This window comes from Nonomuraea sp. B19D2 (assembly GCF_040137845.1).
GTDB lineage: Bacteria > Actinomycetota > Actinomycetes > Streptosporangiales > Streptosporangiaceae > Nonomuraea.
This window is the reverse complement of the sequence record NZ_JBEFAK010000056.1, coordinates 1-56753: the sequence shown is the minus strand read 5'-3', so window position 1 is coordinate 56753 and position 56753 is coordinate 1. Positions and strand designations below refer to the sequence as shown.

General features: G+C 69.1%; 54 protein-coding genes and 2 pseudogenes (1 of these 56 running past the window's edge). 37 read left to right on the top strand and 19 right to left on the bottom strand.

Annotated elements, in window-relative coordinates; translation table 11 throughout:
* The 3 genes in view from ABN273_RS51415 to ABN273_RS51405 are tightly spaced (at most 3 nt apart) and all read left to right on the top strand, a layout consistent with a single transcriptional unit that may run on beyond the window.
* Nucleotides 1-981, top strand: the 3' portion of a protein-coding gene (locus ABN273_RS51415) for a macrolide family glycosyltransferase (protein ID WP_349457022.1). It extends 243 nt beyond the left edge of the window; the window shows 981 of its 1224 coding nt (coding positions 244-1224); its start codon lies beyond the left edge, outside the window; it ends in the stop codon at nucleotides 979-981.
* A 3-nt stretch (nucleotides 982-984) separates the two neighbouring features.
* Complete coding sequence (locus tag ABN273_RS51410) at nucleotides 985-1476, top strand: hypothetical protein (RefSeq protein WP_349457021.1); 492 nt, start codon at nucleotides 985-987, stop codon at nucleotides 1474-1476.
* Nucleotides 1473-2429, top strand: coding sequence for a hypothetical protein (locus tag ABN273_RS51405; protein WP_349457020.1), 957 nt, complete (start codon nucleotides 1473-1475; stop codon nucleotides 2427-2429). The genes ABN273_RS51410 and ABN273_RS51405 overlap by 4 nt, the downstream gene beginning before the upstream one ends.
* Here the strand turns inward: ABN273_RS51405 and ABN273_RS51400 are convergent.
* Nucleotides 2426-3325 (bottom strand): NAD(P)-dependent oxidoreductase, encoded by a 900-nt coding sequence (locus tag ABN273_RS51400; protein WP_349457019.1) that lies wholly within the window; start codon nucleotides 3323-3325, stop codon nucleotides 2426-2428. The two genes, ABN273_RS51405 and ABN273_RS51400, sit on opposite strands and share 4 nt — an antisense overlap.
* A gap of 83 nt (nucleotides 3326-3408) precedes the next feature.
* Between ABN273_RS51400 and ABN273_RS51395 the strand changes: the two genes are divergently transcribed.
* The gene (locus ABN273_RS51395) at nucleotides 3409-3798 is read left to right on the top strand and encodes a MerR family transcriptional regulator (RefSeq protein WP_349457018.1); all 390 of its coding nucleotides are present in this window, start codon (nucleotides 3409-3411) and stop codon (nucleotides 3796-3798) included.
* Nucleotides 3799-4220: 422 nt separating this feature from the next.
* Here ABN273_RS51395 and ABN273_RS51390 read toward each other — a convergent pair.
* A pseudogene (locus ABN273_RS51390) lies at nucleotides 4221-4445 on the bottom strand (IS256 family transposase); the annotation flags it as partial.
* 427 nt (nucleotides 4446-4872) lie between these two features.
* Here ABN273_RS51390 and ABN273_RS51385 point away from each other — a divergent pair.
* From ABN273_RS51385 to ABN273_RS51350, 8 genes are all read left to right on the top strand, one after another.
* Nucleotides 4873-5337, top strand: a complete 465-nt coding sequence (locus ABN273_RS51385) for a phospholipase (protein ID WP_349457026.1) — start codon at nucleotides 4873-4875, stop codon at nucleotides 5335-5337.
* 135 nt (nucleotides 5338-5472) lie between these two features.
* The gene (locus ABN273_RS51380; RefSeq protein ID WP_349457017.1) at nucleotides 5473-6501 is read left to right on the top strand and encodes an NAD-dependent epimerase/dehydratase family protein; all 1029 of its coding nucleotides are present in this window, start codon (nucleotides 5473-5475) and stop codon (nucleotides 6499-6501) included.
* Between the two features lie 13 nt (nucleotides 6502-6514).
* On the top strand, nucleotides 6515-7474 hold the full coding sequence (locus ABN273_RS51375) for a UbiA prenyltransferase family protein (RefSeq protein WP_349457016.1): 960 nt from the start codon (nucleotides 6515-6517) through the stop codon (nucleotides 7472-7474).
* A 21-nt stretch (nucleotides 7475-7495) separates the two neighbouring features.
* Nucleotides 7496-8668 (top strand): glycosyltransferase family 4 protein, encoded by a 1173-nt coding sequence (locus tag ABN273_RS51370; protein WP_349457015.1) that lies wholly within the window; start codon nucleotides 7496-7498, stop codon nucleotides 8666-8668.
* Nucleotides 8668-9651 carry a lysylphosphatidylglycerol synthase domain-containing protein gene (locus tag ABN273_RS51365; protein WP_349457014.1) on the top strand — a complete coding sequence of 328 codons (984 nt, stop codon included), beginning with the start codon at nucleotides 8668-8670 and terminating at the stop codon, nucleotides 9649-9651. Before ABN273_RS51370 ends, ABN273_RS51365 begins: the two co-directional genes overlap by 1 nt.
* A 3-nt stretch (nucleotides 9652-9654) precedes the next feature.
* Nucleotides 9655-10350 (top strand): sulfotransferase family protein, encoded by a 696-nt coding sequence (locus ABN273_RS51360; protein ID WP_349457013.1) that lies wholly within the window; start codon nucleotides 9655-9657, stop codon nucleotides 10348-10350.
* The gene (locus ABN273_RS51355; RefSeq protein WP_349457012.1) at nucleotides 10347-11429 is read left to right on the top strand and encodes an endonuclease/exonuclease/phosphatase family protein; all 1083 of its coding nucleotides are present in this window, start codon (nucleotides 10347-10349) and stop codon (nucleotides 11427-11429) included. The genes ABN273_RS51360 and ABN273_RS51355 overlap by 4 nt, the downstream gene beginning before the upstream one ends.
* Nucleotide 11430: 1 nt before the next feature.
* On the top strand, nucleotides 11431-12654 hold the full coding sequence (locus ABN273_RS51350) for a glycosyltransferase family 4 protein (RefSeq protein WP_349457011.1): 1224 nt from the start codon (nucleotides 11431-11433) through the stop codon (nucleotides 12652-12654).
* A gap of 17 nt (nucleotides 12655-12671) precedes the next feature.
* Here the strand turns inward: ABN273_RS51350 and ABN273_RS51345 are convergent.
* A pseudogene (locus ABN273_RS51345) lies at nucleotides 12672-12797 on the bottom strand (acyl-CoA dehydrogenase family protein); the annotation flags it as partial.
* An 81-nt stretch (nucleotides 12798-12878) separates the two neighbouring features.
* Between ABN273_RS51345 and ABN273_RS51340 the strand changes: the two are divergent.
* Nucleotides 12879-14198 carry a UDP-glucose dehydrogenase family protein gene (locus ABN273_RS51340; RefSeq protein ID WP_349457010.1) on the top strand — a complete coding sequence of 440 codons (1320 nt, stop codon included), beginning with the start codon at nucleotides 12879-12881 and terminating at the stop codon, nucleotides 14196-14198.
* A gap of 486 nt (nucleotides 14199-14684) precedes the next feature.
* Here the strand turns inward: ABN273_RS51340 and ABN273_RS51335 are convergent, their stop codons facing one another.
* Nucleotides 14685-15203 (bottom strand): hypothetical protein, encoded by a 519-nt coding sequence (locus ABN273_RS51335; protein ID WP_349457009.1) that lies wholly within the window; start codon nucleotides 15201-15203, stop codon nucleotides 14685-14687.
* Nucleotides 15204-15507: 304 nt separating this feature from the next.
* On the opposite strand from ABN273_RS51335, the gene ABN273_RS51330 reads away from it, so the two are divergent.
* The 4 genes from ABN273_RS51330 to ABN273_RS51315 all read left to right on the top strand — a co-directional run bounded on the left by ABN273_RS51330 (nucleotide 15508) and on the right by ABN273_RS51315 (nucleotide 18281).
* Nucleotides 15508-16263, top strand: coding sequence for a nitroreductase (locus ABN273_RS51330; protein WP_349457008.1), 756 nt, complete (start codon nucleotides 15508-15510; stop codon nucleotides 16261-16263).
* A 288-nt stretch (nucleotides 16264-16551) separates the two neighbouring features.
* Nucleotides 16552-17118 carry an NADPH-dependent FMN reductase gene (locus tag ABN273_RS51325; RefSeq protein WP_349457007.1) on the top strand — a complete coding sequence of 189 codons (567 nt, stop codon included), beginning with the start codon at nucleotides 16552-16554 and terminating at the stop codon, nucleotides 17116-17118.
* A gap of 220 nt (nucleotides 17119-17338) precedes the next feature.
* The gene (locus tag ABN273_RS51320) at nucleotides 17339-18019 is read left to right on the top strand and encodes a sigma-70 family RNA polymerase sigma factor (RefSeq protein ID WP_349457006.1); all 681 of its coding nucleotides are present in this window, start codon (nucleotides 17339-17341) and stop codon (nucleotides 18017-18019) included.
* Between the two features lie 127 nt (nucleotides 18020-18146).
* Nucleotides 18147-18281 carry a hypothetical protein gene (locus tag ABN273_RS51315; RefSeq protein WP_349457005.1) on the top strand — a complete coding sequence of 45 codons (135 nt, stop codon included), beginning with the start codon at nucleotides 18147-18149 and terminating at the stop codon, nucleotides 18279-18281.
* Here ABN273_RS51315 and ABN273_RS51310 read toward each other — a convergent pair.
* The 6 genes from ABN273_RS51310 to ABN273_RS51285 form a co-directional block, all read right to left on the bottom strand.
* On the bottom strand, nucleotides 18275-18772 hold the full coding sequence (locus ABN273_RS51310) for a hypothetical protein (RefSeq protein ID WP_349457004.1): 498 nt from the start codon (nucleotides 18770-18772) through the stop codon (nucleotides 18275-18277). The genes ABN273_RS51315 and ABN273_RS51310 overlap by 7 nt on opposite strands.
* Before the next feature lie 121 nt (nucleotides 18773-18893).
* Nucleotides 18894-20696, bottom strand: coding sequence for a pectinesterase family protein (locus tag ABN273_RS51305; RefSeq protein ID WP_349457003.1), 1803 nt, complete (start codon nucleotides 20694-20696; stop codon nucleotides 18894-18896).
* Entirely contained in the window at nucleotides 20696-21991 is a 1296-nt protein-coding gene (locus tag ABN273_RS51300) for an ABC transporter substrate-binding protein (protein WP_349457002.1), read from the bottom strand. The genes ABN273_RS51305 and ABN273_RS51300 overlap by 1 nt, the downstream gene beginning before the upstream one ends.
* Before the next feature lie 6 nt (nucleotides 21992-21997).
* A complete protein-coding gene (locus ABN273_RS51295; RefSeq protein ID WP_349457001.1) occupies nucleotides 21998-23416 on the bottom strand; it encodes a glycoside hydrolase family 43 protein in 1419 nt (472 codons plus the stop codon).
* Nucleotides 23413-24276: a carbohydrate ABC transporter permease gene (locus ABN273_RS51290; RefSeq protein ID WP_349457000.1), complete on the bottom strand. Its 864-nt coding sequence runs from the start codon at nucleotides 24274-24276 to the stop codon at nucleotides 23413-23415. Before ABN273_RS51290 ends, ABN273_RS51295 begins: the two co-directional genes overlap by 4 nt.
* Nucleotides 24273-25175, bottom strand: a complete 903-nt coding sequence (locus ABN273_RS51285) for a carbohydrate ABC transporter permease (RefSeq protein WP_349456999.1) — start codon at nucleotides 25173-25175, stop codon at nucleotides 24273-24275. The genes ABN273_RS51290 and ABN273_RS51285 overlap by 4 nt, the downstream gene beginning before the upstream one ends.
* A 202-nt stretch (nucleotides 25176-25377) precedes the next feature.
* Here ABN273_RS51285 and ABN273_RS51280 point away from each other — a divergent pair, with 202 nt between their 5' ends.
* From ABN273_RS51280 to ABN273_RS51215, 14 genes are all read left to right on the top strand, one after another.
* Complete coding sequence (locus tag ABN273_RS51280) at nucleotides 25378-26391, top strand: LacI family DNA-binding transcriptional regulator (RefSeq protein ID WP_349456998.1); 1014 nt, start codon at nucleotides 25378-25380, stop codon at nucleotides 26389-26391.
* A gap of 111 nt (nucleotides 26392-26502) precedes the next feature.
* Nucleotides 26503-27921, top strand: a complete 1419-nt coding sequence (locus tag ABN273_RS51275; RefSeq protein WP_349456997.1) for a pectinesterase family protein — start codon at nucleotides 26503-26505, stop codon at nucleotides 27919-27921.
* Nucleotides 27922-27945: 24 nt separating this feature from the next.
* Nucleotides 27946-29391, top strand: a complete 1446-nt coding sequence (locus tag ABN273_RS51270; protein ID WP_349456996.1) for an RICIN domain-containing protein — start codon at nucleotides 27946-27948, stop codon at nucleotides 29389-29391.
* Between the two features lie 67 nt (nucleotides 29392-29458).
* The gene (locus ABN273_RS51265) at nucleotides 29459-29968 is read left to right on the top strand and encodes a GNAT family N-acetyltransferase (protein WP_349456995.1); all 510 of its coding nucleotides are present in this window, start codon (nucleotides 29459-29461) and stop codon (nucleotides 29966-29968) included.
* An 82-nt stretch (nucleotides 29969-30050) separates the two neighbouring features.
* A complete protein-coding gene (locus ABN273_RS51260; protein ID WP_349456994.1) occupies nucleotides 30051-30704 on the top strand; it encodes an HNH endonuclease family protein in 654 nt (217 codons plus the stop codon).
* Nucleotides 30705-30796: 92 nt separating this feature from the next.
* Nucleotides 30797-30952: a hypothetical protein gene (locus ABN273_RS51255; RefSeq protein WP_349456993.1), complete on the top strand. Its 156-nt coding sequence runs from the start codon at nucleotides 30797-30799 to the stop codon at nucleotides 30950-30952.
* Between the two features lie 13 nt (nucleotides 30953-30965).
* Nucleotides 30966-31799, top strand: coding sequence for a pyrroloquinoline quinone biosynthesis protein PqqB (gene pqqB, locus ABN273_RS51250; protein WP_349456992.1), 834 nt, complete (start codon nucleotides 30966-30968; stop codon nucleotides 31797-31799).
* Nucleotides 31796-32467, top strand: a complete 672-nt coding sequence (gene pqqC / locus ABN273_RS51245) for a pyrroloquinoline-quinone synthase PqqC (protein WP_349456991.1) — start codon at nucleotides 31796-31798, stop codon at nucleotides 32465-32467. The genes pqqB and pqqC overlap by 4 nt, the downstream gene beginning before the upstream one ends.
* Nucleotides 32464-32727 (top strand): pyrroloquinoline quinone biosynthesis peptide chaperone PqqD, encoded by a 264-nt coding sequence (gene pqqD / locus ABN273_RS51240; RefSeq protein ID WP_349456990.1) that lies wholly within the window; start codon nucleotides 32464-32466, stop codon nucleotides 32725-32727. The genes pqqC and pqqD overlap by 4 nt, the downstream gene beginning before the upstream one ends.
* On the top strand, nucleotides 32724-33797 hold the full coding sequence (pqqE, locus tag ABN273_RS51235; RefSeq protein WP_349456989.1) for a pyrroloquinoline quinone biosynthesis protein PqqE: 1074 nt from the start codon (nucleotides 32724-32726) through the stop codon (nucleotides 33795-33797). The genes pqqD and pqqE overlap by 4 nt, the downstream gene beginning before the upstream one ends.
* 67 nt (nucleotides 33798-33864) lie before the next feature.
* Nucleotides 33865-34935, top strand: a complete 1071-nt coding sequence (pstS, locus tag ABN273_RS51230; protein WP_349456988.1) for a phosphate ABC transporter substrate-binding protein PstS — start codon at nucleotides 33865-33867, stop codon at nucleotides 34933-34935.
* A 180-nt stretch (nucleotides 34936-35115) separates the two neighbouring features.
* The gene (locus ABN273_RS51225; RefSeq protein ID WP_349456986.1) at nucleotides 35116-35868 is read left to right on the top strand and encodes a LacI family DNA-binding transcriptional regulator; all 753 of its coding nucleotides are present in this window, start codon (nucleotides 35116-35118) and stop codon (nucleotides 35866-35868) included.
* A complete protein-coding gene (locus ABN273_RS51220; protein WP_349456985.1) occupies nucleotides 35868-37712 on the top strand; it encodes a DUF2264 domain-containing protein in 1845 nt (614 codons plus the stop codon). The genes ABN273_RS51225 and ABN273_RS51220 overlap by 1 nt, the downstream gene beginning before the upstream one ends.
* Before the next feature lie 58 nt (nucleotides 37713-37770).
* A complete protein-coding gene (locus ABN273_RS51215; protein ID WP_349456984.1) occupies nucleotides 37771-38727 on the top strand; it encodes a DUF2332 domain-containing protein in 957 nt (318 codons plus the stop codon).
* 13 nt (nucleotides 38728-38740) lie between these two features.
* Here ABN273_RS51215 and ABN273_RS51210 read toward each other — a convergent pair whose 3' ends face one another.
* From ABN273_RS51210 to ABN273_RS51185, 6 genes are all read right to left on the bottom strand, one after another.
* Nucleotides 38741-38890 (bottom strand): UTRA domain-containing protein, encoded by a 150-nt coding sequence (locus ABN273_RS51210; RefSeq protein WP_349456983.1) that lies wholly within the window; start codon nucleotides 38888-38890, stop codon nucleotides 38741-38743.
* A 122-nt stretch (nucleotides 38891-39012) separates the two neighbouring features.
* Nucleotides 39013-40176, bottom strand: a complete 1164-nt coding sequence (locus ABN273_RS51205) for an acyl-CoA dehydrogenase family protein (protein WP_349456982.1) — start codon at nucleotides 40174-40176, stop codon at nucleotides 39013-39015.
* A 184-nt stretch (nucleotides 40177-40360) separates the two neighbouring features.
* A complete protein-coding gene (gene argG, locus ABN273_RS51200) occupies nucleotides 40361-41818 on the bottom strand; it encodes an argininosuccinate synthase (RefSeq protein WP_349456981.1) in 1458 nt (485 codons plus the stop codon).
* Nucleotides 41740-42372 (bottom strand): hypothetical protein, encoded by a 633-nt coding sequence (locus ABN273_RS51195; protein ID WP_349456979.1) that lies wholly within the window; start codon nucleotides 42370-42372, stop codon nucleotides 41740-41742. The genes argG and ABN273_RS51195 overlap by 79 nt, the downstream gene beginning before the upstream one ends.
* 88 nt (nucleotides 42373-42460) lie before the next feature.
* Entirely contained in the window at nucleotides 42461-43735 is a 1275-nt protein-coding gene (locus ABN273_RS51190) for a cytochrome P450 (protein ID WP_349456978.1), read from the bottom strand.
* Complete coding sequence (locus tag ABN273_RS51185; protein WP_349456977.1) at nucleotides 43735-43935, bottom strand: ferredoxin; 201 nt, start codon at nucleotides 43933-43935, stop codon at nucleotides 43735-43737. Before ABN273_RS51185 ends, ABN273_RS51190 begins: the two co-directional genes overlap by 1 nt.
* A gap of 271 nt (nucleotides 43936-44206) precedes the next feature.
* Between ABN273_RS51185 and ABN273_RS60010 the strand changes: the two genes are divergently transcribed.
* The 4 genes from ABN273_RS60010 to ABN273_RS51170 all read left to right on the top strand — a co-directional run bounded on the left by ABN273_RS60010 (nucleotide 44207) and on the right by ABN273_RS51170 (nucleotide 48295).
* Nucleotides 44207-44695 carry a TniQ family protein gene (locus ABN273_RS60010; protein ID WP_502911290.1) on the top strand — a complete coding sequence of 163 codons (489 nt, stop codon included), beginning with the start codon at nucleotides 44207-44209 and terminating at the stop codon, nucleotides 44693-44695.
* 271 nt (nucleotides 44696-44966) lie between these two features.
* Nucleotides 44967-46250 carry an FAD-dependent monooxygenase gene (locus ABN273_RS51180; protein ID WP_349456976.1) on the top strand — a complete coding sequence of 428 codons (1284 nt, stop codon included), beginning with the start codon at nucleotides 44967-44969 and terminating at the stop codon, nucleotides 46248-46250.
* Nucleotides 46251-47230: 980 nt separating this feature from the next.
* The gene (locus ABN273_RS51175; protein ID WP_349456975.1) at nucleotides 47231-47728 is read left to right on the top strand and encodes a DUF3592 domain-containing protein; all 498 of its coding nucleotides are present in this window, start codon (nucleotides 47231-47233) and stop codon (nucleotides 47726-47728) included.
* A gap of 138 nt (nucleotides 47729-47866) precedes the next feature.
* Nucleotides 47867-48295: a hypothetical protein gene (locus tag ABN273_RS51170; protein ID WP_349456974.1), complete on the top strand. Its 429-nt coding sequence runs from the start codon at nucleotides 47867-47869 to the stop codon at nucleotides 48293-48295.
* Nucleotides 48296-48860: 565 nt separating this feature from the next.
* Here the strand turns inward: ABN273_RS51170 and ABN273_RS51165 are convergent.
* Nucleotides 48861-49205: an alpha/beta fold hydrolase gene (locus ABN273_RS51165; protein WP_349456973.1), complete on the bottom strand. Its 345-nt coding sequence runs from the start codon at nucleotides 49203-49205 to the stop codon at nucleotides 48861-48863.
* Nucleotides 49206-49355: 150 nt separating this feature from the next.
* Between ABN273_RS51165 and ABN273_RS51160 the strand changes: the two genes are divergently transcribed.
* Nucleotides 49356-49853 carry a helix-turn-helix transcriptional regulator gene (locus ABN273_RS51160; RefSeq protein ID WP_349457025.1) on the top strand — a complete coding sequence of 166 codons (498 nt, stop codon included), beginning with the start codon at nucleotides 49356-49358 and terminating at the stop codon, nucleotides 49851-49853.
* A 55-nt stretch (nucleotides 49854-49908) separates the two neighbouring features.
* Here the strand turns inward: ABN273_RS51160 and ABN273_RS51155 are convergent, their stop codons facing one another.
* Nucleotides 49909-55119, bottom strand: a complete 5211-nt coding sequence (locus ABN273_RS51155) for a DNRLRE domain-containing protein (protein ID WP_349456972.1) — start codon at nucleotides 55117-55119, stop codon at nucleotides 49909-49911.
* A 74-nt stretch (nucleotides 55120-55193) separates the two neighbouring features.
* A complete protein-coding gene (locus tag ABN273_RS51150; protein ID WP_349456970.1) occupies nucleotides 55194-56150 on the bottom strand; it encodes a hypothetical protein in 957 nt (318 codons plus the stop codon).
* A gap of 285 nt (nucleotides 56151-56435) precedes the next feature.
* Between ABN273_RS51150 and ABN273_RS51145 the strand changes: the two genes are divergently transcribed.
* Nucleotides 56436-56753: hypothetical protein (locus ABN273_RS51145; protein ID WP_349456969.1), on the top strand; the 318-nt coding region annotated here is incomplete at its 3' end.

Here is a 56753-nt window from a genome sequence, read left to right as displayed (position 1 = left end):
CTGCCCGCTGTGCTTTCCGACCTGCGTGACGTCCGGCCGGACCTGATCGTCCACGGCGCGGCCTGCCCCTGGGGCGCGGTCGCCGCCCGCGAACTCGACGTGCCGGCGGCTGCGTTGTTCACCACGTTCGCGTTCAACCGGTATGCACCCAGTCCCACCCGCGCCTCGTGGGAGCTGCTGGCCGCGGCGGCGACCCGGCCCGGCGACGTCCAGAGCTACCTGCGGTCGCGGTGGGGGTTGTACCGCCGCTACAACACCCGTGGGCTGCCACTCGTGGACTTCCTGAACGTGCGCCAGCCGCTCAACCTGGTCTTCACCTCGCGCGCGTTCCAGCCCGGCGTCGACGCCTTCGACCAGTCGTACCAGTTCGTCGGCCCAAGCCTCGGCGCCCGGCCACCCGACCCGTCGTTCCCGGCCGATCGCCTGCGAGCCCCGGTGCTGTACGCCTCGCTGGGCACGGTGTTCAATGCCGACCCGCAGTTGCTGCGCAACTTCGCCACCGCGCTCGCACCGCTGGGCGGCACCGTGATCATCTCCACCGGAGAGACCGATCCAGCCGCGCTGGGTCCGCTGCCGGGCAACGTGCTCGCCCGCCGCTTCGTGCCGCAACCAGAGGTGCTGGCCCGTGCTGCGCTGTTCGTCACGCACGGCGGGATGAACAGCGTCAACGAGGCCATGTACGCCGGGGTTCCGATGCTGGTGGTCCCGCAGGGCGCCGATCAGCCGCTCGTGGCCCGGCGGGTTGTCGAGCTCGGCGCCGGCCTGTCGATCCGTACGCAGGACGCCGCCGCCGGACCCGTGAACGCCCTCGCCGGACGTCTGCTCATCGAGCCACGCTTCCGGGCCGCGGCGGGAGCCTTGCAGGTCGCCCAGCGCGAGGCCGGCGGCTATCTGCGCGCCGCCGACGAGCTCGAGCGCTACCTGCACCGGGCCGGGCGGGTCAGCCGGCCGGCCCCGGCGGATTCGCCACAGGGGCGCTGACCGATGTCACCCTTGGTCGTCGTCCTGCTGTTGTGCGCCGGGCTGTCCGAGGCCGCCGGGCGGATCCTGCCCCTGGTGGCTCGCCGATCCAGCGTGCCGCGGCCCGTTGCGATCCTGCTCCTGCTGTTCGGCGCCGTGGTCGAGAGCGCCGTGTTCGCGCTGTGGCCACTGGCCGCATGGACTCTCGCCGAGCTGGTGCTGTCCGCTCCGCTGTCCGGCGTCGCCGCGCTGACCTGGACACCTGGCCTGGCCGCGCCGCTGCTTCTCGCCGCCGTCCTCGCATTCCCGCTGCTCGGCCCCTTGCTGCACCTGCTGCTCTTCGTGGGGGTCGGGGCAAGCCTCGTCGCCCCGCTCGCCGCGGCGACGGGGCTGGGCTGGTGGGCTGCCGCGGGCTGCGTGGCCATCGCCGGCATCGGGCTCGGCGTCGCCGTGGAGGCGGTTCGGCGCCTGGTCGTGAAGATCAGTATCACCGGGGCGCAGGAGCTGTGCACATGATCGAGTTCCCGCTCCTTGTCCTGGTGCTCGGTCCGGTCCTGCTCGCCGAGGCGCTGCTCGCCCGTTACGAGGTGATGGCCTACACCGCCGGCTGGCGGACTCCCACCACCGAGCTCCCACAGGGCATGCCCTACGCCCGGGGTGCGGACCCCGACCGTCCTCCGGACGCCTACCTGGTCTATCTGGACGGCATCGGGAAACGTCGCTTCACCGACACCCGCGACGGGGGCCAGCTGGTCAAGGCCCTGATCGCCGGAGCGCCGGAACTGCGGGTGCTGGGTCAGGTGCAGCCCTACTCGCCACTGGCCGACCCGCTCGTCAACCGGCCTGTGTGGGAGTGGGTCCGCCACCACATCGGGCTCCTGCTCTTCCTGCACAACGTCATGCAGATCTTCGTCGCCGCCGACCGCCGGTACCGGCCCGTGTACAACCGCGCCGTGGGCACCCAGATCGCCACCCAGCTGCGCCTGGCCGGTTACCGGCCCGACAGCGGCATACCCGTGGTGCTGCTCAGCTACAGCGGCGGCGCCCAGGTCGCCACCGGCGCGGTTGAAGAACTGCGCACCCAGCTGCGCGCCCCGCTCCTGCTGATCACCATCGGCGGGTTCCACAACGGCGCCAACGATCTCACCCACGCCCATCATCTGCATCGGCTCACCAGTGACAGCGACTGGATCGAGCGGGTCTGCACCTGGATCTTCCCTCAGCGCTGGCGGCTGTTCGGCCGCAGTAGATGGAACCGGGCCGTCCGCGCCGGAAAGATCACCACACACGCGCTCGACCCGGTCACCCACATGGGCCGGCACAGCTACATCAGCCCGGAGGCGCAGCTGCCCGATGGCCGCAGCTACCTCGACCGCACCGCCGACACCGTGATCGCACTCATTCGTGCCCACCGCGGCGCGACCGCCGCGCCAGGCGCGGCCGACCAGGGCCGTCCGATCAGCCGCTAGACCCGCACCTCCGAGGTCCTGCGGAACAGTTCGATCACGGCCGCGTAGCCGTCGCCGCCGTGTCCCTCGGCCACGGCGCGGTCGCCCAGGGCCTTGAAGAATCTCGGCAGGTCGGCGTTGACCCCGAGGGCCTCGCTCTCGTGGACGAGGAGGTCCATCGCGGCCAGATGGGTGTCGATCGTGGCGTCGGAGGCCGGGTACGCGCCGTCGTGGATCTGCTGGGCGTACCCGGACAACCAGCCGGCCGCGGTTGCGATGTTCTGCCGGGCGAACGAGACGAAGGTCGAGGCGTCCACGCCCGCCGTATCGAGCAGAGCGGCACCATACAGGAAGCCGTTCAGAACGCTCCACATCAAGCTCGCCCCGGCCGCGGCGTACAGCGTGGACAGGCCGTGGTCGGCACCGAGGTACATCGCTCCTGCGCCGAGGCTCCGCAGGGTGGCTTCGTGCAGCGCGAAGGTCGATCGCGGGCCGCAGTAGAGGATAAGCGCCTCCTCCGTGCCGATCGCCTGGGGGATGGCCATGATCGCGCCGCCGAGGTAGGCGGCGCCGCGTCGCGACGCCCACTCGGCGGTGTCCCGCGTCTCCTGGGACGTGCCCGAGGTCAGGTTCACCAGGACCCGTCCGTCAAGAACGTCGCCCAGCGGTTCGAGCAGCTTGTGCACGGCGTCGTGGTCCGTGACGCACACGACCACAAGCGGGCTGGCCGCGACGGCCTCGCCGGCCGAGTCGGCGAGGCTCGCGCCTTGGGCGACGAGCTGCTCGGCCCTCGCCGCCGTACGGTTCCACACGGTCGTGGGGTGCCCTTCGCGCAGGAACGCCCCGGCCAGCGCCTGACCCATCAGGCCCAGTCCGATGACCGTCACCGGCGTACGGCTCTCCGCACGGTTCTGCATTATTCGCTCCCTCTGAATGAGTTGGCAGACACTGGGAGAATCCTCAACGTTCACACCGGCATGAAGGTCAAGGGGGAATGAGCATGCTGATCGGAGAACTGAGCCGGCGCACCGGAGTCCGCACACATCAGCTGCGCTACTACGAGGCCCAGGGCCTCCTGGAGCCGCGCCGAAGCCCCGGCGGCTACCGCGAGTACACCGACGACGCCATCCTGACCGTGACCCAGATCAGGAAACTCCTCGCCGCCGGACTGTCGACCGACGACATCGCCTACATGCTTCCCTGCGTCACCGGACCGGAGCCCGACCTGGAGCCGTGCCCCGAACTCCTGGACGCCCTACGCGAACGCCTGCGCGGGATGGACGAGCACATCGACACTCTCGTCCGTTCCCGCCAGGCCCTCGCCGACTACATCGAAGCCACCGAGCAGCGCGCCGCAGAGGACTACCCGCCCCGCGACTCCACCCCATAGATACTCATCAAGAAATGCATGGCTCAGCGCGGATGGCCTTACCAGGTCTGGCGGCCCCTGACCGAGGGCCGTCCTCTCGGATACGCGCTAAATGATGTCGCCTGGGCGCAAAAGAATGGCTACGGGAGCCGCATCAGAGAGAAGCTCGACAATGCGCCAGATTCCAGAGCTCCTACCAGGAGGGATTTGCCCTTTTCGCCTGATCGATCCGGTCACGAGAACGAGCCACACCCAGGTCAGATCGCATCTGTCCGCCCACCCCATTCAGCGGGGACGGCAGTTATGACGGCCCATGGTTGCCTATCAAGACGAGAAGGAAAGGATGGGGGAGCATGGTCCTTCAGAGAACAGTCGCTGGTGTATCGGCCGCACTGACTAAGGTTGGCTGCCGCGGCTGCGCTTGTTGCCGCTGGATCGGCGTGTCACGCGGCGCAAGCGTCACTCCCTGATTCGTCGGGTCGTTCGACGAGTTTGCCGTTCTCAAACTTCGCTCCGGCACGGACCAGGGCCACGAGGTGGGGTGTGTTGACGCGCGCCACCTGGCTTGGGCGGACTCGATGAGTTTGAACGCCATCGCGACGCCGGCGGCCCGAAAGCCGGGTCCCTTGGTACCTGCTGCCGCGGACGGTGGCGAAGGTGGACTCGGTGGTCATCTCGCCGACCAACCCCGACCAGAAACCGCGCACCACCATCCAAAAGAACCTTCGCCACCCCAAAGGCCGTTGCCCGGCGCGGGCCCCCGGATCGGGCAACGGCCTTCACAACACCCGACATTTTCGAGGGTGTAGCTCGTTCTCCGCAAGCGCTGTCTGCCCCGTGGCGGCAATGCCCGCGCATGCTCGCCGCCGTCGTCGATGACACGCTGAAACCGCCCCTCACCTTGGTGTTTCGATCCTGAGTTGAACAGGATGACCGGCGGCGTATCCAGCGTGTGCACTGGTACCGCTTCGATACGAGCCGCCGATCAACGGCAGAAAGCCGAGGTATTCCGTGCAAACATCCGTTGCGATTACCCGCTCGAAGTTAGCCAAGATCGCCCTGGTGGCAGTCCTGGGATGCGCGCCCCTAGGTCCGATGCAAGGCTCGGCCACAGCTGATACCGCCCAGAAGGCCGTGGCTGCCAAGCAACTGGATCGCCCTAAGCCTAAGCAGAACAAGAACGCGACACTCAAAAAGCTCCGGCACCTGACGGGCACCAGTTGGAACAGCTACTCAAGCTGGGACAACATGCGCCAGAACAGACGCCTGGACAAGTACGGCTTCGACTGGAGCACCGACGGATGCTCTCACGCCCCAGACAAACCGGACGGCTTCAACTTCTACTGGGCCTGCTGGCGGCACGACTTCGGATACCGCAACCACAAGAAGCTGGTCGGCAAGGCGGAGTTCAAGGCGCGATACAAGAGCCGGGTAGACAGCGCCTTCCACCAGGACATGCTCCGCGTGTGCATGTTCCTGCCGATCAAAGGGCCGATATACCGAAAGTGCAAGGGATACGCCAAGACCTACTACGAGACAGTCAAGAAGCTGGGAGCTTGAGACTCCCATAGATCCTGGCTCAATGGGGCCCAGCATCTCACACGCCTGCACCGAACGGCAGATGACTGGAGCGCCAGCAGGGTGATCCGGCGGCAGCGCACAACTCAATTCGGCAGGAAGAAGGGTGACGCTTCGATGGACGATCGGATCGTAGTGACCGGCGGATCCGGAATGCTGGGGGACAGTCTGGTTCGCCGGTTGGCGCATGCGGGATATGCGGTTCACAGTGTGGATCTGCGCGCGCCCGCGGAGCCGGCGCACGGCGTGGAGCACACGGCCGGAGATATCGGTGATAAGGCATTGCTTACCGACCTGTTCTCCGGTGCCACCGCCGTCGTGCACTGTGCCAGCGGATTGCCGAGCTATTCGAAGGGACGACTCCGGGAGATCAGCGTCGACGGCACCCGCAATGTCTTCGAGGCCGCCCGCGCCGCCGGGGTGCACCGCGTCGTCCATGTCTCCTCGGCCGCGGTCTACGGCCTGCCGTTCGAGGTGCCGACTCCGGAGACGCATCCGCGCCGGCCGGTGGACGCCTACAGCCGGGCCAAGGCGGAGGCGGAGGAGATCGCCGAGGAATTTCGCGGCACCGGAATGTGCGTATCGATTCTTCGCCCGAAGACCTTTCTCGGCCCTGGCCGCATGGGCCTGTTCGCGATGCTTTTCGAATGGGCTGCGGATGGCCACAACTTTCCCGTTCTCGGGCGCGGCGACGTGCTCAGCCAGATGCTCGCCGTGGAGGACCTCGTCGAGTTCATCATGCTGCTGATGTCGGCGCCCGACGAGGTCGCCGACGACACCTACAATCTGGGTGCCGCCGAGTTCGGAACGCTGCGCGCCGCGTTTCAGTCGGTACTCGATGCCGCGGGGCACGGTAAGCGTGTTGTATCGCTGCCGGTACGGCCCGCCCTGCCGCTGCTGCGGCTGCTCGAGCGCAGCCACCTGTCTCCGGTTTATCGCCGGCTGGCGCACAAGCTGCTCATTGATTCGTACGTGTCCATCGACAAGGCACGTGACCGACTTGGATTCACGCCACGGTTCTCCAATGAGGACGCGATTCTGCGCTCTTATCACTGGTGGCGTGGGCAGCGCCCGGTAGGTGTCGGCCGGACCAGCCGGGACGCCTGGCGGCAGGGAGTCCTGTCGCTGGCGAGAGTCTTCTTCTAAGGCGGGCGGCAGCATGGGCAGCGTCAACGTTGCGCGTGAACGACCCGCCAAGCGGGCCAGGGCCGGTGTGCGGCGGCAGGTCATGGACCTCTTCCTGCTGGCCCGGCCGGCGCACTGGGCCAAGAGCGTGCTGGTGGTGCCGATTGCGCTGGTGGACCTGGCGGTGTGGTCGTGGCCCGCCCTGGAGCGCGTGGCCTGGTCCATCGCGGCGTTCATTCTCGCCGCCGCCGTGATCTATCTCGTCAACGACCTCGTCGACCAGCGCCTCGACCGGCTGCACCCGGGCAAGTGCCGGCGCCCGATCGCGGCCGGCCGGCTCTCCGTCACCGCGGTCACCCTGTACGGCACAGTACTGACCGGCGGTCTGAGCCTGCTGTTCGCGTACGCGCCGCACGGCGGCTCCTGGCCGGTATTCGGCTATCTCGGCCTGAACCTCGCCTACAGCGCCGGCCTAAAGCGGCTGCCGTTGATCGATATGGGCGTGGTCTCCGGCGGGTTCGTGTTGCGCGTCGTTCAGGGATACCTGGCCACCGACGCCGCGCTACCCGGCTGGTTGCTCATCGCGGTCTTCTCCGGATCGCTCCTGCTGATCCTCGGAAAACGCCGGTACGAGCTGGTGGAGGTCGGCGTCGAGCACCGCCCCTCGCTCCGCGGCTACTCGGTGGAATTCCTGAACCAGTTGCTGCTGCTCGCCAGCGTGGTCTGCCTCGCCGCCACGTCGGCGTACCTGGCCACCGAGGCACCGATCGCACCGCACAGGCAGGAGGCTCTGCTGATCTCCCTACCTTTCGTGCTGTACGCGCTCTCCCGCTACCTCCAAGTGGTTCTGGTGCTGAAGGGAGGCGGTGACCCGGTCCGGTTGCTGCTGCGGGATCGCGCCCTCATCGCGTCCATCGGGATCTGGGTCTGCGCGATCGGCGCGCTCGTACTCGCGACCAAGATCCCGTCCATCAGTCCAATCCATCTACCGTGAGAAGCCGAGGTGGCCACCTCCATGGATGACAACGAGTTCGATGTGGCGATACTCATCAACTACTACGCGCCGTACGTCAGCGGCCTGACGATCCATACCCAGCGCCTTGCCGAGGGCTTGGCCGAACGTGGAAAGCGCGTCGCGGTCGTGGCCGTTCAGCACGACAAGTCGCTGCCTCTTCGCGAGGTCCGCGCCGGTGTCTCGGTCTTTCGCAGTCCAGTCTCCCGGACGATCGGGCGAGGGCCGGTGAGTCCGCACTTCGTGTCGCTTGCCCGGCATGTCGCTCGCAGGTCGGCGATCGTCAACCCGCACGTACCGATGCTCGAGGTGGCGCCCATCGCGCTGGGGGTGCGAGATCGGCCACTGGTGACGACGCATCACATCGACCTGTGGTTGCCGCCAGGCGTGGTCAACGCGGTCGCGACGCGGGCGGTCGACGTCTCCACGTGGGCCGCGATGCGGCGCTCCGATGCGGTCGTGCTGAACAGCACGGATCAAGCACGTGGTTCGAAGCTGTGGCCCCTGATCAGGCGGAGGAACTGGCGGGGAATCGCGCCGCCGTGCCTCGACCGCCGTGGGGGCCAGCCCGGCTATCGGGACGGGAGTGGCCTGCACATCGGGTTCCTCGGGCGCATCGTCGAGGACAAGGGGATCGAATACCTGGTACGGGCATTTCAGCAGCTTGCTGATCCGGACGCCCGACTGCTGATCGGTGGCGATTGGATCAAGGTGGCCGGTGGCGGGATCGAGGATCGGCTTCGTCCGCTCATCGGCGACGACAAGCGGATTCGGATGCTAGGCCTGCTCAGCGGGAGCCAGATCGACGATTTCTACGCGTCGATCGATGTCTTCGCCCTGCCTTCCGTCGCTGAGTCCTTCGGTACTGTCCAGGCGGAGGCGATGATGGCCGACATCCCGTCGGTCACCACGGACCTTCCCGGAGGGCGTTCGCCCGTCCTGCAGACGGGGTTCGGCCGCCTGGTTCCGCCACGTGATCCGGCCTCGCTGGCCGATGCGATCACCGAGTTGGCGGCACTAACTCCCGACGAGCGCGCCGAGGGGGGCCGCCGGGCCCGCGAGCTCTACGGCGTGAACACCTTCCTGGATGCCTACGAGGAGCTGTTCGACCAGGTCACCCCTATGGAGAACAGGTCGGCGATCGGTGCCCGGCGGCAGAGCACGCTGGTGCAGTAGTGGCGAGCTCACCGAACGGCCGCCGACGTTTGCTCAAGCTTCTCCGAACGACCGTCTATTCGATCATCGTCGCATTTCTGTGCTGGCAGATCTGGCGTGTGCGGTATGGGCTCGGCGACAGTCTGAGTTCTGTCGGCTGGAGCGCCGTCGGCCTCGCGGCCGGATTCACCGTGGTGGGCACCTTTCCCGGATTCTTCGGGTGGAGACTGCTGGTAACCGGCACCGGTATACGACTGACGGTTTCCGACGCGGCTTGGGTGTTCTTCCTGTCCGGAGTGACACGCTACCTTCCCGGTGCGATCTGGCCCCCGATCGTGCAGGCTGCGCTCGCGAGGAGGGTCGGAGCGCCAGCGGCCGGGCTCATGGCGGCTGGTCTGATCACGCTCGTTCTGACCGCGCTCAGCGGGAGCATCGTCGGTTTGCTGGCGGTCCCCCACCTGGCGGCGGACGATCCAATATGGTGGCTGTCGTTGCCGCTCGTGCTCTCCGCCGCCGGCGCGGTCATGCTGGCGCCGCGCTTGTTCAGGAGGCTGCTCGGCCTCGGACAACGCATATTGCGACGTGGAGACCACGAGATCGCGCTGCCCACCGGCAAGACCTCAATCGGAGTGATCGCACTCAACGTCCTTGGGTGGTGCTGCAACGGCACGCACGCGGCGATCCTCGCAGTCGCCCTCGGCGCACCTCCCGCATCCGCGATGACACTCGGCATAGGCGGATTCGTACTCAGCGCGGTCGCCGGAGCGCTGTCGCAGGCACCTGCCGGCCTCGGAGTACGTGAGGTCGTGCTCGGCCTCACGCTCGGCGCCCTGGTCAGTGGCCCGGACCTCGTCACACTGCTGCTGCTGAGCCGGCTTCTCACAACTTTGGGGCACGTGATCGCGACCCTCGGAGTGCTGGGACTGCTGGCCGGGACCCGCTTCGTGGCGGCCAGACGAAGAGCAGCTCAAACATCGCCCGTCCGATCACTTACAAGGGAGTAGGCCATGATGCGCGTCATAGGTACCGGGTACGGCCGGACGGGGACGACATCCCTCAAGGCGGCGCTGGTACAACTCGGCTTCGGGCCGTGTCTTAGCGCAGGGGACGTATTCAGGAATCCCCAGCTGATCCGGCCACTGCTCGGAGCCGTCGAAGGCGGATCGGCGAACTGGGCGGAGATACTCACTGGATATGAATCAATGGTGTGCGAACCGGCGACACCCTGCTGGCGGCAACTTGTCGAGCAGTACCCGCAGGCGAAGGTCGTGCACACGGTGCGCGACCCGGAGCAATGGATAAACAGTGTGCAAAGGACGCTGCTGAAGCGGCGACGGCACATGAATACGTTGTACGGCCAGGCCGCCATCCGACTGTCGTCGGTGCTCGGCACAGATTTCGCCCCACTGATCAAGCTGTTTCAGCTGACGCTCGAAGGACAGGCCCTGAAATCAGTGAACGAGCGGAGACCGGAACGCGCCATCGAGCAGTTCCAGGCACACACAGATCAGGTCATAGAGGCCGTCCCCGCCGATCGGTTGCTCATTTACCACATCCGCGATGAATGGGGACCACTGTGCGAGTTCCTCGGTGTTGATGTACCGGCGGAACCGTTTCCCCTGAAGAGCACCACAGTGGAGTTTCCCACTAGCCGTGGCTTCGGAAGAGAAGCAGCGTCGCTCTTCCTGAGCAGGACCCGGTGATCGGCCGCTGGGGCAAGGGAGCGCGGCTCCTCGTCGCGGCCACGGCAGCATGGACCACGTTCCTCATCCTGCATGTTCTACTCGCCGGCAACTGGTGGCCGTGGGTCATCGTCGAGATGACACCTCCGCTTACCACGGTGGCAGTGCCCATGCTGCTACTCGCATTCGTGCCGTTCGCGCGCCCGGTGCGCCGCCGGCTATCCATACTCCTGGTTCTCCTGCTGCTGGCCGGAGCCTATTTGGCCGGCTACGGCCGCGGGTGGACGGGCTCCGCCACCGCCAGCCCAAGGGATACGGCGATCAAGGTCTTTGCCTGGAACACCAACTACTGGGAGATGGAAAACGATCCGGACTCCTTCTACGCCTTCTTGCGCCGACAGAACGCCGATGTCTATCTCTTGCAGGAACACCTGTACGGGGTAATCAACAATACGTCGTACAATCAGGTGATTCGCATTGACGCCACGGCCAGCTTGCGCGCGACATTCCCGGGTTACCAGATATCCGTTGAAGGCGAGTTCATCACCCTCTCTCGGCTGCCCATCGTCGCAGCGCACCACCAGACAGTTCCCAGTGCTGGCGATGACTGGTTCTGGAAGGGGCCGAAGTTCCAGCGCACCGAAATCCGGGTCGGCAGGCGCACGGTCTCCTTCTACAACGTGCACCTTCCGGGTCCCTTCCGGGGCGGCAATCCCTTTACCGGAGGTTTCTATCAGCGCCAGAAGAAGCAGAGCATCTGGCGGTTCGAGAACCTCCGTAAGCTGCACACGGACGTGGCCGGCAACCCCCATCCGATCGTGTTGGCCGGTGACTTCAACTCGCCCTGGACGGAGCTGTACTCCTTCCCGCCCGGCACCCAGGCGCATGGCCCTCCGGGCGCCCTTGCACCCCTGCACACGTGGCCCATTTCCCGCTTCTCACTGCCTCGGATGTGGCGTCTCGACTGGCTGTACACCACTGGCGACCTGGCCATTCCCAGCTACCACCTCGACGGTGGGGGCAAGGCCCTGTCCGACCACGCGGCCCAGGAATTCCGCGTAATCGTTCCCGACGAGGCACACGAACAGAAGGGCCCGTGACATGAGGATCGTCATCGTCTCCACCGGCGCACCGCCCGATCCCTTTGGCGGGATCGGTACCTACATAGAGGGGCTGCTCGGCGGCCTGACCTCCCAGGACGCCGAGGTCCATCTGGTAGGCGCGTCCCGGCACCACCGCCTTCCGCGCGTGTTCCAGTACCACGGGGCGACCATCCGCCGAGTGCTCGTCACCCCGCCGTGGGCACGTACCTCACTGCCGCGCTCGCGAATCGGGATGATGGCCGCGGTCGCCCGGCTGAACATCGTCGGGGTTTGGTATGCCCGGTGGCTGCACGCCCGGGAGAAGGTCGACCTGGTCGCGGTGCACGACTGGATGTGCGCGCCAGCCGGTCTGATCTGTGCCGTCCTGTTCCGGATACCGGTCTGCTATCACGTGCACTCCGCCGAGATTTTTCTCCGAGACCGGGGCCGGGGCTTGGTCGCCGCGCTCGGTCGGACACTGAACCGGGCGCTGAGCCGTCGAGCCCGGTTGATCATGGTTCCGTCACCGCACACCAAAGCTGGCATCCCTCACCTGGCTGGACGTGCCGACGTTGCCGTGGTTTCGCATGGCGCTGGGAAAGCCTGGCGGATGGAATGCCCTGACGACATCGAACGCGCCGCCGTACGGGACAAGGTCCGGGCGCTGTACGGGATCCCTGACGAACGGCGAATGATCATGTTCGCCGGCCGGTACGGGCCACACAAGGGGGTGACCGAGCTGATCGAGACGGTCCGTCGGATGCTGGCCGACGGCACCGACGTCACCTTGGTCATGGCTGGCACCGGCTGGCCCGACGACACCTCCATCGACCAGCGGCTGCGCGAGCGGGTCGAGGAGGCGGGGCTGGCCGGGCACGTGCACGTACTCGGGCGATACCTGGACACCGGCGAGCTCCGTGACCACGTGGTGGCGGCCGACGCGTGCGTCTTCCCGTCGACCTCGGAGTCGTTCGGGTTCGCCGCCCTGGAGGCGATGGCACTGCGGGCCCGGGCCGTGGTCGGCCCCGGGTTCGACCCGGACGTGGTCGGCAGCGCCGAGGGGGCGTGCGCGCAGACCGCGACGCTTGATCCAGACGAGCTGGCGGCCGCGCTGCTCCGGGTGCTGAGCGACGACGATCCGGCGCTGGGCGACCGTGCCCGCCGGTACGTCCTCGGCCGCCATTCCTGGGATATGACGGCCGCCCGCACGCTGCGGGCGTACGCCGAGGCGGTCCGGCGGTGAGCCCACACCTTGCCGGCGAGGAGTTCGCGGGCCATGACCATACCTTGGATCTGGTTGGTGCCTTCGTAGATCTCGGTGATCTTGGCGTCACGCATCATGCGTTCGACGGGGTAGTCGCGGGTGTAGCCGTAGCCACCGAGGAGCGTGTACTCCTCCGGCAGTGAGTACATGGGAAAGCCGATGGCCACGTGTCGATATCAGGACTTCCTGCGAAAGGAGACACATTGGCGCACCGCCTTACGGTGATCGGCACCGGATACCTGGGCGCGACCCATGCCGCGTGCATGGCCGAGCTCGGGTTCGAGGTGCTGGGCATCGACGTCGATCATGAGAAGGTGGCCCGGCTGGCGGCCGGCGACCTTCCCATCTATGAGCCAGGCCTGGAGCAAATCCTGCGCCGGAACCTCGACGTCGGGCGCCTCGCGTTCACGACATCGTTCGAGGAGGTCGCCGAGTTCGGTGACGTCCACTTTCTGTGCGTGGGCACGCCCCAGCTCGCCGACTCCAACGCCGCCGACCTGAGCCAGGTCAACGGCGCCATCGACGCGCTCCTCCCGCACCTGCGGCGGGAATGCCTGATCGTCGGCAAGTCCACGGTTCCGGTCGGCACCGCCGCCGGGCTGGCCGAGCGGATCACCGCGGGCGCGCCCATCGGCGACGGTGTCGAGCTGGCGTGGAACCCGGAGTTCCTGCGCGAGGGGTACGCGGTGCAGGACACGCTGCGCCCCGACCGCATCGTCATCGGCGCCACCTCGGAGCGGGCCGAGAAGGTGCTTCGCGAGGTGTATGCGAAGCTGCTTGCCGAGGGCATCCCGCTGGTGATCACCGACTACCAGACCGCGGAGCTGGTGAAGGTCTCGGCGAACGCGTTCCTCGCCACCAAGATCTCGTTCATCAACGCGATGGCCGAGGTCTGTGAAACCTCGCACGCCGACGTCACCAAGCTCTCGGAGGCGCTCTCCTACGACGACCGCATCGGCAACAAGTTCCTGAACCCGGGGCTCGGCTTCGGCGGCGGCTGCCTGCCCAAGGACATCCGCGCGTTCATGGCCCGCGCCGGGGAGCTGGGCGTGGATCAGGCGCTCTCGTTCCTCCGCGAGGTCGACGCGATCAACATGCGGCGCCGGGCCCGTACGGTCGACCTGGTCCGCGAACTGCTTGGCGGCACGCTCGCGGGGAAGGTGATCGGCGTGCTCGGGGCGTCGTTCAAGCCCGGCTCCGATGACATCCGCGACTCTCCCGCGCTGGACGTCGCCTCCACGATCCGCGACCAGGGCGGCACGGTCACCGTCTACGATCCTGCGGCGCTGGCCAACGCCCGCCGGGTGCACCCGCACCTGGGTTACGCCACGTCAACACGGGAGGCGGTGTGCGGCGCGGACGCCGTGCTGCTGCTCACCGAGTGGCGCGAGTTCCGCGACATGGATCCCGAGGAGCTCGGGAAGGCGGTCCGGGCCCGCAACATTGTCGACGGGCGCAACACCCTGGACGCCGAGCGCTGGCGCGGGACCGGCTGGACGTACCGGGCGCTGGGCCGCCCGTAGCCGCAGGATCACGGCACCCTGGGCTCGGCCACGTAGACGGTTCTACGGAGGAGACGCCTGTCGCGGTTGAACTGTGCGGGATCGTGGCTATTACCGTCACAGGCCGGCCATACTGCGGACGCCTGGGACGTGTCTCACGCTGAGGCGAGCATCATCGGGGCCTGGTGCGACGCGCGAGCAGCGTAACAATGTTGTCGCCCTGGGCCTCTGCGTGAGCTCGGCGATCATCGCGCAGAGCGCGGTGATCCCGCCGGTACAACCGGTTGCTCGTCCCGCTCACCGCGGCCGGCCAATCTCAAGCGCCACCCGAACTCCGAGCAGCGCTCAAGACCATCACCCGGCACGTCGACGACGGCGCGGTGACCGTGCGCTACCGGGCTGAGCCGCCCGCCACCGCCGAAGACGTCACCGAGGCCATGACGGCCTGCGCGGGTCTCCGCAGGTCCCTCGATGACGCGGTTCTTGAAGACGCCGGCCTGGGCGGCCTCACGGGGTCTGCTCGTCGATCTCGCACTTGGTGAAGACCCATTGGTGGCCGCCGCTGTTCTTCAGCGACCAGTACATCCACGCCGTTCCAGCCAGGTCGACGCTGACGGTGAAGTCGAGCGTGATGGCGCCGCCGGAGACGTTTGCGGTCTGCGTGCCGCCGCCGTTCGGCGTGATGAGCTGGTACTGCGTGCTGGTGGCGTTGGTGGTGTCGAGGTGGAAGCGCAGCCGGTAGGTGCGCGGGTTGCCGTCGGGCACCCGCACGTACGGCAGCACAAGCTGGGCCACCGAGGCCGGGATCACGTTCGGGTTGAAGGCGACGTTGTTCGGGGTGAAGGCGTGCACCCCGTAGAGCACGAGCTGGGTGTCGGCCGAAGTGACGTGCTGGGGGTCCACGGTGCCGACCGGCGTCCAGCCGGATGCCGCGCCGTTCTGCGCACCCGCGCCGGGTGCGAGCCCTGCCCAGAGCAGCACGGCCGCCAGGCCCGCCAGCGCTGATCTTCTTGCGGTGGTACCCATTAAGCGCTCCCTTGCGATCGTCGTCGTGTCGCGGGATGTGCTCAACCGATGCTGCGCGCGAAGCAGGCGCAGGAAAACTGCCCGCGGAGGAACAACTGTGGGCGGACGGCCTGCCATACCTGTCGAGGGGGAAACGATCAACGGGCTTGTGGCCCGTGATCTCGGCCTCGATGTCAACCGGAGCTTCCTCACAAGGCATGGGGCTCGTATGTCGCCGGATGGTATTGATTGATACCATCATGTGTGATACCGTTATGAACGTAACGGAATTAGGCCACGTTGAGCTGGTGGGGGGTAGGCGATCGTGGACGTGTATGAGGCGGTCACGAGCCGGCGGGCGGTGCGGGGGTTCACCGACCGGCCTGTCCCGCGGGAGGTGCTGGAGCGCGTGCTGTCCGCCGCGGCTTGGGCGCCGTCCGGATCGAACCTCCAGCCGTGGCACGCCTTCGTGCTGACCGGCGGGCCGCTGGCCGAGCTCAAGAAGCGCGTCGGCGAGCGCCTGGCCGCAGGCGACGCCTGGGACGAGCGGGAGTACGAGATGTATCCGCCCGCGTTGAAGTCCCCGTACTGCGAGCGCCGGTCCGCCTTCGGCAAGGAGCGTTACGGCGCGCTGGGTATCGCGCGCGAGGACTGGGAGGCGCGCCAGCGGGCGGCTGCCGGCAACTGGCAGTGTTTCGGCGCGCCCGCCGCCCTGTTCTGCTACATCGACCGTGACATGGGTCTGCCGCAATGGGCCGATGTCGGCATGTATCTGCAGACCGTCATGCTGCTGCTGCGCGCCGAAGGGCTGCACAGTTGCCCGCAGATGGCATGGGCGAAGTATCACAAGACCGTCGCGGAGGTCCTGTCGCCCCCGGATGGGCTCATCCTGTTCTGTGGCATGTCGATCGGGTTCGAGGACGTCACGGTGGGTTACGCCCGTACGGGCCGGGCGCCGCTCGACGAGACGGTCACGTTCGTCGAGGGATTAGCCCGATGGAGAAGGACCATGAACACCGGACGAGTCGTCGTCAACCGCGGGCCGCTTACCGGCGCACCCGTTCGCGGAGATCACCCCTGACGCCCGGCACCGGCCTCGCCGGGTCAACCCGTCTGCTCGACCGTGAACTGGGCGGCTGCGACATCACGCGGACGTGATCACCCGGGTTCACCGTCGCCGAACAGGCGCGCAAGACGTTCCCCGCGGCGCGGCTGGAAGCGCAGCGCACCGCCTGCGCCCTGGGGCTCGACCAGCCCCTGAAGACCTCGTCGGCACGGTCTTCTCTCTCACCTCGTCCCACGCGGACTTCATCACCAGCCAGACCGTCAATGGCGACGGCGGCACGTTCATGCCTTGAGAGGAAATGCAATGACTTACACCGTTGGTTACATCGTCGGGAGCCTGTCCCAGAAATCGATCAACAGGACGCTCGCTCTAGCTCTGAGCCGTCTCGCGCCGCCGGAACTCCGCCTCACGGAGATCCCCATCGGCGAGCTGCCCCTGTACAGCTACGACCACGACTCGAGCTACCCCGCCGTGGCGCAGGAGTTCAAGGACGCGATCAAAGCCTCCGACGCCCTCCTGTTCGTCACCCCGGAGTACAACCGGTCCATTCCGGGCGCGCTGAAGAACGCCATCGACTGGGCGACCCGGCCCTATGGCTCCAACGTGCTGAACGGCAAGCCGTCCGCGATCATCGGAGCCTCGCCCGGCCCCATCTCCACCGCGATCGCGCAGCAGCACCTCAAGACCATCCTGTCCTTCACCAACTCCCCGGTGCTGGGTCAGCCCGAGGCCTACATCCAGTTCACCAAGGAACTGATTGACGACGAGGGCGATATCCAGGTGCCGTCCGTCGCCGGATTTCTGACCGGATACATGCGGGCCTTCACGGCGCACATCCGGCGCCACCACCACGACATCCCGGACCTGTAGACCACACTGAGCCTTCGTCATCGCCGCCGGCGCCTTACTTACGTGCACACCCTGGCCGGCGCGCCGGAGCAGGCGCTGCTGAGCATGCGCAGGCTGTGGCCGGCGGCGACCACGGCTGCGTCAGCCACCCCCCTCGCGAGGCATCCGCGAAATCGCCGGCGCCTCGTACGCGATCGCGGCTTCCCAGACGAAAGCGGGGGGAAATATGCATGCGGAATCTTTGGAAGAGGCAACGGCGCTCGAGCGGGCTGTGTCCGGCTTCGTCGAGCTGCGCCCGCGCCTGTTCGGCATCGCCTATCGGATGCTCGGCAGCGTGGTGGAGGCCGAGGACATCCTTCAGGAAGTCTGGTTGCGCTGGCAGAACACCGACCGCGCGACCATCGACAACCCCTCGGCGTTCCTGGCGTTGATCACCACCCGTCTGGCCATCAACGTGGCCCAGTCCGCCCGTTCGCGGCGCGAAGCCTACATCGGGCCCTGGCTGCCCGAACCCGTCGACACCAGCCTCGACCCCACGCTGGGCGCCGAGCGGGGCGAAGCGCTCGAACTCGCCTTCCTGCTGCTGCTCGAGCGGCTCACCCCCACCGAGCGGGCCGCCTATGTGCTGCGCGAGGCCTTCGTCTACCCCTACACGCAGATCGCGGACATCCTTCAGGTCAGCCCGGTCAACGCCCGCCAGCTCGTGAGCCGCGCCCGCAAACGTCTGACCACCCAACGCCACGAGCCCATCGACAAGATCGAGCATCGGCGCCTGCTGACGGCCTTCCTCGACGCCGCGCAGACGGGCAACGTCGCCGCCCTCGAAGACCTCTTCGCCGCGGACGTCGTCAGCTCTTCCGACGGCGGCGGCCTCAGAGGAGCGGCACGATTCCCCCTCCTGGGCGGCACCCGCGTGGCGTAGTCCGTCGCCGCGTACGCGCCACGTTCTGACGGGCACGGTAAGAGATGCCTGCCCAGGTCGCGATCGGGGCTGCGGCACCTGACGGATTGTCGGAGATGATCTCTAGGGTGCCACGCATGACGTGTTCATGTGGTTCGGCAGAGGCGGCCTCATGACGGCCTGGGCGCAGGTCCGCGACCGCATCGCCGCCCGCGACGCCCGCGTTCTGGCCGGCCCCGGCGGGGCGGCCGGAGATGCTGAGCTGGTGACAGCAGGTCAGTAGGGGGCCACCCAGGTCTTGAGCGCGATGATGGCCAGTCCGAGTGCGAGGTTGGCGACCCCGGAGATGACCACGATCCGCGCGGAGGAGCCGGCGTTGACGGCGGCGGCGACAGCCCAGGCGACCTGGCTCGTGACCGCGACACCCAGCGCCACCCAGGTCGCGACCACGTCGGACAGGCCCAGCGCCGAGGCGAAGGCGGCGCCCACGGCAGGCGGGAACGAGGCCTGAGCCACCGGCCAGTCCTGGCGAGCGGCCACGCGGAGCCGCTGCCAGGTCAGGGTGTGCGTGCCGTGAGTCACCACCGAGGCGTAGACGTGGGCGATCCAGAACACCACACCCGTGCAGAGCAGCACGACCACGAGGTGCCCCGCCGAGATCGGCGAGCCGTCCACTGCGGTGCCGGCCGCGACCGAGGCGGCCAGCAGCGAACCGTACACGGCCCCCGCGAACTCGGCCCGCTCCGGGGCTCCGTCGGTGTCACGCGTGCTCATGGCAGCAGTGTCGTCGGGAGCGTGCCGGGGCGGGCCGGTCGGCGTGCGGGATGATGCCTAGTTTTGGGCTGTTAGAGAAGATCGCCATCCGGGGTCATGTCATCGCCCGTGGAAGGTCATGTCATTGACCGGGGAAAGGTGTCCAGTTCCCCAGGTACGCCCGCACGGTGTGCTCGCGTGCCTGGTCGTCGGTGAGCTGCGGCCGGTCCGCCGTGACGGCTGCGCCGGGCCCGGTGTTGCGGTACTCGGCGAAGCGGCCCTCGCCCGCCCACGGATCGTCCTTGACGTGCGCGCCCAGCCAGGAGTCGCGGACCACGACGTCACCTGAGCGTCCCAGGGAGACGGACTTGGCGGCGTCGCCCTCCAGGCGGCTGCCGGCGATGAGGACGTTGCCGCCCGCGGTCACGTTGCCGGGGGCGAGCGACTTGACCACGCAGCGGTCCAGGACGGCGGTGCCCTGGCCGCGGACGATGTCCACGTCGCCCTCCACGTGACAGTCGCGCAGGTAGGCCAGGCCGTCGGCCTGGTAGGTGCCCTCGTCGCCGAGGAAGCGGGTGCCCTTGAAGGCGATCCGGTCACCGGCCGTCTGCACGGCGGGCGCCGGGCCGGGGGCGACCGACTCGTCGTAGGCGTTCTGCAGCGTGACGTCCTCGACCGTGATGCCGGTGCCGAGCACGCCGAAGGTGGCGCTGTCCGTGGTCCCCCAGGTGCCGCCGTAGAACTTCGCGCCGTTCGCGGGCAGTTCGTACGTGATGACGACGTCCTCGGCCCGGCCGGTCGCACCCTTGATCGTGAGATCGCGACGGTCCGGCCAGACCCTGACCAGCTCCCGGTAGACGCCCGGCTTGACCGTGATCACCGCGCCGCGCGGGGCCGCCCCGACGGCCGCCTGCACGCTGCCGAAGTCGCCGGTGCCGTCGAGCGCGACGGTGATGCGGCGCGGCGCGGGCCGCTCCCCGCCGAGGGGTCCGGCGCCGCGGGTGACGATGGCGGGCACCCGCTCGGCCGGGTCGAGCCGGTACGCGTAGTGGGCGGACGGGTCGAACGCGGCGCCCACGCTGTCGGTGCGCCCCCGGGTGCCGTCGAACACGTTGCCGCGCTGGACCACCTGCGAGGCCGGGTCCTTGGCCACGATCGGGTCGGGCACGGACCGGTAGTAGCTGTTCTCGACGACCAGCTTGCCGCTGCCGCGGATCATGGTCCCGTACATCCCGATGTCCTGGACGTAGTTGTTGTACAGGTGCGCGGCCTCGGTGTTGTCGATGCTGGCGTTGCGCTGGAAGGTCCCGCGGATCCAGTTGTGGTGCATCGTCACCTTGGTCACCACGTTCGAGGTCCAGCCGACGCCGATGGCCTTGTTGTGGTCGCTGAACACGTTCCAGGAGACGGTGACGTAGTCGCTGTCCTTGCGGATGTCGAGCAGGCCGTCCCCGGTCCGGGTGAAGCGGTTGTGATCGATCCACACGTGGTGGGCGCCGTCCATCTGCACCCCGTCGTAGTCCTTGCTCTTGCCGTCCCAGTCGCCGGGGACGTAGGAGTCACGGATGGTGAGGTTGCGGATGATGACGTTGTGCACCTGGCCGAGGAAGAAGCCGCCCTGGACGATCTCGGCGCCCGCGCCGTCGCCGACGATGCTCTTGTCGGAGGCGACCGCGATCTCCTTGCCGTACGGCTCCATCCGGATGGAGCCCTTGACCTTGATGACGTACGGCTCCGCCGCGGTGGCGTACCGCTCCAGGTCGGCCTGGTTGTCCACGGTCACGGTGGGCCCGGCCGCGCCGCCGGTGGTGCCGTCCACGCCGAGGGCGGTCAGCGAGGCGAACCCGTCGGCCCGCTCAGACCACCCCGTGGCCGCCGACGCCGGGGCGGGGGCGGCCGCCGTCAGCGCCGCCGCCACGAGCAGGGCGGAGAGGAGCATCCTCATCAGGACCCTCCGTTGCGCTGCTTGTAGGCGGCCTGCGCCGCGGTCAGCTTGGCCGCGAACTGGTCCAGGAAGTCCTTGGCGGTGAGCTGGCCGAGCAGCACCTTCTGGAACAGCGGCTCCGCCCACGTCTTGGTGATCTCGTTGAACTCCGGCAGGTGGTAGGGCATCTGCACCACCTTGGTCGCCGGGTCGTTCATCACCCGCTGCGCCTCGGTGATGTGGGCGGCCTTGGACGGCGGCACGTCGGTGTTGGCCGGGATGACACCGCTCTTCTCGGCGATGTAGCCGCCCATGTCCTTGGCGGCGAAGAACTCCGCCAGCTTGAACGCGGCCTCCTTGTTCTCGGAGCCGGAGAAGACGCCGACGCCGCCGACCGGGTTGGACAGCACCGACTGGACCCCGGAGTCGGACTTGGGCACGGAGAAGGAGGCCACCTTGTCGGGGCCCAGCGCCTTGATGTGGTCCTGGTAGGAGCCCAGGTTGTGCTGCATGACGGCGATGCTGCCCGCCGTGTCGAACTGGGCGACCATCTTGACGTAGTCGTTCTGCAGGTCGCCCTCGGGCGTGTTCTTCTTGTAGAGCCCGGCGTACTTCTCCAGCGCCGTCACGTTGCGCGGGTCGTTGAGCGTGGCCTTGCCCGAGGCGTCGAAGAACTCCGTGATCCCCGACTGGCCGTAGACGACCTCCAGCATCTGGGCGATGGAGCCGGCGCCGCCGCGGATGGTGAAGCCGAACCTGTTCTCGCTCGGCTTGGTCAGCTTGTCCACCGCCGTGAAGAACTCGCTCCACGTCTTCGGCGGCTCGAGTCCCGCCTCCTTGAACCAGTCCTTGCGGTACCAGAACGCCCCGGCGTTGGTGGACAGCGGGATGATGTACGTCTTGTGGTCCGGCACGATGTTCTTGACCGTCGCCACGAGCGCCTCGTTGAACTTGCCGTTCAGCGCCGGGTTGGCGGCGATGCGCTCGTCCACGGGCTCCAGCGCCTTCTGCGCGACGAGGTTGCCGAGCCCCGAGGTGGAGATGTCGGCCACGTCCGGCACGCCGCCGCCGGCGATGGCGGTGTCGATCTTCTGTGGCGCCTGGGCGATCGGCACCCCCACGTAGTTGACGTCGATGGTCGGGTTGGCCTTCTCGAACTCGGCGATGGCGTGCTGCCAGATCGGCGTGCGGGCCGGACCCGCGTTGGTGTCCCAGAAGGTGATCTTGGTCTTGCCGTCGGAGCCCGTGTCCGAGCCGCACCCGGCCAGCACGGTGGCGGCCAGCGCGAGCGCGGCGATCGGCGCGTGTCGTCTCATTGCCCTCTACCTTTCGATGTCCACGGTGAACGCCCCGAAGATCGCCTGGCCGGTGCCGTCCCCCGCGGCGAACAGGCCGAGCACGGCCCCCACCCATCGGCCCTGGGTGGCCTGGAAGGGTGCGCCGAGCTCGCACAGCCCGTCGCCGGTGTCGGCCAGGAACGTGACGAGCGCGCCCTCTTCGATCCGCGCTCCGATGACGACGCCGTCGCGGACCGGCACGGGTTCCAGGTCCCCGCACACCAGCACCGGCCCGTCCGGCGTGCTCCGCACTCCGGCGTGGGCGTAGGTGTCGCCGAGCACGACGAGGCCCGCCTCGCCTTCGCCGTCGAGGGTGAGGGTGGTGGTGACCGTGCACGGGTCGCCGGGCACCCGCTGCCCGAGCATGGACGGACGCTGCCTCAGATCCTCCGGCCCTGGCACGCAGGCCAGGCGGAGCGTGCCGTCCCGCAGTTCCCACCAGGAGGGGTCAGGGTTGGCCTGCCAGCTCCACTGCAGCCCGAGCGCTGGTCCGGCGAAGTCGTCGGAGGTCGCCGGGGCGCTCGGGGTCCCGCCTTCGACGGGCACGGGCCACTCGGCCACCGGCTCGCCGTTGTCGCCCATCGCCGGCCAGCCGTCCTCGCCCCAGGTCATGGGCTGCAGGTGCACGACCCGGCCGTAGGGCCCGCGGTCCTGGAAGTGCATGAACCAGTGCTCGCCGGACGGGGTGTCCACCCAGCCGCCCTGGTGAGGGCCGTTGACGTCGGTATCGCCCTGTTCGAGCACGATGCGGTCCTCGTACGGGCCGAAGATCGACTCGGCGCGGAAGACCGACTGCCAGCCCTGCTCGACGCCGCCGGCCGGCGCGAAGATCCAGTAGACGCCGTCGCGCTTGTAGAGCTTGGGTCCTTCCAGGGTCCGGTAGCCGGGCAGCAGGTCGGCGTCGATGACCAGCGTGCCCTCGTCCAGCACCTGGCGGGCGTCCGGGGTCATGCGGTGCAGGGTGAGCCGGTTGTTGACGCCGGCGCGGCTCTTGGCCCAGCCGTGCACGAAGTAGGCCTGGCCGTCGTCGTCCCACAGCGGGCACGGGTCGATGAGCCCTTTGCCCGGCTTGACGATGTGCGGCTCGCTCCACGGGCCGCGCGGGTCGGCGGCGTTGACCTGGCAGATGCCCACGTCCGGGTCGCCGTAGAAGATCCAGAACCGGCCGTCGTGATGGCGCAGCGACGGCGCCCACACCCCGCACCCGGGCCGCACGTCGTCGTAGCCGCTGGTGGTGGCATGCCCGATGATCGTCCAGTTGACCAGGTCACGAGAGTGCAGGATCGGCAGTCCGGGCACCTTGGTGAAGGTGGAGGCGGTCAGGTAGAAGTCCGCGCCGACGCGGATCACGTCGGGATCGGACCAGTCGGCGTTCAGTACGGGGTTGCGGTAGGTCGCGGTCATCCCTTCACCGCCCCGGCCGACAGCCCCTGGACGAGGTAGCGCTGGATGAAGGCGAAGACGATGACGACGGGCAGTGCGGCGATGACGCCGCCGGCGGCGAGGGCGCCGAGGTCGACGCTGTTCTCGCCGAGGTTGTAGGCCAGGCCCACGGGCACGGTGAACTTCTCCTGGTCGTTGATGAACATGAGGGCGAAAAGGAAGTTGTTCCAGCTGTGGATGAAGGCGAACGAGCCGACCGCCACCAGCGCCGGGCGCAGCAGCGGCAGCACGATGGCCAGGAAGCCGCGTAGCCGCGAGCAGCCGTCCACCCAGGCCGCCTGCTCCAGCTCGTACGGGATGTTCCTGATGAAGCCGCTGATGAGGATCAGCGAGAGCGGCAGCTGGAAGACCGTCTCCGCGATGACCAGGCTCCACAGCGAGTTGGTCAGCGCCAGGGTCCGGAAGATCTCGAACAGCGGGATGATCATCAGGGCGCCCGGGATGAACTGCGTGCACAGCATCCCGACCATGAACGCGCCCTTGCCGCGGAAGTCGTAGCGGGCCAGGGCGTACCCGCCCGCCAGGGCCACGACCGTGGTGGCGATCAGGGAGGCGATGCCGACGAGCAGGCTGTTCTGGAAGAAGACGGCGAACCCCATCCCATTCCAGACCGTGTCGAAGTGCTCGAACGTGATCGGCCACGGCACGATCGACATCGATCCCGCCGGGCGGAAGGCGAAGACCAGCATCCAGTAGAACGGCACCAGCGTGAACAGCAGGTACAGGGCGAGCGGGACGTAGATCTGCCAGCGGGACACGCGGTTGGCCCGGGCTCGCACCGGGGCGGACACGACGCGCGGACGTTCGGACACCAGGGTCATGACTTCGCCCCGAACTTGCTCAGACGCAGGTAGACGATGGAGAAGAAGGTGAGGATCAGGAACGCCACGGTGGTCAGCGCCGTGGCGTAGCCGAAGTCGTGCGACTGGGCGGCCAGCCCGGCGACGTACAGCGGCAGCGTGGTGGTCTGGTGGGCCGGCCCGCCGCCGGTCAGCGTGTACAGCAGGTCGACGTTGTTGAACTCCCACACCGAGCGCAGCAGCGTGGACAGGATGATCGCGTCCCTCAGGTGCGGCAGGGTGATGTGGAAGAACCTGCGCATCCGGCTCGCGCCGTCCACGGAGGCGGCCTCGTAGAGCTCCTTCGACACCGACTGCAGGTCGGCCAGGAGCAGGATCGCGAAGAACGGCACCCCGCGCCACAGCTCGGCCACCACGGCCGACCAGAACACGGTGTTCGGGTTGGCCAGCGGCGCTGCGCCGTACTCCATGAGCCCCAGGTCGGCCAGGTAACGCGACACACCGGTGAGCGGGTTGTAGAGCAGGACCCAGATGGCGGTGGTCAGCACGCCGGAGACGGCCCACGGCGAGAAGACCAGGGCCCGCGAGATCGCCCGGCCGATGAAGCTCTCGTTGACGATCAGCGCGAGCCCGAGCCCGAGCACGAACTGGAGCGCGACCTCGACGACCACCCAGCGGGCGGTGAAGCCGAGGCTCTGCCAGAAGAGGGGGTCCTCGAACAGCAGCCGGCGGAAGTTGTCGAGCCCGGCGAAGCCGTTGTCCCAGGGCTTGGTCACGTTGTACCGCTGGAGGCTGTAGTAGATCACGCTGGCCATCGGGTAGACGAGGAACCCGAGCATCGCGACCACCGACGGGGCGATCAGCAGGTAGGGCGTCAGCGGGCCCCGGCGAGGACGACGGGTCGCTGGAACGGCGGCCACGTATGCGACTCCTTTGTTACGGTTCCGGCCGTTATGCCGGGGTGCTGCAATCGGTTGCAGGAAACGTTGCGGTAGCACGGACGCAACGTCAATGGCCTGTGGCGGCACGGGAGGCCGCTGAGCAGGCGAAATCGCTACAATCCCGAAATTTTTCGGTGCGATGGTCTGGTGGCCTGCGGACTCCACGGAGCACAGTGTGAGGATGACCGGCGAAGACCCGACCACGACGTTGCCCAAGCTCGCGCGGATCGCCCGTGAGGCGGGCGTTTCCGTGGCAACCGTTTCCAAGGCGCTCAACGGCAGGCCGGACGTGTCGGCGCACACTCGCCGTCTGATCGCCGAGGTGCTGGAGCGGCTCGGCTATCCCGCGCAGCGCCTCAAGCCTGCCAAGGGCAGCATGGTCGACGTCGTTCTCCAGGGGCTGGGCTCGCCGTTCGCGCTGGCGATCCTCGAGGGCGTGGAGGAGGCCGCCTGGCGGCTGGGCGTGGACCTGGTCGTCTCCGCCGTGGTCGACCGTACCAAGCACGGCCAGCCACCGCCCGCCTGGATGGACCGGATCAGCGCGCGGGACAGCGCCGGCGTCCTGCTCGTACGCACCATGCCGACCACCGCGCAGCGGGCCTGGATGGCCGACCACGGCATCCCCGCGGTGATCGTCGAACCGCGCCGCGACCCCCCGCGGAGCATGCCCGTCGTCACCTCCACGAACCTGGCCGGCGCCCGCGCCGCCACCGAGCATCTCATCGGCCTGGGCCACGAGCGCATCGCCATCGTGACCGGCCGCCCCGGGGTGCCGTGCGCCAGGGAGCGGCGGGCCGGCTACCGCCGGGCCATGGCCGCGGCGGGCCTGAAGGCGGACCCGCGATGGGAGGTGTGCGGCTATTTCCAGATGGACAATGCCCGCGCGGCCACCAAGGAGATGCTCGACTCGCTCCCCGAGCCGCCGACCGCCGTCTTCGCCTGCTCCGACGTCATGGCGCTCGGGGTCTACCAGGCGCTCGGCGAGTGCGGGCTGCAGGTGCCCGGCGACGTGAGCGTGGTCGGCTTCGACGACTCGCTGGCGGCGGTGTACGCCGTGCCGGGGCTGACGACCGTCCGCCATTCGTGGCCGGAACTGGGCGCGGCCGGGCTCACCGCCCTGCTGTCCAGTGGCCCGCCGGAGCGGGTGGAGGTGCCGACCACTCTCGTCGTGCGGTCCAGTACCGCTCCCGCATGAAAGTTTCATGCGGCACCTCTGCTTTTCGTCCCGATTTAGTTTCATCGGTTGACATAACCGGCCGGATGCTCCTTCCTCAGTGGCTACGAGGAAGGAGAACACGAAATGGTCGTGCGCAAACGCGCAGGCACCGCGCTCCTGGCGGCGACGGCGATTGTCTGCGGGGCACTGTCACAGCCCGCGCAGGCGGCCGCCGCGCCCGTGGCGGGCGGTGTCTACCAGCTCAAGGTGACCAAGAGCGGCATGTGCCTGGACGTCGTGGGCGGTTCGCCGGACAACGGCGCGCTGCTGCAGCAGTGGGGCTGCTCGGGTGACACCTGGCAGCAGTTCACCGTGGTGTCCGGCGGGTCGGGGACCTACACCCTTCGCAACGTGAACAGCGGCCGGTGCCTCGACGTGCCGAACGGGGCGGCCACCAGCGGGCTGCGGCTACAACAATGGGGATGCGGCGACGGCACCAAGAGCAACCAGTTGTGGCGGTTCGTCGCCTCGGGCAGCGGTACGTACCAGGTCGTCAGCGCCGCCACGGGGCTGTGCATGAGCGACGAGGGCGCCTCCACCGCCTCCGGAGCCGCGATCATCCAGGAGACCTGCACCGCCAACACCAACAAGCAATGGGCCTTCGACCCCGTCTCGAGCGTCAAGCCCACGGTCGCGGCGGACGGTTCCGGCACGTACCGGACGGTGCAGGCCGCCGTCGACGCCGTGCCCGCGGGCAATGCCGGCCGGGTCACGATCACCATCGCGCCGGGGACCTACCGCGAGATCGTCCGGATCCCCTCGACCAAGCCGTACATCACGCTCCAGGGCCTCGGCTCCTCGGCGGCCGGCGTCGTCATCGTCAACAACCACCACGCGGGCGAGTACGGGACGTCCGGCAGCGCGACCGCGTTCGTCGACGGCCATGACTTCATTGCCACGAACCTGACGATCTCCAACGACTTCGACGAGAGCTCGGCCTCCAGCGGCCACCAGGCGGTGGCGCTCAACCTGAACGCCGACCGGGCCCGCTTCTCCAACGTGCGCCTGCTCGGCGACCAGGACACCTTCCTGGTCAACAACGCGGCCCGGGCCTACGTCTCGAACTCGTACGTGGAGGGCACCGTCGACTTCATCTTCGGCGGCGGCACCATCGTCTTCGACAACTGCGACATCTACGAGAAGCGCGCCAGCGGCGCTCCGATCACCGCCGCCAGCACTGACGCCGCGAAGACCTACGGTTTCCTGTTCTACCGGTCCAGGATCACCGGAGCGGCCGCGTCCGGCACCACCAGCCTGGGCCGTCCCTGGCGCCCCGACGCCCAGGTGCTCTACCGGGAGTCCACGCTCGGGTCCCTGATCAGCACCGCCCAGCCGTGGACCGACATGTCCTCCAATTCCTGGAAGAACGCCCGCTTCTTCGAGTACCGGAACAGCGGGGCGGGAGCCGGGACGAACGCCAACCGGCCCCAGCTCACCGACGCCCAGGCCGCGAACTACACGCCGCAGAAGTACCTCGCCGGGTCCGACGGCTGGAACCCCGTCGGCTGACCCCGCGCTTTCGGAAGGACAAGCATGCGTTTCACGAACATCCGCACGCGCGCGGCCCTCGCGGTCCTCGCCGTGCTGGCCTCACTCGGGATCGTGTCCTCTCCCGCCCGGGCGGACACGCCCGTGGCGGGCGGCGTTTACCAGCTCAAGGTGACCAAGAGCGGCATGTGCCTGGACGTCGTGGGCGGTTCGCCGGACAACGGCGCGCTGCTGCAGCAGTGGGGCTGCTCGGGTGACACCTGGCAGCAGTTCACCCTCCGGTCCTCGGGCTCGGGCGTCTACAACCTGGTCAACGTCAACAGCGGGCGCTGCGTCGACGTCCCGAGCGGCTCCACCACCTCCGGGGTGCGCCTGCAGCAGTGGGGATGCGGCGACGGCACCAAGGCCAACCAGCAGTGGCGCCTGACCGCGTCCGGCAGCGGCACGTACCAGATCGTCAACGTGGCCAGCGGCCTGTGCATGAGCGACCAGGGCGCCTCCACCGCCGCCGGAGCCGCGATCATCCAGGAGACCTGCACGGCCAACACCAACAAGCAGTGGCTGTTCACCTCCGTCGGCGGGCGCGCCTGGTCCAACGCCGCCGACGGGTTCGCCGCCACCAGCGGCAACGGCCTGACGACCACCACCGGCGGCGCCGCCGGGGCCACGGTCACCGTCACCACCTATGCCGACCTGGTCAAGTACGCCACCGCCGGCGAGCCGTACGTCATCAAGGTCAACGGCGCCATCACGGTCACGCCGTACGGCACCGAGATCAGGGTCGCCTCCAACAAGACGATCGTCGGCGTCGGCACCAGGGGCCACATCGTCAACGGCGGCTTCTTCCTCGGCGCCGGCGTGAGCAACGTCATCATCCGCAACCTGACCATCCGTGACACCCGCATGGCCGACGACGACCCCGGCGACGACGCCTACGACTACGACGGCATCCAGATGGACACCGCCCACCACGTCTGGATCGACCACAACACCATCACCCGCATGAATGACGGGCTGATCGACAGCCGCAAGGACACCAGCTACCTCACCGTGTCCTGGAACGTCCTGGCGCAGAACAACAAGGCCTTCGGCATCGGCTGGACCGAGAACGTCACGGCGCGGATGACGATCCATCACAACTGGATGCGCGACACCAACCAGCGCAACCCCAGCACCGACAACGTCGCCTACGCGCACCTCTACAACAACTACCTGCAGAACGTCACCAGCTACGGCAACTACTCGCGCGGCGCCACCAAGATGGTGATCGAGAACAGCTACTACGACACGGTCAAGGACCCCTTCTACCCCGACTCCACCGCCCAGCTCCGCCAGAGCGGCAGCATCCTGGTCAACTGCACCGGCAAGCAGACCACCAGCGGCTCGGCCTTCACCCCGAGCTCGTTCTACTCCTACAGCCTCGACCCGGCCGCCGACGTGCCGTCCCTGCTCAGGACGTACGCGGGCCCTCAGGCCAACATCGGCACCTGACGCGCCGGCGCCTCACCTGCGCGGCGCGCGCAGGTGAGGCGCAGAACGCCTCTAGTACTGTGATCACATGGCCGGAGTTTTCAGGGTGTTCCACGCTTCTCCCGACGATGGGGATGCGCTTGGTGAGATCCACGCGGAGTCCTGGAAAGTTGCTTATACCGGCTTCTTCAGCCCAGAGTTCGGTGATGCGGCGGTGAGCCATCGGCGCAGCAAATGGCATGGCGTGCTCGCCGAGGGCAAGGACACCGTCATGCTGGCGGCGTTGGACGGGCGACCGCTGGCCTTCTCCTACTTCGGCTCCTCGCCGGAACAACCCGGGTCGGCGGAGATCTTCGGCTTCTACGGTCACCCGGATGGCTGGGGGAGCGGCATCGCGCAGGCCCTGATGACCGCCTCACTGGACAGGATCCGCGAGCAGGGCTTCAAACGGGTCCATCTGTGGACACTCCGTGACACGCCTCAGTCGCGCCGCTTCTACGCCAAGAGCGGCTTCGCCGAATCCGGTGCGGTCCGCGACCACGACTTCGGTGACGGCAACCCGATCGCGCAAGTGGAGTACCAGCTCATCTTCCCCTGAAATCATCGGGCAACACGCCTGTATCCATCACCGCTCGAGTATCGCTGCGCGTGTCGGGGACTTACCGGGTATGGGTGGAACCATGATCTTTTTCAGGCGGGCGATCCCAGTCACCGTACTCAGTCTTCTCGTCATCCCGATCGTCGCCGTCCTGCCCGCGACAGCCGACGCGCGCAAGCGGTCAGAAGCCGAGGCCGGGGCGCTGGCCCGCCGCATGCTGGCCCAGTTGAAGGTGGCCAGGCCATTATCGATCCGCGGCTACAGCCACCAGCGGTTCATGCCTCGATGGGCTCATCACAAAGGCAAGTGCAATTCGCGAGAGGTGGTCCTGGCCCGCGACGGGCGACGCGTGCGCAAGAACGCGGCCTGCCACCCCGTCAAGGGCGTCTGGTACAGCCCGTACGACGGTAAGTGGCTGAAAAGCGAGAAGCAGGTCGACGTCGACCATGTCGTGCCGCTGTCGTACGCCTGGCGCTCCGGCGCCAGCAGATGGAGCCAGGCGCGCCGGCGCGCCTTCGCCAACGACCTCACCCGCCCGGAGCTGATCGTGGTCAGCCACTCCGCCAACGTCGCCAAGGGCGGCAAGGGCCCGCAGAGCTGGCGCCCGCCGCGCCGCGCCTACTGGTGCCGGTACGCGACCTCGTGGATCACCGTGAAGCATCACTACCGGCTCTTCGTGACCAAGAAGGAGAAGGTGGCCCTGCTCAACATGCTCCGCACCTGCCGGGGGCGCTGATCGCCCGGCAAGGCCCTGGGTGTCGGATTGACGGCGGCGCCTTCAGATGGTCATGTCGTGTGTAACACCCTACGAGAGGCAGGTGCACGCGTATGTCCCAGCCGAAGGATCAGGGCAGGAAGCAACCACGCAGGATCCACGAGAAGAAGGTCAGGACCCGCGGGGAGGAGACGACCTGGCACAAGCCCGACTACCAGGTCGTCGAGGCGTCGATGGAGATGTCCGCGTACTTCCTGGCCACCAGGTAGGCCGGGGATCGCCGTGCGACTGCAGGTGCTCGGCACCGCGGCCGGTGGCGGCGTGCCCCAGTGGAACTGCGCGTGCCCTGGATGCTCCGGGGCGCGCGCCCACCCGGGCCGGCGGCGGCGCCACGCCAGCCTCGCCGTTCAGCGGGCCGGCGGCTGTTACGTCGTCAACGCCACGCCCGACATCGCCGACCAGATCGAGGCGTGCGCATGGCTGCGCCCCGGCCCGGGCCCGCGGCAGTCACCGCTGAAGGGCGTGATCCTCACCGACGCCGAGCTCGACCACACGATCGGCCTGCTGCGGCTGAGAGAGGCCGACACGCTGGAGGTGCACTCGACCCCGGCGGTACGGCAGGCACTGCGGCCCTTCGCCGACATCCTCCGGCCCTACCTCCAGCTCACCTGGGCCGACGCCGACGCCATACCTGTTTCCGGCCCGGTTTCCGGCAAGCGTCCTCGCTACGCCGCCGGCGCCCCCGATTCCCCGGGCTGGGTGTCCGCGTTGCGCCTCACCGACGGCGCCGCCACGCTGATCTACGCTCCCGCCATGGGGGTGTGGCCTGACGAGCTGGACGAGGCGTTCGCCGCGGCCGACTGCGTGATCGTCGACGGCACGTTCTGGGACGACGACGAACCCCGGCGCACCGGGATCTCCGCCAAGACCGCCACCGAGATGGGCCATCTGCCGATCACGGCCACCATGGAGCGCCTGTCCCGGCTGCCGGGCCGCTGCCTCTACACCCACTTCAACAACACCAACCCCCTCGTGGACCCGGCGGCCGAACAGCACAAGGTGCTGGCCGAGCTGGGCGTCGAGGTGGCCGCCGACGGGATGGTGATCGATCTGTGAACGGCTTCGAGGCGGAGCTGCGTGCCGTACCGGAGAAGCGTTACCACCACCTGCACCCGTTCAACCAGCGCATGCACGCGGGCGAGCTGAGCCGCGACGAGCTGCGGGGCTGGATACTCAACCGCTTCCACTACCAGCGGCACATCCCGATCAAGGACGCGTTCATCGTCGGCAAGCTGGCCACGCCCGAGTTGCGCCGGATGTGGCTGCGCCGGATCCAGGACCACGACGGCACGACGCCGGGGGAGGGCGGCATCGAGCGGTGGCTGCGCCTCGGCGAGGCCGCCGGGCTGGATCGCGACCTGCTGCTGTCGGGCGAGGGCGTGCTGCCGGGCGTGCGGCTCGCGGTCGACGGCTACGTCAACCTGTGCCGCAACGGCTCCGTGCTGGAGGCCGTGGCCGCCTCGCTGACCGAGCTGTTCGCACCCGACCTGATGCGTACGAGGATCGCCGCCTTCGAACGGCACTATCCGTGGATCGACCCGGAAGGGCTGCGCTACTTCCAGATCCGCGTCTCCCAGGGTCGCCGGGACAGCGGCGAGGCGTTGAGCCTGGTCCTCAACTGGGCGCGCAGCCGTACCGACCAGGACAAGGCCGTCGCGGCGCTCGCCTACAAGTGCGACGTGCTGTGGGCGCTGCTCGACGCGGTGGACGGGGCGTACCGGTGACGGCGCCCTCGGGGTGGCGTCCGGCGCTGTCCCGCTCGGCCCTGCTCCGTCACGATCCGGTACGGCAGGCGGAACTGCTCATCGTGCCCGAACGGATCGTCGTGCTGAACGAGGAGGCGGCGGCCATCGTCGGGCTCTGCGACGGGCGGCGGACCGTGGCCGACATCGTGGCGGAGATCGTGGCGGAGTTCCCCGGGGGCGTCGAGGCCGACGTGGTGGAGTTCCTCGACCGCGTGCGTGCCGAGGGATGGCTGCGGTGAACCCGCCGTGGGCCATGCTGGCCGAGCTCACGCACGCGTGCCCGCTGCGCTGCCCGTACTGCTCGAACCCGGCCGAGCTCGCGGCCAGATCGAGCGAGCTCAGCACGGGGGAGTGGCAGCGGATCATCCGGGAGGCGGCGGCGCTCGGCGTGGTGCACGCCCACCTGTCCGGCGGCGAGCCGCTGCTCAGGCGCGACCTGACGCGGATCGTGGCCACGGCCGACCGGGAAGGCGTCTACACGCAGCTCGTCACCAGCGGCGTCGGGCTGACGGAGCGCCGGCTCGGCGAGCTGGCCGGGGCGGGGCTGCGCAGCGTGCAGCTGTCGGTCCAGTCGGCCACCGCGGGGGAGTCGGACCGGATCGCCGGGGTCAGATCGTTCGCGCGGAAGGAGCGGGCGGCCGCCGTCGTGGCGGCGAGCGGGCTGCCGCTCGGGCTCAACGTCGTGCTGCACCGGGCGAACCTCGACGCCGTGGGCGAGATCATCGAGCTCGGGCTGGTGTGGGGTGCGGAGCGCATCGAGCTGGCCAACACCCAGTTCTACGGGTGGGGCCTGCGCAACAGGGCGGCGCTGCTGCCCACCAGGGAGCAGCTGGCCCGCGCGGAGGCCGTCGTACGGAAATATCGCGAGAAAACGGATGTCGAGCTGATCTGGGTGGTTCCCGATTACTTCGACGGCGTGCCCAAGCCCTGCATGGGCGGATGGGGCGCGATCTCGATCACCGTCGCGCCCGACGGCAGGGTGCTGCCCTGCCCGGCCGCCTACGACCTGCCGCTGGAGCTGCCGAACGCCCGTGACCGCTCGCTCGGCTGGATCTGGGAGCACTCGTCCGCGTTCAACGCCTACCGGGGGACCGCCTGGATGAGCGGGCCCTGCGCCGGTTGCCCGCGCAGGGAGCTCGACTTCGGCGGTTGCCGTTGCCAGGCCTATGCGATCACCGGCGACGCCGGGCGTACCGACCCGGCCTGCGCGCTGTCACCGGACCACCACCTGATCTCCGAGCTCGCCGGCGGCGGCACCTGGACGTACAGGTCGCCGGCCCCGTCGGGCGGCAATTTGACGGATAAATGACGATTTATGGCAGTAGTTTGCCGGATCGTTCACATAGCCTTCATGGCCCCTTCATAGCCTCTAGGAGATGGCAAAGCTGACAAAAGCCGCCGGGCGGGGCATGCTCGTCGCCCTCGTCTTGGTGGCCTGCGCCGCCGGCCTGAGCGGGACCGCTCTCTTGACCGCCGACGATGAGCCTGAGAGTCCTCCGGTCACGGCGTCGGTCTCCGGCTCGGGCTCGACCGCGCAGAAGGGCGCGATGGACGCCTGGCGTGCCGACTTCTACCGGATGCGCCCCGACCTGCGGGTGGACTACCGGGCCAACGGATCGGGGGCCGGGATCCGCGAATTCATCCAGGGCAAGACCGCGTTCGCCGGCTCCGACGTCGCGATGCGCCCCTGCGAACAGGCGCAGGCCGACAGGCGCTGCGGCGGCAAGGCGGTGCACCTGCCCATGGTGGTCGGCCCCATCGCGGTGACCTACAACCAGCCGGCCGTGCCGGATCTGAAGCTTTCGCCCGCCACCCTGGCCGGCATCTTCAGCGGGCGGATCACCACATGGGACGCCCCGGAGATCGCCGCCGACAACCGCGGCACGCGCCTGCCGCACACCGGCATCCGGGTCTTCCACCGCTCCGACGACTCGGGCACGACCCACAACTTCACCACCTATCTCAAGGCGGCGGGCCGCTGGCCGTACCAGCCGTCCAGGAAGTGGCGCGGCTCCGGGCAGGGCGCCGCGGGCTCCACGGGGATCACGGAGGCCGTCCAGCACACCGAGGACTCCATCGGGTACGTGGAGTACGGGTTCGCCAGCAACGCCAGCCTGCGCACCGCCAAGGTGCGCAACGCCTCCGGGCAGTTCGTCGCGCTTTCGCCCGAGAGCGCCACCAGTGCCGTAGCGGACGCCCGGATCGTCGGCGAGAACGATGATCTGGTGGTGAAGTTCGACTACCTGACCAGGAGCAGGGACGCCTACCCCATCGTCCTGGTCACCTACGAGATCACCTGCGCGAAGAACACCGACTCCGTCGCGCGGGCCTTCCTGACCTACACCGCGGGCAACGCCGGCCAGTCCTCCCTGTCCCTGTACGGCTACGCCCCGCTCCCGCCCGACCTCGTCGCCAAGGTGCGCGCCCAGCTCGGCGTCACCAGCTGAACCGCCGGCGGTTTAACCGTTTACACAGATGGGCGGCCAGTTCCTGAGTTGACGTGCCCGATTTGCCTGCGCCATCATCCGTTCAAGCGGTTACATGGGCTTACCGGGACAGAGGGAGGTCGGATGCCTCGTCGGGCCATGCCCGAAGACGGACGGCCCCGCCCCTCGACGATCCGGGACGTGGCCAGACACGCCGGCGTCTCGGTCGCCACCGTCTCCCGGATCCTCTCCGGCACCTATCCCAGCGCTCCCGCGACGCGCGGCAAGTCCAGGACCCGGCCGCGCGCGAAGGCCGGCTGTGCATCGTCGGCACCACCGGCGGCGACCCCGAGCGGGAGCTCGCCACGGTCCAGCTGCTGCGGGAGGAGCACGCGGAAGCCGTCATCCTCGTCGGCAACATGCCGGTCGACGACGCCTACCGCGAGCGCATGGCTCTCCGCCGGCCACAGACGCGTCCTGTTCCTGGGGCGGCGGGCCGGTTACACCACGCATGAGAGCCGGATCGCCGGCTACCGTTCGGCGCTGGCCGCGCACCGCGTCCCGCACGACCCCGGCCTGGAGGTCGACAGCGTGGTCATGGACCGGCGCGACGGCTACCGCATGATGCGTGAGCGGCTCGACGCCGGGCCACGAGACTTCACCGCCGTCTTCGCCGGGAACGACCTGATGGCCGCGGGCGCGCGCGAGGCGCTGCGCGAACGCGGGCTGCGGATTCCGGATGACGTCTCGCTGGCCGGCTTCGACGATCTTCCCCCGGCGGCCGACATCGGCCTCACCACCGTTCACGTGCCACACGAGGAGCTGGGCCGCACCGCCGTACGGCTGGCTCTGGAAAGCGACGCCGCGGGCACCGCCCAGCACGTCCTGCTCGGCACGCACATCGTCGTCCGCGATTCGGTACGCCCCAACCTGGAAGAACCGCTGTCACTCTGATGCTGCCACCCACCGATCTTCGACTGTCCCCGCACACCGGCTGGACCCGCGCTCACTGGGAGAGCATGGCGGACCACCTGCTGGACTCCGTGGTGCCGTACGCCACGGACGGCTTCGCCCAGTTCCGCCTGCCCGGTCCGGCGAGCCGGTCAGGCCCGGTGAGTGACGGTCTTGAAGGGTTCGCCCGCACGTTCCTGCTCGCGGCCTTCCGCATCGCCGGGGCAGGCGGCGCCGTACCGCCCGCCCTGCTGGAGCGCTACGCGGCGGGGCTGGTGGCTGGCACCGACCCCGCGCACCGGTACGCCTGGCCGCCCCTGGCCGACATGTCCCAGCCGCTCGTCGAAGCCGCGTCCGTGGCGCTCGCCCTGCACGAGACCCGCCCGTGGCTGTACGACCGGCTCTCTCCGGCGCAGCAGGAACGGGTGGTGGCGTGGCTGGCCGGGTTCGTCGGGCGGCGCACGCCGGACAACAACTGGGTGCTCTTCCAGGTGGTCGTGGAGCAGTTCCTGGCCGAGGTGGGCGGGCCGCACGACCCCGCCGAGATCATCGGCGGGCTGGAGCGGGTCGAGGACTGGTACGTCGGCGACGGCTGGTACTCCGACGGCAAGGGCAAGAACTTCGACTACTACTCCGGCTGGGCGATGCACCTGTATCCGTCGCTGTGGGCCAGAATGGCCGGCGACACCGCCCGCCGGCAGCTCTACGCGGCCCGCCTGAGCCGGTTCCTGGAGCAGTACCAGCATTTCTTCGCCGCCGACGGCGGGCCGCTGCACCAAGGACGCTCGCTCATCTACCGGTTCGCCACGGTCGCACCGCTCTGGCTGGGCGCGCTGACCGGGGCCTCGCCTCTTCCGCCGGGGCGCACCAGGCGGATCGCGAGCGGCGTGCTGCGCCACTTCGCCGAGCGCGGCGCCCCCGACGACCGCGGCCTGCTCACGTGCGGCTGGTACGACGACTTCCCGCCCGGCAAACAGGACTACTCCGGCCCCGCCTCGCCGTACTGGGCCAGCAAGGCCTTCCTCGGCCTGCTGCTGCCACCGGGGCACCCGGTCTGGACGGACGCCGAAGAGGCCGCGCCCATCGACCTCGCCGACCAGGTCGTGGCGATGCCCGCGCCCGGCTGGCTGCTGCACGCCACCCGCGAGGACGGCGTCGTCCGGATCGTCAACCACGGCAGCGACCGCGATCGCGTGCAGGATCCCCAGGGTCCGCCCGACCCCCACTACCTCAGGCTCGCCTACACCAGCCACACCGGCCCGGACATCGGCGACGAGGCGGTCGACGGGCAGCTCGCCGTGCTCGCACCGCAAGGAGCCGCCTCCCGGCGCCGCCGCATCGAGCCCCTCACGGTGGGGGAGCGCTTCGCCGCCTCGGCCTACCAGGACGGCCCGGTCCGCGTGGTGACCGCCTCCGTGATCGACGGCCCGGCCGAGATACGCCTCCACCAGGTCACGGCGCCCGCCGGGCACCAGGTGCGGGACGGCGGCCACGCGCTCGCCGACCGGCAGCCGCCCGCGACCCGATCCGAGGGCGTCCTGGCGCAGGCCCGGCGCGCGGACGGCCTGACCAGCGTGGTGCGCGGGCTGCACGGCTACACCGGGGCGGGCGTGTCGACCGCGGACGGTGTCAACGCCTTCGGCCGGCACTCCGCCACGCCGTACGTGACCTGCGACGCCCATCCCGGCGGCACCGCCGTGTACGTCAGCCTGGTCCTGCTCACGGGAGCCGGGCAGGAGCCGCCCGCGCCGGAGATAAAGGTCGACGGCGAGGAGGTCACCGTGACGTTGTCCGGTGGTGAGCCGGTCAAGATCCGTCTCGGTGACGTCACCGCCCCGCCGCACTGACGGGCACCGGCTGCGGGCGCCGCACTTCTCGGGTGATGATCGTCATGAGGAGGAGACGATGAACACCTCGGAGTGGTACAGGAGCTTCGCGGCCATGGAGGCACGCGGTCAATCCGCGATCTACGAGATGCTGGCGGGCCGGATCGCCGGCGACGCCGGCATGCTGGCCCTGCTCGAGGAGCTGCCCGAGCCGAAGCGGCAGCCGAACCTGCTGTTCGCAGCGGTGCGCTTCCTCGGCGGCCCGGTCGACGACTACCAGGCGTTCCGCACGTGGACGTCGGCCGAGTGGGACCGGGTGCGGCAGGCCATGAGCGAGCGCCGTACCCAGACGAACGAGCCGGGCCGGTGCGCCGTGCTGTTGCCGGTCCTCGCCGCCCTGCCGCAGCCCCTGGCGCTGATCGAGGTCGGCGCGTCGGCAGGGCTGTGCCTCTATCCGGACCGCTACCGGTACCGCTACGACGACGGGCCTGTGGCCGGGCCCGCCGCCGGCCCGGTCGTGCTCGAGTGCCACACGGATGGGCCGGTTCCGCTGCCCGGCGGGGTGCCCAGGGTGGTCTGGCGGGCCGGCGTGGACCTCAATCCGCTCGACGTGCACAGCGCGGAGGATATGCGGTGGCTGGAGTGCCTGGTCTGGCCGGAACAGCATGAGCGGCTGGCGCGGCTGCGGGGCGCCGTTCGCGTCGCCCGGGAGGAGCCCCCGCTGCTGGTACGCGGGGATCTCAACCAGATGATCGGGGAGCTGGTCGCCCGGGCCCCCGCGAATGCCACGCCGGTGGTCCTCCACACGTCTGTGCTGGCGTACCTGTCGATGGAGGAGCGGGAGGCCTTCGCCGAGCAGGTGCGGGCGCTGCCCTGCCGCTGGGTCTGCAGCGAGGCGGCCGGCGTCCTGCCGTTCGTGGACCGTCGCCTTCCCCGGCCGGCGCCCCGGGACCGCTTCGTCTGCGTCGTGGCTCTGGACGGGCGGCCGCTGGCCTTCGCCGGGCTCCACGGCCAGTTCCTGGACTGGTTCGGCTGAGGTCGCGTGGAGCTCAACGACTGCTGCGTGCGGTGGCGAGCAGGCGCAGCCGTTCGATGAAGACGACCTCCTGACCCTCCTGCACGCCGAGCGCGACGGCGACGTCGGGCCCGGCGTGCTGGAGGCAGGCGTTGAGCAGCCGCGCCGTGGGCTTGCGGCCCACGCCGTCGCCCTGCTCACGCCCGCGTAGACCATCAGGTCCTGCTCGGCGGGGATCAACGTGTCGGGCTCGCAGTCGCGGATCACCGCCCGCAGGCGCTCGCGCAGCTGGTGGTCAACGGTGGATCACTCCAGGGCTATGAGAGCCCAGGACTGGCCCGCAGCCAGCCCCGCCAGCTCGCGGCCGCACTCATGAAGCGCCTGCGGGCTCGAGGTGATGTGCGCGGTGCCGGTGTGGACGTCCCTGAACAGCCGCTGGATCAGCCCGTCGCGCACGGCAGTAGTGCCGCCCGACGCGTAGACGAACTGGGCCACCTCGGCGACCGTCCACGTGATGTGGTTGAGCGCGAGCCGCACCATCGTGTCCTGGCGTACGTCGAGGTGGCGGCCCGAGTCCAGGGCGCCTTCCACGTCGTCCCACGTCTCGTGCACCAGGGCCTTCGCCGCGCGGAACTTCGCCTCGGCGCGGGCGAAGCCGGCGTGGAAGGCGTCGCTGCCGGCGATCTGGCCGGTCCGCCCGGTCCGCGCCGCGACGTAGCCGATCAGCTCGTCGAGCAGCCGGCGGCCGACGCCGAGTGCCCAGGCGGAGTGGCAGATCAGCGCCTGGTTGACCAGGCCGAGCCGGTAGATCGCGCCGCCCCGCAGCGGCTCGTTCTGGTCGAAGACGTGCGTCTGCGACTCCGGTACGAAGGCGCCCTCGATGGCGTAGTCGATGCTGCCTGTCGCGCGCAGTCCCAGGACGTCCCAGTTGCCGACCATCTTGGCGTCCTCGATCGGGGTGATGAAGATCCGGGCCTCGTCGGTGCCCTCGACGGTGCCCAGGCTGTGGACGTACTGGGCGTGCAGCATGGCCGAGGCGAAGCTCCACTGCCCGCTGAGGCGGAAACCACCGTTCTCGCGTACGGCGGTGCCCGGCCGGGTGCCCTGGCCGGCGAAGAGCGGCATCCGCGGTCCCTTGAAGATCCGCTCGACGGCGTCGTCGCCCAGGTAGGCGCCGGCCGTGCCGTTCTCCAGTGTGGTGGCCATGACCACCCAGCCCGTCGAGGGGTCGGCGTACGAGAGCTCCTCGAAGACGGCGATGAGTTCCCTGGGGGACAGCTCGGCACCGCCGAGCGGCGTGGGGACCCATATGCCGAAAAGTCCTGCCTCGTGCAGGGCGTCCACGACGGGCGTGGTGAGCCTGCCCTGCGCCTCGGCGGCGTCGGCGTCGCGCTCGATCAGCGGGCGCAGGTCGCGGGCTCGCTCCAGCAGCGCGGTGCCGGCGGTGTGCAGTCGCGGCGTATCGCTCATGTCCAGGTGCTCCTGTTCGTGATCGTCGGCGCTCTTACTCCGTCAGATCACGTAAGTGCCGCGTTGTCCAGAGCCGGTGACGGGATCGGGCCGGGCCAGGCGTTCTGGTCAGCGGTTGGCGAAAGCGAGCCGGCGGCGGACCCACTGTCCGCCGCCGGCTGAGGCCTTCTCCGTCGTGCCCGGGTCAGTCGGTGCCGGACTCCATCGCGGCGTGGTCGAGCAGCACGTCGTCGTCGGGGACCTCGCCGACCTCGCCGCGCGAGGCGATCGCCTCGGCCCCGCCCTCAGGCATCGCCCCGATCAGCCCGGTGGCGGCCGCCTGCGCGGCGCCGATCAACGTCGGCTGCCCGCTGCCGACCAGGCCGAGCCTGGCGTACTGCTCCAGCTTGGCGCGGGAGTCGGCGATGTCGAGGTTGCGCATGGTCAGCTGGCCGATGCGGTCGAGCGGACCGAAGGCGGAGTCCTCGGTACGCTCCATGGAGAGCTTGTCCGGGTGGTAGCTGAAGGCCGGCCCGGACGTGTTCAGGATCGAGTAGTCCTCACCGCGCCGCAGCCGCAGTGTCACCTCGCCGGTGACCGCCGCCCCGACCCAGCGCTGCAGCGACTCGCGCAGCATGAGCGCCTGCGGGTCCAGCCAGCGGCCTTCGTACATCAGCCTGCCCAGCCGCCGTCCCTCGTTGTGGTAGCTGGCGAGGGTGTCCTCGTTGTGAATCGCGTTGACCAGCCGCTCGTACGCCGCGTGCAGCAACGCCATGCCGGGCGCCTCGTAGATGCCCCGGCTCTTGGCCTCGATGACGCGGTTCTCGATCTGGTCGGACATGCCCATGCCGTGCCGGCCGCCGATGGCGTTGGCCTCCAGCACCAGGTCGACGGCGGAGGGGAACTCCTTGCCGTTGATGGTCACCGGCCGTCCCTGCTCGAAGCCGATCGTGACGTCCTCGGCGGCGATCTCGACGGCGGGGTCCCAGAACCGCACGCCCATGATCGGCTCGACGATCTCGATGCCCGCGTCGAGGTGCTCGAGCGCCTTGGCCTCGTGGGTCGCGCCCCAGATGTTCGCGTCGGTGGAGTAGGCCTTCTCCGTGCTGTCCCGGTAGGGCAGGCCGTGGGCGAGCAGCCACTCGGACATCTCCTTGCGGCCGCCGAGCTCGCTGACGAAGTCGGCGTCCAGCCACGGCTTGTAGATCCGCAGGGAGGGGTTGGCGAGCAGGCCGTAGCGGTAGAACCGCTCGATGTCGTTGCCCTTGAAGGTGGAGCCGTCACCCCAGATCAGCACGCCGTCCTCGAGCATGGCGCGCACCAGCAGGGTGCCCGTGACGGCCCGGCCGAGCGGGGTGGTGTTGAAGTACGTACGGCCGCCGGAGCGGATGTGGAACGCCCCGCAGGCCAGGGCCGCGAGCCCCTCCTCCACGAGGGCGGCCCGGCAGTCGACCAACCGGGCGACCTCCGCGCCGTACGCCTTGGCGCGACCGGGCACCGAGCCGATGTCGGGCTCGTCGTACTGGCCGATGTCAGCGGTATAGGTGCACGGCACCGCACCCTTCTCGCGCATCCACGCGACCGCTACCGAGGTGTCGAGGCCGCCGGAGAAGGCGATCCCGACGCGTTCGCCGACAGGCAGGGAGGTGAGCATCTTGGACACGAGTAGAAGTATATACACACCAATGCATGGCCATGCAACGCGCGCCGCCCAGTTGTCAGAAGTCGACCCGCATGACCACCCGCCGGACGGTGGGGTGGCTGACCTCCTCGAACCCGGCGTCGGCCGCGGCCGCGGTAGCCCTTCCGGATCACGAAGCAGGTCACCGCCCAGACGCCGTCATCGTCCTTGTCCTCGGCACGGCCGGCCCACGGGACCCGAGAGGTGCGCAGCTTGGGGTAGGCCGTCCGCGGCTCGACCGCGACCCACCCCGCCGGCTCGTCCCCGACGTAGGCCACCAGGCCGCTGGTGGCCGCGGCGTCCGGGTCGCCGCAGGCGGTCTGCGCCCGGAGCATCGCGGTCCGCTGCTCCTGCGTGGAGTCGCGCCAGATCCAGCCGACGACCTTGAACCTCTGGCACTGGCACCGGCCCGCGTCGGTGCCGAAGATCGCGGCAAGGTCGTCCCAGGACGCCTCGTTGGCGGGGACGATGGTCAGCTGCTCGGCCGTCATCGACGGTTCAGGGAGCGTGGTGTCCGGAACGGTGTCCTCTGTCATGCTCGGCAGGCTAGGACCCGTTCCGGACTTCCGGATCGCGAGGCCAGCTCGCGGGAGGCACGGCGGTGTCAGAACTGTCCGGCTCGGATCAGCCGATCCTGATCGGGAGTGTACGGGGACCGCGGACCTGGCTGGCGGCCCAGGTCACGGCCGGGGGATCCGCGAGCGTGAAGTCCGGAACGCGCTCCAGCCAGACCTCCAGAGCCACGCGGAGCTCCATGCGGGCCAGGTGGGAGCCGACGCAGCGGTGGATGCCGAGGCCGAAGGCGGCGTGCCGGTTGACCTCGCGGTCGATGACGACCTCGCCCGCCCGCTCGAACTGGGCCGGGTCGCGGTTGGCCGCCGGGAACGGCAGGAGGACCCAGTCCTCGGCCTTCATGTCCACGCCGTTCCAGTGCATGTCCTCCTTGACCAGGCGGGCCATGGTGACGGGCGCGTAGGCCCGCAGGAACTCCTCCATCGCCGTGGGCAGCAGGGCGGGCTCGGCGGCCAGACGCTCGCGGTCGGCCGGGGTCTTGGCCAGGTGCCACAGGGAGGCGCCGATGGCGCTCCAGGTCGTGTCGATGCCGGCGATGAGCAGCAGGTTGATCGTGCCGAGGACGTGGTTGGGGTCGAGTTTCTGGCCGAGCAGCTCGGCGTCGAGGAGGTAGCTCGTCAGGTCGTCGCGGGGGTTGGCGACGTGGTCGCGGATCTGGGTCAGCAGGTAGTCCGACAGCCGGGTGAACCGCGCGATGCGCTCCTCCTGCGGCCGGTTGATGCTTTCGAGCGCGCTCTCGACGAACTCGCCGAACATCGGCGTGTCCTCCTGCGGGAAGCCGAGCATGTCCGCGATGACCCGCGTCGGGATGTGCTGGGCGTAGTCACGAGCGGCGTCGACGACGTCCCGTCCCGCGAACGCGTCGATGAGCTGGTGGCAGAACGCTCTGGTCGCCGGCTCCAGCTTGGCGACGGCGTTCTTGGTGAAGGCGGGCAGCAGCAGCTTGCGCGCGTCGTGGTGGAAGGGCGGGTCGGAGGAGATCGGCGGCACGGCCCCCACCGGAGCCAGATCCTTGGGCGGCCTGACGTTGCCCACGACGATCGCCCGGGAGCTGAAGTGCTCGGTGTCGTACGCGATCGCCGCCACGTCCTCGTAGCGGGTGGGCAGCCACGCGCCGCCGAACCGCTCGGTGTGCGCGATCGGGCAGCGCTGCCTTAAGTCGTCCTGGATCGGGTACGGATCGGCCGCCCACTGCGGATCGACGTGGGAGAAGTCGGTCGCCCAGTCCGAGACGGGATCCGTGACGATCTCGCTCTGGTAGCCGTTGCGGAACCGTTCGTCGCGCGACTTCTTGAGGTCTTCGCCGAAGCGGTCGTCCACGGTCATCACCCGGCTCCTTCGAGGTCGATCGCCCGTTCGGGACAGTTGGCCGCCGCCAGACGCGCGTGCGGCTCCTCGCCCGGCGAGACCGAGCCGTCGCCGAGGACCGTCCCGTAGCCTTCGTCGTCCTCGCCGAACAGGTCGGGGGCGAGGTCGTAGCAGCGGCCGTGCCCGTGACAACGTTCGGAGTCGATCAGTACTCTCATTGCCTCGTTCCTGTCTGGGTCCTGCCTGACTGTCCGGTGGTCTCCGTTCCGTGAAGGTGCAGGTTCGGCGGGAGTGACGCCTACGACGTCGCCCCCTATGAGCGATATCAAAAAACCGTTCATTTGATATGTCAAGGCTGACGCGCAACGACGACGCCTTGTCTGACGCTCTTGAAGACGACAGTCCGTCACGGCAACTGGAAGCGGACATGGAAGCGCGCAATTGGGGTTGGCAGTAGCGGCGTGTACGGCAGGAGGTTCGGCCCGGGAAATGGTGACGGTCTGGCCCCGGCGGCTGGCGCTGGTGGTGGCACCGGTGCAGGGCGAGTCGTTCGCGTCGTGGGTTGATCGCATGGCCCTGCGGAACGGATGTCCGCCGTGGGCGATGGTCGAGGCGTTGGGGCTGGATGTAGCCACGTCGAGTGACGTTCGTTCACTGGCGTACGGCGTCGTCACGACGCCGGAGGCGTGCGGAGCGATCGAGGCTGCTACAGGCCTGAGCTCCGAGATCGTCCGTGGGATGCACCTGGAGATGTTCGACGGCTCGGCCATGGACCTGGCAGGCGTCCGCGTGGGCGATAAGGAGTCAGTCCGCCGTGCAGAGACCCGTGAGTGGGCGCAGCTCTTCGGCAGGTGGGCATGCCCAAAGTGCCTGGCGGCTTCGAACGGAGCGTGGCTGGTGTCCGTTCTCACTGGTCCTTTCAGCGTCTCACTGTGTTGCGCGCAGATCTGGCGAATTCTCAGGCGCCGGCCTAGCTGACGGCCTGGTTCGCCCGGTTCGCACCAGTCTGGGCTGATGTGAGCGTCATCGGAGTTGGCGTTTCTCATCAGTGTCTGCCGAGGCCGAGGCGATCATGACCATGCCCGTCGCACGCACATGCCGAGTTCAGGGTGTTTGCGGGAGCGTGGACGCGATTTCGGTCGTGCCGATGAGTTTTGTGCGGATCCGTGGTCGATACGGCTGGACACACCGACAGCGGTGGGCCTGCGCTGGGAACGTTCAGCGCGGGAGGAAGCACATGGAGGCAGTGATGAGCGTCGACGACTCCAAGCAGGAGCACACCATCCGGACTGGCGAGCAGGGGACGCGGGTGAGCGGTCCCAGGGTGTTGGTGGCGGGGGCGAGCATCGCGGGACCCGCGCTGGCCCACTGGCTGCGCCGGCGGGGGGCCGCGGTGACCGTGGTGGAGCGGGCTCCCCGGCTGCGTCCCGGCGGGCAGGCGGTGGACGCGCGCGGGGTCGCCAAGGAGGTCATCGGGCGCATGGGGCTGGACGCGGCGGTGCGCGCGGCCCGCACCGATACCGCTGGCGCGTACATCGTGGACACGGACGGGAACGTGCTGGAGACCCACCGCGCGGACGACCACGGCGGCGATGGGTTCATCGCGGACATCGAGATCCTGCGCGGGGACCTGTCCCGAGTGCTCTACGACGACACCCGGGACGGTGTCGAGTACGTCTTCGGTGACCGGATCGCCGAGCTCAGCCAGGACGCGGACGGGGTTGACGTGGTCTTCGCTGGCGGCGGCCGGCGGCGCTTTGACCTGGTGATCGGGGCCGACGGGCTGCACTCGCAGTTGCGAGCGATGGTCTTCGGGCCGCGCAAGCACTTCATTCGCCATCTCGGGCTCGTGCTGGCCTTCTACAGCGTGCCCAACGAGTTCGGAGTGGACCGCTGGATGATCGACTATCAGGAGGCCGGACGGTCCGCCGGCCTGCGGCCCATCCCGGACGCCACCCGGACGATGGCCATGTTCTCCTTCCCCGCGGCCGACTTCGACGTCGATTACCGCGACGTCGCGGCGCAGAAGCGCCTGCTGTGCGAGCGGATGGACGGTTTCGGCTGGTTGACCCAGCGCATCCTCGCGCACGTGGACGACACCCCGGACTTCTATCTGGACCAGGTCGCTCAGGTGGTGATGGACCGCTGGTCGAGCGGACGGGTGGGGCTGCTCGGGGACGCGGCGTTCAGCGCGTCGCCGATGTCCGGGGCGGGCACCGGGCTGGCCCTGGTCGGCGCCTACCTGCTGGCCGGAGAGCTGGCCGCCGCCGGGTGGGACCCCGAGGCCGGGTTCGCCGGCTACGAGGCTCGGATGCGCTCGTTCGTGGAGGCCAACCAGGAGATCGGCCGGTTGCACGTACACAGCCTCGAGGTCCCGGGGCCGGACGCCGAGCCGAGCCCCGATTTCGCCAGCGAATGGTTCACCGAACTGGTCGAGCGTGCGATCAACGGCGTCGAGCTGCCCGACTACGCAGGGGGGCCGGACTCCGGGGCGTCGGCCGGACTACCGATGATCTCGTCGGCCAAGCCGTAGGTTTCACCTAACGTGTCGAGAGGGACCACGCTTCGGTGGGACACCGCCGGACGACCTCCGCTCATGCCGCGTAGTGCGCGTTGGAGCGCCCGTTCGGCGGCCACGCCACGTTCCGATGAGGCGGTGTTGACTCGGAAAACTGACAAGATCGATGAGATTCCACCGCGGCTGGTCTCAGCGGTTCTGTCACTTGCCTGGTCGGCGCTCACCGGAACTGACAAGACCATGGGGACATCGACCCTGTGACGTCCAAGCCCATTGATCCCCAGCTGAATTGCTCGCCCGTCTTGTCTCAAGGCGGTTGTCGGTGCGCAGCTCGCCGACATGGCTCCCTGACACGATGGATGAGAACGGACAGCTGGGCTGGTGGAAGCTGAGCTGGGCTGCAGTTTGTCCCGCGCATCGGACGCTGCTGGTGGATCTCTGCCCGAGATGCCGCGTTTCTGTGCGACGGGGCCCGGCCGGCCAGCCTGCGCGTCTGTCTCGCTCGCGGATGCCGGCTCCGTTGCAGTGCGGCGCGCTCCTCAGCGGGGCCGTATGTGATCAGTCGATACCGCAGATCTGCACGGGCGCGGTGAGTGACAAACTCACTGATCAGCAACGGCTTGTGCTTGAGGTGGCGACGCGCCGCCGGCCTGCGCTGATCGCAGGTCAGGTGGTGAATGCCGGTCAATGGTTCGCGGTCTTGAAAGCGACGGCGATGCTGGTCCGGTTGGGGGTGCCGGAGGTTGGCCCTGTTGAACGGGCCTCCGGATAGTCAGGGCGCGCTGGTCGCAGAGGCAGCTAGTTGCCGCAGCAGATCGGGTTTGCCTTGTTTCGTGCGCCATGCCGACTGAAATCCCGCCTCGGTCGGCATGATCACTTGAGACCGCTCAGGTAGCTGAGCGGGTTCGCGGACGAAAGCCACCGCTACGCCTACGACGGGAACCCAGGGTCCGCCGAAACGTTCTAACGTGCAGACCGACCCGAGGAGAGCTGCGTTGAAAGACCTGTTCCAGTACCTCCCGCTGCTGTTCGTGGCGTTTGGATTAGTGATCATTTTGGTTTCGATCAGAGGGATCATCAACGGCAAGCGGTTCGTACGGCAGGCGCACCGGGTGCAAGGCGTGGTCAGCGACGTCCGAACCAGGTTCACGGGACGGGGCGAGCACTTGAGGGCGAACCAGTGGCCGGTCCTGACCTTCACGACCCTGGAGGGGCAGGAGATCACCACCGAGGCGGCGACCACCTCCGGCCTCGGCACTGGCGACGAGACCGAGGTGCTCTACGACCCGCAGGACCCGAACACGGCCGTGCCCGCGGAGAACGCCGGCGGCAGCTACGGTGGCATAGTCGTCGGGCTCATCGCGGTCGTGATCGGCGTGGTCTTCTTCTTCGGCTTCTGGGACGGCGGTAGTAAGAGCGGGTGCGAGATTCAGCGCCCCGATGGCTCCTTCGAAAGCGTCGCCTGCCCGCCCGGCATCGGAATCGGCGGATGACCGGCCTCCAGGGCGTGGGCTGCAAGTGCCGCGTCAGGCCACGTTTGTCCTGTTGACGATCCTGCGAAGGCGCTCCTGGTCGAAGCGGGCCCTACTGATCGCCTTGACCCTCCTTCGTGATCTCGGAACCATGCCGACATGAGTGTCGGCCTGATCATCGCGATGCCTCTCCGCCAGTGGGGGCTCATCGACGCATCCATGGACAACGACGCCGGCGTCGAGACGGTGAACGGCAATCGCCGACGGGCCGACCTCGCGCGCAGCATCCGAAGGGCCGGTTGGGGTCAGATCGCCCACTGGACACCGGGCGTTCCAGGCTCCGGTTCGTGGCCGCCGCCGGACGACATCGTGAAACCCAAGCTCACGATCGCTCAATGGCTTCTCACGATCGACGTCCTCGAACGCTGGGCCGCAGCCGCCGATCGCACCGGGCGTCACGAAGCCGCCGCCCAAGAACGCGAGCTCCGAGAGCTGATTCTTTCCCGGCTTCAAGCGCACGGCGTCCGACCCCCTGAAGCCTCCGCGGGCAACCCTGGGCCAGAACAACCACGAACTCCGGAGTCATAGCCTTCGCTCAAGGGGAAGCGATCTTCGACCTGGTACTGCCAACTTCGATGACGCGAGCGCCGATATTTCGACACCCATCGAAGTGGCAGTGCCCAGGTTGGGAGCAGGCTCCACTGTCATCTTCGCTGCGTCCAGACACAGATGTCTGGCGTCGCCTCAACTTGAGAGTTCGGCACGGTACTTGATAGTTGACCTGATAGTGAGAGCTCAAAATGACAGTTGGCCTCCCTCGGCGGCGGCGTCTGGCACTGCTGGTTGAGCCGCAGCCGGGTGAATCGTTCGCCTCTAGGGCTGATCGGATGGCGGTATGCAACGGATGTCCGGAGTGGATGATCGCCGAGGCGTTAGGGCTGGATGTACGTGCGTCAAGCGATGTCCGTTCACTGGCGTACGGCGTTGTTGTGACGTCGGAGACCTGCAGGGCGATCGGGGCTGCCACAGGCGTGAGTGCCGAGATCGTCCGTGGGATGCACCTGGAGGTGTTCGACGGCTCGGGCCTGGATCTGGCAGGCGCCCATGTGGCCGCTTCGTGTCACCCATCTCACTCATGAGGTTTACGGCATTCCTATAGTCCGGTCCGCGTGATCGCCTCGACGACGGGCGCGGGCGTGATGTCGAACAGGCTCTTGCCCTGTTCGGGCAGCAGCGCGGCCAGGTAGACCACGCGGGCGAGCCGTTCGGGGATCGTGCCGGCGGCGATCGTGGCCGGGGCTCCGCCGTAGGAGTGCGCGACGAGCACCACCTCGGTCAGGCCGCCGTATTCGATCGCGGCCGTGATGTCGCGGGCGTGCGTGGTGAGCGTCGTGGCCGGCGAGCCCAGATGCTCGCGATCATGAAACCGGTGAGCATCAGCGGATGCACCTGGTGGCCGTACGCGGTCAGCAGCGGCGTGACCCGCTCCCACGCCCACGCGCCCAGGAACGAACCGCCGACAAGAACGCTGGTCGACACCAGCCGACTCCTTTCGGATCGCGATCAGTCGCGGCGCAAGGCTAGGAGGGATTGTGGACGTTTTCTGCCCTCATGAGGATCGTGTCCCGTCCGGCGACCCGTCCTCGCGCTGCTGGAGATCCTCCAGGACCGCGGCCTGGTACCCGCCGACGAGCTGACGCGGCGGCTGGGCGTCGACGCCCGCGCCGTCCGCCGGTACGTCGCCGCGCTGCGCGGCATGGACACCCCGGTCGAGTCGGTCAGGGAACGTCACGGTGGTTACCGGCTCGCCCGCGGCGTACGCCTGCCGCCACTGATGCTCGCCGACGACGAAGCGGTCGCCCTCGCCCCGCACCCGGCCGCCGCCACGAGCCAGGCCGCGGCCGTCTGCCCGACCGGCTATCTGTGCCTGCAGCCGAGCGCGTCGTCGGCCCGGCCCGTGCTCGTCAAGGAGGGGGACAGCCGGACCTTCTCCGGCGGGCTCAAGGTCACCCAGGTGTCCAACCAGACCAGAGTGGCGTACTGCGTCACCAGCACGCCCTACAACTACGCCCTGTCCTCCAGGCAGTCGGCGACCCGCGCGCACACCGTGCTGTCGGTCCGGCCCGCCGGTGTCTGCCCGGCCTGATTTCCGCATCCCGTGAGGAGGAGGGCGAGCCGGCCTCGCCCTCCTCCTCGATCGCTCAGTACGGGCGCTGCAGGTAGCGGCCCAGCGACGGGTCGTACACGCGGCCCGACACCAGGACCGTCCCGTTCAGTGTGGTCGGCCGGAACGCCCCGCCCAGCCAGCCGTAACGCACCGGCTGGGACGGCACGCCGTGCTCGTCGTACCCGATCACGGTGGCGAGGCCGGTGTCGAGCTCCAGCTCGGTCCCGACGCTGCCCCCGATGGTGAGCAACTGGACGCGCACCGACCCGGCCGCCCCGGTGAGCGCCGCCAGCTCGCCGCCGATGCCCGCGACGTTGCGGACGATTGTGCCGTTCGCGGCGGTCCAAGAGGGCTTGTCGCCGTCGGAGCCGTAGTGGTGGACGGTGACCGCGCCCGCCTCGGTCGTCTCCGAGCGGATCCGGCCCGCCGGGTCCCGGGTCCAGGTCAGGCTCTGCTCGCCGGCGGTCTGCCTGGCGGGCAGCCCGTCCGCGAAGTAGCCGATGGTACGCCCGCCGGGCAGCGAGGTGGTGCGGCCCGCCGCGTCGTAGGCGTAGCCGTCGCCGGTCAGCCTGCCGTCGGAGGCGTAGCCGTACGTGGTGATCGCCGAGGCCGCGTCGTCGGCCACCGGGCAGTCCTCGTCCGACGACTGCACCGCCAGCCGGGTCCGGTTGCCCGCCCCGTCGTGGTCGTAGCGGCGCAGGGTGCACTTCGGGAACGCCATGTCCAGCGCCGAGGTGAGCCGGCCCGCCTTGTCGTAGCCGAGCTGCCGCTCGGCCATGAGGTCGGTGCGCATGCTCAGCACCTCCTGGCCGTGGACGTTCCGGCCGACCTGGTCGATCATCACCGGGCCTTCCACGCCGTCCCGGGTGTAGATGCGGGCGTAGCTCTGGCCGCGCTCGTCGTAGCCGGTCTGCAGGTGCAGACCGCCCGGCAGGTCGCCCTCGATCTGGCGGCCCTCGGCGTCGTAGCGGGCGGTGAAGGTGCCCGCGACCGAGTCGGTCACCGAGGTGGCCAGGCCGCGCGGCTCGGCCTTGGCGTCGTAGGCGTAGACCCTGGTGGACGGGGAGGAGTCGGTGACCTTGACCGGGCGGTCGAGGTCGTCGTACTCGGTGCGGGTCTGGCCGCCGTCGGCGTCGGTGTGGGAGATGACCCGGCCCAGGCGGTCGTAGGCCGTGACGATCTTCTCCGTGCCGCGCCACCGCTGTGCCGGCCGGCCGGTGGCGGGGTCGTAGCCGATGCCGATCTCGGCCTCCCCGCCCGCCTTGGTGGCGGTGAGGCGGCCGGCGGCGTCGCGCTTGAGGGTGGTGACCGTGCCGCCCTCGGTCACCGTGGCGGGCAGGCCGGCGGCGTCGTGGGTGTACGTGCGCCCGCCGTCCTGGCACACCAGGCCCGCCCATTCGGGCCGCCCGCCGCACGGCGCGCTGCCGGTCGCGGTGTAGAGCACGGGGTTCGCGGCCGGGACGGCGACCGCCTTGCCGCCGGGGTCGCGGACCGTCCCGGCCTGCTGTCCGGTGGCCCACTCGTAGGCGATCGAGGTGGTCCTGACGTCCGCGTCCGGCTTGGTCTCCCGGCCGACGATCACCGCGCCGGTCTTGACGGTGGTAGGCAGGTCGCGGGCCGTCGCGCCGGCCGGGCGTCCCTCGTCGTAGGTGTAGACGGTGCGGGTTCTGGCGCCGATGGCGTACCCGGCGGGCAGGTCGTCCACGTCGGACTCGAGGTTGACGATGTGGACCGGGCTCAGCTCCGTCAGCTTGCGCCGCCCCGTGGCGTCGTAGACGGAACGGGTGGACAGCAGCTCGGCGCGCTCCTCGGGGTCGTAGCCGGTGATGGCGAGCTCGGCGAGCCGATAGTCGGTGATGTCGCGCTGCGACAGCTCCCGGTTCGCGGCGGTGAGCACCCGTACGGTGTGGCCGAACCGGTCGTAGTCGGTGGCGGACAGATGCCCGCCCGGCGTCAGCCCGTTGACCGCCCTGCCCGACCCGTCCAGGTACGTCACCGTGGCGGCGAGCCCTGGCGGCTGCACCGACGTCGCGGTCATGGGGGCCACGGCCTGCCCCCACGCCGACACCTCCTTGGCCGTCACGTCGGCCGGGCCGCCGCCCGCGGTGGTGAGCGGCACCCCGTAGGTGACGGTGGTCTTCGCCTCGCCGGCGATCTGGTCGGAGGTGCCGGGCTTCAGCGTGGCGCGGGTGACGGTGCGCAGCCGTCCGTCGGCCGCGTAGACGAAGGTCCACGGCAGCTCGCCGGGCGGGGTGAGGGAGGCGACGCGGCCGGCGGCGTCGTAGCCGTAGAGGGTCTTCAGCGCCGGGCTGATCCGCGGGTCCCACGCCTCGGCGAGCCGTCCCGCGCTGTCGTAGCCGTACTGGGCGATCACCGTGCCCTGGAGCGAGACGGTGGTGAGGCGCCCCGCCGAGTCGTAACCGAGGTCCAGCGTGCGCCCCGACCTCGTGATCGACTTCAGCCGGCCCTGGTCGTGGACGTGGCCTTCGGGGACGTACAGGTCGCCCTGCTTGGTGAAGGCGGTGACCTCGCCGCGGGCGTCGGTGAGCGTGTAGGCGCCGGTAAGGGTCAGGTGCTCGGCGCCGGGCTCCGGCTTCCAGCCGTCCGCCGTCCTGGTGAACTGCACCGGCGCGCCGTCGGCCCGCGTCACCTCCACCGAGGTGGGCGAGGTCTCCTTGAGCGTGGGCAGCGGGAGCGACCAGGCGGCGTCGCGGGAGGAAGCCGTGCGGGTGAGCGTCAGGCCGGAGGGGCCGCCCGCCGTGGTGCTGAGGCGGTAGTCGCCGGTCTGGAGATTGAGCACGCCCGGCCCGACCTCTTTCGTGGCGGCCCGGGTGGCGCGGCGGTCCACCACGACCTCGACCGGGTCGGACTGCGCCGTGGACGTGCCGGACACGACCGCGCGCACCTGCACCGCGGCGTCGCCGAGCTGCGTGCCCGCGTCCCAGGTCAGGCCGGACAGCTTGCCGGGGGCGGGGACGGGCCAGGCGGTGAGCGGCTTGCCGTCCGCGCCGGTGACGTTCGCGACGGGCAGGTCGGCCCAGGCGTCGGTCGCGGAGCGCCGGTACTGGAACGTGGCCTGGGTGAACGCCGTGCCCGTCACCGCGAGGGGCACCTTGCCGGTGCTGCGCAGGCCGTCCACGGGCGCGGTGAGCGAGGCCACGGCCGCGCCGGAGCCGACGTTGAAGGTGTAGGACGTCGTCGGGGAGGCGTTGCCGGCCTTGTCGATGGTGTAGACGCTGAGCGTGTGCGCGCCCGTCGTCGCCGGGGTCACCTTGGCGGTGACGGCCGGGCCGACCGTGGTCACCTTCGTGGTGGCGCCCGCGTCGAGCTTGTAGGCGATCCAGCCGGTGTCCGTGCTCGCGGGGGTGAGGGTGAACGTGCCCGCCTGGCCGGCGTCACCGTGCCAGCTGCCGTCGTTCGGGTAGTCGGCGGAGGCCACCTTGGGCGCGGCGGGCTTGACGGTGTCGACGTTGAACGTCGCCGTCTGGTACGCCTTCGAGGTCAGCGAGCCGTCATGGGCCCACGACCGGATCGTGTACGTCTTGCCCGTGGCCAGCTTGCCCGCCGGCACGTTCGCGCCGGAGAAGCCGTTGCTGGCCACGTACGCGCCGTAGAGGTCGTCGATCAGCATCGTCGAACCCTGGTACAGGTCGAACTTGCCGCGCACGTTGCCGCCGTCGGGGTCGCGCACGTGGTTGCGCAGCTGCGGGGTGAGCGTGTTGGTCCAGCGGACGCCGCCGTAGTCGCTGTACGGCGCCAGCCACGTGGAGACCGGGGTGCTCGGGTAGGAGTTGTACGTCACCGAGATGACCGGCACGTGGGATGATGCATTGCCCGAGTTGAACCGCTTCCAGGCGTACTCGTCCGACTCGCTGGTGGCCCGCAGGCCCATGCCGGACTCCTTGTAGCCCTGGTCGGCCCAGTACTGCGCCAGCGAGGTGACGTTGGCGGTGACCCAGCCGTCGGCGCAGCCGCTGCCGTGGCCCTTGGTCTGGCTGGAGGAGGCGTACTCCTTGACCAGCGCGGGGCCGGGCCAGCGCGAGGCCGTGGAGGCCTTGTTGGCCGACCAGACCTCCCACGAGCGGGCGTTGCAGGACCACGAGTGGTAGTTCCAGAGCTTCAGCGTGGCCGAGATGATCTTCTTGCCCGCGAGGCCGGGCGTCTTCCACGTGATGAACGAGCGGGCGACCTGGCCGCTGCCGTTGTTGCCGATCTTCAGCTCGTCGGCGCCCGACTGGTCGGTGCCGTAGCCCTCCTGCACGAACGTGTCGAAGACCTGGCCCAGGTTGAGCGAGGGGTCCACAGTGACGGGGTACGTCGTGGCGGGGTCGTTCAGGAAGGCCGGGTCAGGGGTGAGGACGAGGTCGCGGCCGGAAACCTTCATGTCCACCGGAGCGCGCCGCAGGTGCTCGCCGGAGACCGGGTGCGTGGCGGCGTCCCACATGACCGGCGCGGGGATGGTGACGGCGACCTTGCCCTTGGCGTCGGTCAGCTCCACCCCGCCGTCCTTGGCCGCGCGCGGCGTGAGGCCCGCCGCCTTCAGCCGCAGCGTGTACGTCAGCGGCGCCGCCGGGCGCGACTTCAGCACCAGGAACTGCTCGGCGCCCGTCCGGGTCGCGGTGACGACCAGGTCGGCCCCCGGCAGCACGTCCGGGTACGTGGCCGTCTCACCGGACAGGCTCGGCGCCGGCAGCGCGCCCTTCCACTGCATGGTGACCTTGCTGTTGCCCTCGCCGATCGTGATCAGGTCGGTCAGCGCGGCCGCGCCGGCCTGCCGGGCGCCGGGGCCGGGCCGCCCGCCGCCGAACCTGAGCGCCCTGCCGTGGCCGCGCGGCGCGATCTCGCCCGACGCGGTCCTGGTGAGCGCGATGTCCACCGGCGCCCACGCGCCGTCGCGGCGGAACCTGACCGGGCCGGCGAACGTGTCGACCGTCAGTGTGCCGTCCGGGTTGGCGTAGGTGGTGGTCGTCTCGGTACGGGCGTCGGCCACCTCGACCCGCCGGCCCGTCAGGCGGGCGGACAGCCGGGCGGAGGCCTCGTCGGGCGCGCTCGGCTCGGCCGCGACGCGGGCGGGGTCGCTCGGGTCGGCCGCCGCGGAGGCGGGGTCGCTCGGGTCGGCCGGGTTCGCGGGGGCCTGCGAGGCGGCGGTGGGAGCCGGCGGTTCGGCGGCGGCCGGGGGCGCGGCCAAGGGAAGAAGCAGGAGGGCGAGGCCACCGGCGAGGGCCCGTGGCGTACGAGCAGGCATGAGAGCTCCGGAGGTGTGCGGGTAGGGCGACGCCCCCGCCGAAGCCCGGCGGGGGCGTCAGTTCGAAGCGGGGGTTACTTGCTCTGGCAGCTCTTCTTGCGGACCTCGTACCAGACGATGCCCGGAGCCTGGAACCGGATGGCAAAGCACTGCTTCTTGTTGGCGGCCTCCCGAATCTTGTAGATGACGGACGCGCCACCCGCCGTGTAGGCGATCTTGCAGATCAGCTTGGCCTTGCCCTTGAGCTTGTCGCAGGCGCCCTTCAGCGCCTCGATGGCGCCGGCGACGCCCGCGACAAGCCAGACGTTGTAGATCTTCTTGGTGAGGCTCTTGGAGAAGATGAGCCGGCACATGGCCTTCCACCACTCGCACTGCAGCTTGAGTGCCGGGTCGGCGACCACGGGGTAGGCGGCGCCCGCGTGGTTGACCGTCTGGATGAGCGTCATGCCCTCCACCCGGTAGCTGGTCGGCACCGGGTTGCCGTTGGCGTCCTTGGCCCAGGGCAGGTCGATCTCGGCGAGGTAGAAGTCGTGGTTGTAGATCAGGACGGTGCCGTCGTCGTCCTCGACCTCGAGCATGCTGCCCTCGGGCGCGCTGATCGGGAAGCGGTACTCGGTCGGCGCCGAGGCGTCGTGGATGACGGTCAGCGCCCGGGCGATCTGGCCGGTGCGCTGGTGGGCGAAGGTGACGCTGGGCTGCTGGGCCGCGTAGGTGACCAGGCCGGGCAGCGGCTGGTTGCCGGCGCCGGTGGCGTCCGGCATGCCGATGCCGATCGTCTCCTCGCTGACGTTCACCGACAGCGTGTGGCCGGGGTCGGTCGCGGCGGCGAAGGGCCGCTGCACATCGCCGTCGGGGATCTCGGTCGGCGGAACGGTCTTGGCCTCCTCGACGATCTCGGGGACGACCTGGGTGAGGGCGGCCAGTGTGGCGTCGCCGTCCTGCGCGAAGGCGGGGGTGCCGGCCACGTTCGCGCTGCTGAGTGCCAGGGCGGTCGCTAACGCGACGATGAATGCCCGAGCGGAATTGCGCATTGATGTCCTTCCACATGCGGTGGGGGCAGTGCACAAACGCCGCAAACGTAAAGATCGCCGGCTGCTATTGGGGTGATCTCGGATTGATGATCCGTAAACGTTTCCCGTCTTCGAGATGTCGCCCGTCCAGCCTGGCACGACCGTTCCGTTAACACAGCGCGCTCATACCTTGAGGTAGGCGCACATACACGATCGGTGTTTGCCGCACCGGAACGGTCGGCCTGTCCGACGACGTCGAGGATCCCGGCCATCCCCCTGTCCGGCGTCAAGCATGGGGTGGCGGAGGTGGCCGCGTTCTTCACCGAGTTCGGCAAGGCCGGCTTCCAGGCCGATCCGATCTTCCTGCGGTCCGACGAGGAGCACGTCGTGGACGTCCACCGCGGCTGGACCACGCGCGAGGCGTCGGCAAGGTGGACACCCTGTGGGCGCTGGTGTGACGCTGGAGGACTTGGCCATGCTGCTGAGCGACCGGAAATTGGGCTCTGGATCAAAGTTTGTGAAGCGATCGGCGATCGACCAGAGCCGCGGGAGCTCTGGGGTTCGAGTGGCAGCTTGACGATCCAGCCGGGCGGCTTTACTGCTCTTGAACGAGTTCTCGTTGGG

Coding starts and splice junctions, on each gene's coding strand:
- ABN273_RS51405 (WP_349457020.1), top strand. CDS start 1,473: ATGATCGAGTTCCCGCTCCTTGTCCTGGTGCTCGGTCCGGTCCTGCTC.
- ABN273_RS51280 (WP_349456998.1), top strand. CDS start 25,378: ATGACCGGCGAAGACCCGACCACGACGTTGCCCAAGCTCGCGCGGATC.
- ABN273_RS51385 (WP_349457026.1), top strand. CDS start 4,873: ATGCAAGGCTCGGCCACAGCTGATACCGCCCAGAAGGCCGTGGCTGCC.
- ABN273_RS51380 (WP_349457017.1), top strand. CDS start 5,473: ATGGACGATCGGATCGTAGTGACCGGCGGATCCGGAATGCTGGGGGAC.
- ABN273_RS51265 (WP_349456995.1), top strand. CDS start 29,459: ATGGCCGGAGTTTTCAGGGTGTTCCACGCTTCTCCCGACGATGGGGAT.
- ABN273_RS51170 (WP_349456974.1), top strand. CDS start 47,867: ATGAGTGTCGGCCTGATCATCGCGATGCCTCTCCGCCAGTGGGGGCTC.
- ABN273_RS51325 (WP_349457007.1), top strand. CDS start 16,552: ATGACTTACACCGTTGGTTACATCGTCGGGAGCCTGTCCCAGAAATCG.
- pstS (WP_349456988.1), top strand. CDS start 33,865: ATGGCAAAGCTGACAAAAGCCGCCGGGCGGGGCATGCTCGTCGCCCTC.
- ABN273_RS51335 (WP_349457009.1), bottom strand. CDS start 15,203: ATGGGTACCACCGCAAGAAGATCAGCGCTGGCGGGCCTGGCGGCCGTG.
- ABN273_RS51155 (WP_349456972.1), bottom strand. CDS start 55,119: ATGCCTGCTCGTACGCCACGGGCCCTCGCCGGTGGCCTCGCCCTCCTG.
- ABN273_RS51205 (WP_349456982.1), bottom strand. CDS start 40,176: ATGAGCGATACGCCGCGACTGCACACCGCCGGCACCGCGCTGCTGGAG.
- ABN273_RS51295 (WP_349457001.1), bottom strand. CDS start 23,416: ATGACCGCGACCTACCGCAACCCCGTACTGAACGCCGACTGGTCCGAT.
- ABN273_RS51195 (WP_349456979.1), bottom strand. CDS start 42,372: ATGACAGAGGACACCGTTCCGGACACCACGCTCCCTGAACCGTCGATG.
- ABN273_RS51360 (WP_349457013.1), top strand. CDS start 9,655: ATGATGCGCGTCATAGGTACCGGGTACGGCCGGACGGGGACGACATCC.
- ABN273_RS51150 (WP_349456970.1), bottom strand. CDS start 56,150: ATGCGCAATTCCGCTCGGGCATTCATCGTCGCGTTAGCGACCGCCCTG.
- ABN273_RS51375 (WP_349457016.1), top strand. CDS start 6,515: ATGGGCAGCGTCAACGTTGCGCGTGAACGACCCGCCAAGCGGGCCAGG.
- ABN273_RS51180 (WP_349456976.1), top strand. CDS start 44,967: ATGAGCGTCGACGACTCCAAGCAGGAGCACACCATCCGGACTGGCGAG.
- ABN273_RS51190 (WP_349456978.1), bottom strand. CDS start 43,735: ATGACCGTGGACGACCGCTTCGGCGAAGACCTCAAGAAGTCGCGCGAC.
- ABN273_RS51305 (WP_349457003.1), bottom strand. CDS start 20,696: ATGAGGATGCTCCTCTCCGCCCTGCTCGTGGCGGCGGCGCTGACGGCG.
- ABN273_RS60010 (WP_502911290.1), top strand. CDS start 44,207: ATGGTGACGGTCTGGCCCCGGCGGCTGGCGCTGGTGGTGGCACCGGTG.
- ABN273_RS51350 (WP_349457011.1), top strand. CDS start 11,431: ATGAGGATCGTCATCGTCTCCACCGGCGCACCGCCCGATCCCTTTGGC.
- ABN273_RS51300 (WP_349457002.1), bottom strand. CDS start 21,991: ATGAGACGACACGCGCCGATCGCCGCGCTCGCGCTGGCCGCCACCGTG.
- ABN273_RS51370 (WP_349457015.1), top strand. CDS start 7,496: ATGGATGACAACGAGTTCGATGTGGCGATACTCATCAACTACTACGCG.
- ABN273_RS51310 (WP_349457004.1), bottom strand. CDS start 18,772: ATGAGCACGCGTGACACCGACGGAGCCCCGGAGCGGGCCGAGTTCGCG.
- ABN273_RS51400 (WP_349457019.1), bottom strand. CDS start 3,325: ATGCAGAACCGTGCGGAGAGCCGTACGCCGGTGACGGTCATCGGACTG.
- ABN273_RS51290 (WP_349457000.1), bottom strand. CDS start 24,276: ATGACCCTGGTGTCCGAACGTCCGCGCGTCGTGTCCGCCCCGGTGCGA.
- ABN273_RS51185 (WP_349456977.1), bottom strand. CDS start 43,935: ATGAGAGTACTGATCGACTCCGAACGTTGTCACGGGCACGGCCGCTGC.
- ABN273_RS51270 (WP_349456996.1), top strand. CDS start 27,946: ATGCGTTTCACGAACATCCGCACGCGCGCGGCCCTCGCGGTCCTCGCC.
- ABN273_RS51215 (WP_349456984.1), top strand. CDS start 37,771: ATGAACACCTCGGAGTGGTACAGGAGCTTCGCGGCCATGGAGGCACGC.
- ABN273_RS51260 (WP_349456994.1), top strand. CDS start 30,051: ATGATCTTTTTCAGGCGGGCGATCCCAGTCACCGTACTCAGTCTTCTC.
- ABN273_RS51395 (WP_349457018.1), top strand. CDS start 3,409: ATGCTGATCGGAGAACTGAGCCGGCGCACCGGAGTCCGCACACATCAG.
- ABN273_RS51315 (WP_349457005.1), top strand. CDS start 18,147: ATGTGGTTCGGCAGAGGCGGCCTCATGACGGCCTGGGCGCAGGTCCGC.
- ABN273_RS51255 (WP_349456993.1), top strand. CDS start 30,797: ATGTCCCAGCCGAAGGATCAGGGCAGGAAGCAACCACGCAGGATCCAC.
- ABN273_RS51220 (WP_349456985.1), top strand. CDS start 35,868: ATGCTGCCACCCACCGATCTTCGACTGTCCCCGCACACCGGCTGGACC.
- ABN273_RS51410 (WP_349457021.1), top strand. CDS start 985: ATGTCACCCTTGGTCGTCGTCCTGCTGTTGTGCGCCGGGCTGTCCGAG.